Origin of the sequence: Actinoplanes sp. M2I2 (genome assembly GCF_023544445.1) — a bacterium.
Lineage (GTDB): Bacteria > Actinomycetota > Actinomycetes > Mycobacteriales > Micromonosporaceae > Actinoplanes.
The window spans coordinates 1-57,340 of the sequence record NZ_JALPVJ010000037.1 but is presented as its reverse complement, the minus strand read 5'-3'; the positions used below and the strand labels follow the sequence as shown (position 1 = coordinate 57,340).

At 71.7% G+C, this 57,340-nt stretch carries 54 protein-coding genes, 1 tRNA gene and 2 pseudogenes; 24 read left to right on the top strand and 33 right to left on the bottom strand.

Annotated elements, in window-relative coordinates; genetic code table 11:
- Positions 1-502: 502 nt before the first annotated feature.
- The 7 genes from HJC40_RS45920 to HJC40_RS42710 all read left to right on the top strand — a co-directional run bounded on the left by HJC40_RS45920 (position 503) and on the right by HJC40_RS42710 (position 6,435).
- The gene (locus HJC40_RS45920; protein ID WP_284044552.1) at positions 503-625 is read left to right on the top strand and encodes a hypothetical protein; all 123 of its coding nucleotides are present in this window, start codon (positions 503-505) and stop codon (positions 623-625) included.
- Positions 626-659: 34 nt separating this feature from the next.
- Entirely contained in the window at positions 660-1,295 is a 636-nt protein-coding gene (locus HJC40_RS42735; RefSeq protein WP_250009521.1) for a GntR family transcriptional regulator, read from the top strand.
- A 62-nt stretch (positions 1,296-1,357) separates the two neighbouring features.
- A complete protein-coding gene (gene atzF / locus HJC40_RS42730; protein WP_250009519.1) occupies positions 1,358-2,989 on the top strand; it encodes an allophanate hydrolase in 1,632 nt (543 codons plus the stop codon).
- Positions 2,986-3,687: a cysteine hydrolase family protein gene (locus HJC40_RS42725; RefSeq protein WP_250009517.1), complete on the top strand. Its 702-nt coding sequence runs from the start codon at positions 2,986-2,988 to the stop codon at positions 3,685-3,687. Before atzF ends, HJC40_RS42725 begins: the two co-directional genes overlap by 4 nt.
- A gap of 1 nt (position 3,688) precedes the next feature.
- The gene (locus tag HJC40_RS42720; RefSeq protein WP_250009516.1) at positions 3,689-4,360 is read left to right on the top strand and encodes a cysteine hydrolase family protein; all 672 of its coding nucleotides are present in this window, start codon (positions 3,689-3,691) and stop codon (positions 4,358-4,360) included.
- Positions 4,357-5,991 (top strand): regulator, encoded by a 1,635-nt coding sequence (locus tag HJC40_RS42715; RefSeq protein ID WP_250009514.1) that lies wholly within the window; start codon positions 4,357-4,359, stop codon positions 5,989-5,991. Before HJC40_RS42720 ends, HJC40_RS42715 begins: the two co-directional genes overlap by 4 nt.
- Before the next feature lie 30 nt (positions 5,992-6,021).
- Entirely contained in the window at positions 6,022-6,435 is a 414-nt protein-coding gene (locus tag HJC40_RS42710) for an AtzH-like domain-containing protein (RefSeq protein ID WP_250009511.1), read from the top strand.
- On the opposite strand, the gene HJC40_RS42705 is transcribed toward HJC40_RS42710, so the two are convergent.
- Positions 6,423-7,319, bottom strand: coding sequence for a glycosyltransferase (locus HJC40_RS42705; RefSeq protein WP_250009510.1), 897 nt, complete (start codon positions 7,317-7,319; stop codon positions 6,423-6,425). The genes HJC40_RS42710 and HJC40_RS42705 overlap by 13 nt on opposite strands.
- 77 nt (positions 7,320-7,396) lie before the next feature.
- On the opposite strand from HJC40_RS42705, the gene HJC40_RS42700 reads away from it, so the two are divergent.
- Positions 7,397-8,269 carry an SDR family oxidoreductase gene (locus HJC40_RS42700; protein ID WP_374273670.1) on the top strand — a complete coding sequence of 291 codons (873 nt, stop codon included), beginning with the start codon at positions 7,397-7,399 and terminating at the stop codon, positions 8,267-8,269.
- A gap of 4 nt (positions 8,270-8,273) precedes the next feature.
- On the opposite strand, the gene HJC40_RS42695 is transcribed toward HJC40_RS42700, so the two are convergent.
- Positions 8,274-8,897 (bottom strand): DNA-directed RNA polymerase II, encoded by a 624-nt coding sequence (locus HJC40_RS42695; RefSeq protein ID WP_250009508.1) that lies wholly within the window; start codon positions 8,895-8,897, stop codon positions 8,274-8,276.
- A gap of 102 nt (positions 8,898-8,999) precedes the next feature.
- Here HJC40_RS42695 and HJC40_RS42690 point away from each other — a divergent pair, with 102 nt between their 5' ends.
- On the top strand, positions 9,000-10,220 hold the full coding sequence (locus tag HJC40_RS42690) for a GNAT family N-acetyltransferase (protein WP_250009506.1): 1,221 nt from the start codon (positions 9,000-9,002) through the stop codon (positions 10,218-10,220).
- A gap of 25 nt (positions 10,221-10,245) precedes the next feature.
- The gene (locus HJC40_RS42685; RefSeq protein WP_250009505.1) at positions 10,246-10,674 is read left to right on the top strand and encodes a hypothetical protein; all 429 of its coding nucleotides are present in this window, start codon (positions 10,246-10,248) and stop codon (positions 10,672-10,674) included.
- Positions 10,675-10,678: 4 nt separating this feature from the next.
- Here HJC40_RS42685 and HJC40_RS42680 read toward each other — a convergent pair whose 3' ends face one another.
- The gene (locus HJC40_RS42680) at positions 10,679-11,596 is read right to left on the bottom strand and encodes an NAD-dependent epimerase/dehydratase family protein (protein WP_250009503.1); all 918 of its coding nucleotides are present in this window, start codon (positions 11,594-11,596) and stop codon (positions 10,679-10,681) included.
- Between the two features lie 178 nt (positions 11,597-11,774).
- On the opposite strand from HJC40_RS42680, the gene HJC40_RS42675 reads away from it, so the two are divergent.
- Positions 11,775-12,374, top strand: a complete 600-nt coding sequence (locus HJC40_RS42675) for a TetR/AcrR family transcriptional regulator (protein WP_250009502.1) — start codon at positions 11,775-11,777, stop codon at positions 12,372-12,374.
- 58 nt (positions 12,375-12,432) lie between these two features.
- On the opposite strand, the gene HJC40_RS42670 is transcribed toward HJC40_RS42675, so the two are convergent.
- The 5 genes from HJC40_RS42670 to HJC40_RS42650 all read right to left on the bottom strand — a co-directional run bounded on the left by HJC40_RS42670 (position 12,433) and on the right by HJC40_RS42650 (position 16,010).
- Positions 12,433-12,909 (bottom strand): ribose-5-phosphate isomerase, encoded by a 477-nt coding sequence (locus tag HJC40_RS42670; protein WP_250009501.1) that lies wholly within the window; start codon positions 12,907-12,909, stop codon positions 12,433-12,435.
- A 44-nt stretch (positions 12,910-12,953) separates the two neighbouring features.
- A complete protein-coding gene (locus HJC40_RS42665) occupies positions 12,954-13,865 on the bottom strand; it encodes an alpha/beta hydrolase (RefSeq protein WP_250009498.1) in 912 nt (303 codons plus the stop codon).
- Between the two features lie 5 nt (positions 13,866-13,870).
- Positions 13,871-15,067, bottom strand: a complete 1,197-nt coding sequence (locus HJC40_RS42660) for a DUF1015 family protein (RefSeq protein ID WP_250009497.1) — start codon at positions 15,065-15,067, stop codon at positions 13,871-13,873.
- 10 nt (positions 15,068-15,077) lie between these two features.
- Positions 15,078-15,290, bottom strand: a complete 213-nt coding sequence (locus HJC40_RS42655) for a hypothetical protein (protein WP_250009495.1) — start codon at positions 15,288-15,290, stop codon at positions 15,078-15,080.
- 90 nt (positions 15,291-15,380) lie between these two features.
- Positions 15,381-16,010, bottom strand: a complete 630-nt coding sequence (locus tag HJC40_RS42650) for a DsbA family protein (protein WP_250009493.1) — start codon at positions 16,008-16,010, stop codon at positions 15,381-15,383.
- 128 nt (positions 16,011-16,138) lie between these two features.
- On the opposite strand from HJC40_RS42650, the gene pepN reads away from it, so the two are divergent.
- Complete coding sequence (gene pepN / locus HJC40_RS42645; protein WP_250009492.1) at positions 16,139-18,697, top strand: aminopeptidase N; 2,559 nt, start codon at positions 16,139-16,141, stop codon at positions 18,695-18,697.
- Between the two features lie 13 nt (positions 18,698-18,710).
- Here the strand turns inward: pepN and HJC40_RS42640 are convergent, their stop codons facing one another.
- From HJC40_RS42640 to HJC40_RS42630, 3 genes are all read right to left on the bottom strand, one after another.
- The gene (locus HJC40_RS42640) at positions 18,711-19,277 is read right to left on the bottom strand and encodes a Uma2 family endonuclease (RefSeq protein WP_250009489.1); all 567 of its coding nucleotides are present in this window, start codon (positions 19,275-19,277) and stop codon (positions 18,711-18,713) included.
- 194 nt (positions 19,278-19,471) lie between these two features.
- Positions 19,472-19,885, bottom strand: a complete 414-nt coding sequence (locus HJC40_RS42635) for a DUF5130 family protein (protein ID WP_284044550.1) — start codon at positions 19,883-19,885, stop codon at positions 19,472-19,474.
- Between the two features lie 31 nt (positions 19,886-19,916).
- The gene (locus HJC40_RS42630; RefSeq protein ID WP_250009488.1) at positions 19,917-20,222 is read right to left on the bottom strand and encodes a hypothetical protein; all 306 of its coding nucleotides are present in this window, start codon (positions 20,220-20,222) and stop codon (positions 19,917-19,919) included.
- Between the two features lie 201 nt (positions 20,223-20,423).
- On the opposite strand from HJC40_RS42630, the gene HJC40_RS42625 reads away from it, so the two are divergent.
- Both HJC40_RS42625 and HJC40_RS42620 read left to right on the top strand, forming a co-directional pair.
- Positions 20,424-20,927, top strand: coding sequence for a hypothetical protein (locus tag HJC40_RS42625; protein WP_250009486.1), 504 nt, complete (start codon positions 20,424-20,426; stop codon positions 20,925-20,927).
- A 7-nt stretch (positions 20,928-20,934) separates the two neighbouring features.
- Positions 20,935-21,756 carry a class F sortase gene (locus HJC40_RS42620; protein WP_250009484.1) on the top strand — a complete coding sequence of 274 codons (822 nt, stop codon included), beginning with the start codon at positions 20,935-20,937 and terminating at the stop codon, positions 21,754-21,756.
- Positions 21,757-21,785: 29 nt separating this feature from the next.
- Here HJC40_RS42620 and HJC40_RS42615 read toward each other — a convergent pair whose 3' ends face one another.
- Positions 21,786-22,334, bottom strand: a complete 549-nt coding sequence (locus HJC40_RS42615) for an HNH endonuclease (RefSeq protein WP_250009483.1) — start codon at positions 22,332-22,334, stop codon at positions 21,786-21,788.
- Between the two features lie 272 nt (positions 22,335-22,606).
- Here HJC40_RS42615 and HJC40_RS42610 point away from each other — a divergent pair, with 272 nt between their 5' ends.
- From HJC40_RS42610 to HJC40_RS42595, 4 genes are all read left to right on the top strand, one after another.
- On the top strand, positions 22,607-23,662 hold the full coding sequence (locus HJC40_RS42610) for a mechanosensitive ion channel family protein (RefSeq protein ID WP_374273671.1): 1,056 nt from the start codon (positions 22,607-22,609) through the stop codon (positions 23,660-23,662).
- Between the two features lie 209 nt (positions 23,663-23,871).
- A complete protein-coding gene (locus HJC40_RS42605; protein WP_250009481.1) occupies positions 23,872-25,278 on the top strand; it encodes an MFS transporter in 1,407 nt (468 codons plus the stop codon).
- A 41-nt stretch (positions 25,279-25,319) separates the two neighbouring features.
- Entirely contained in the window at positions 25,320-25,721 is a 402-nt protein-coding gene (locus HJC40_RS42600; RefSeq protein ID WP_250009478.1) for a globin, read from the top strand.
- A gap of 89 nt (positions 25,722-25,810) precedes the next feature.
- Positions 25,811-27,067: a PKD domain containing protein gene (locus HJC40_RS42595; RefSeq protein ID WP_250009477.1), complete on the top strand. Its 1,257-nt coding sequence runs from the start codon at positions 25,811-25,813 to the stop codon at positions 27,065-27,067.
- A gap of 298 nt (positions 27,068-27,365) precedes the next feature.
- Here the strand turns inward: HJC40_RS42595 and HJC40_RS42590 are convergent, their stop codons facing one another.
- The 5 genes from HJC40_RS42590 to HJC40_RS42570 form a co-directional block, all read right to left on the bottom strand.
- Complete coding sequence (locus tag HJC40_RS42590) at positions 27,366-27,959, bottom strand: YbjN domain-containing protein (RefSeq protein WP_250009476.1); 594 nt, start codon at positions 27,957-27,959, stop codon at positions 27,366-27,368.
- 131 nt (positions 27,960-28,090) lie between these two features.
- Complete coding sequence (locus HJC40_RS42585) at positions 28,091-28,750, bottom strand: hypothetical protein (RefSeq protein WP_250009474.1); 660 nt, start codon at positions 28,748-28,750, stop codon at positions 28,091-28,093.
- A gap of 16 nt (positions 28,751-28,766) precedes the next feature.
- Positions 28,767-29,180: a thioesterase family protein gene (locus HJC40_RS42580; protein ID WP_250009472.1), complete on the bottom strand. Its 414-nt coding sequence runs from the start codon at positions 29,178-29,180 to the stop codon at positions 28,767-28,769.
- Complete coding sequence (gene ettA, locus HJC40_RS42575; RefSeq protein WP_250009470.1) at positions 29,173-30,849, bottom strand: energy-dependent translational throttle protein EttA; 1,677 nt, start codon at positions 30,847-30,849, stop codon at positions 29,173-29,175. The genes HJC40_RS42580 and ettA overlap by 8 nt, the downstream gene beginning before the upstream one ends.
- 134 nt (positions 30,850-30,983) lie before the next feature.
- Positions 30,984-31,457 (bottom strand): hypothetical protein, encoded by a 474-nt coding sequence (locus HJC40_RS42570; protein ID WP_250009463.1) that lies wholly within the window; start codon positions 31,455-31,457, stop codon positions 30,984-30,986.
- A gap of 206 nt (positions 31,458-31,663) precedes the next feature.
- On the opposite strand from HJC40_RS42570, the gene HJC40_RS42565 reads away from it, so the two are divergent.
- On the top strand, positions 31,664-33,097 hold the full coding sequence (locus HJC40_RS42565) for a trehalose-6-phosphate synthase (RefSeq protein WP_250009462.1): 1,434 nt from the start codon (positions 31,664-31,666) through the stop codon (positions 33,095-33,097).
- A gap of 38 nt (positions 33,098-33,135) precedes the next feature.
- Here HJC40_RS42565 and HJC40_RS42560 read toward each other — a convergent pair whose 3' ends face one another.
- From HJC40_RS42560 to cobC, 4 genes are read right to left on the bottom strand one after another with little or no spacing between them, the layout of a single operon-like run.
- On the bottom strand, positions 33,136-33,513 hold the full coding sequence (locus tag HJC40_RS42560) for a VOC family protein (protein ID WP_250009460.1): 378 nt from the start codon (positions 33,511-33,513) through the stop codon (positions 33,136-33,138).
- A 30-nt stretch (positions 33,514-33,543) separates the two neighbouring features.
- On the bottom strand, positions 33,544-34,731 hold the full coding sequence (gene cobA, locus HJC40_RS42555) for a uroporphyrinogen-III C-methyltransferase (protein ID WP_250009459.1): 1,188 nt from the start codon (positions 34,729-34,731) through the stop codon (positions 33,544-33,546).
- Positions 34,728-35,786, bottom strand: a complete 1,059-nt coding sequence (gene cobT, locus HJC40_RS42550) for a nicotinate-nucleotide--dimethylbenzimidazole phosphoribosyltransferase (protein ID WP_308201005.1) — start codon at positions 35,784-35,786, stop codon at positions 34,728-34,730. Before cobT ends, cobA begins: the two co-directional genes overlap by 4 nt.
- Positions 35,783-36,835, bottom strand: a complete 1,053-nt coding sequence (gene cobC / locus HJC40_RS42545) for an Rv2231c family pyridoxal phosphate-dependent protein CobC (RefSeq protein ID WP_250009458.1) — start codon at positions 36,833-36,835, stop codon at positions 35,783-35,785. Before cobC ends, cobT begins: the two co-directional genes overlap by 4 nt.
- A gap of 65 nt (positions 36,836-36,900) precedes the next feature.
- Here cobC and HJC40_RS42540 point away from each other — a divergent pair.
- A pseudogene (locus HJC40_RS42540) lies at positions 36,901-39,030 on the top strand (transglycosylase domain-containing protein); the annotation flags it as partial.
- Positions 39,031-39,287: 257 nt separating this feature from the next.
- Here HJC40_RS42540 and HJC40_RS42535 read toward each other — a convergent pair.
- Entirely contained in the window at positions 39,288-39,899 is a 612-nt protein-coding gene (locus tag HJC40_RS42535; protein WP_250009453.1) for a TIGR03086 family metal-binding protein, read from the bottom strand.
- A gap of 158 nt (positions 39,900-40,057) precedes the next feature.
- A complete protein-coding gene (locus tag HJC40_RS42530) occupies positions 40,058-41,596 on the bottom strand; it encodes a cobyrinate a,c-diamide synthase (protein WP_250009452.1) in 1,539 nt (512 codons plus the stop codon).
- 369 nt (positions 41,597-41,965) lie between these two features.
- Between HJC40_RS42530 and HJC40_RS42525 the strand changes: the two are divergent.
- Positions 41,966-42,778, top strand: a pseudogene (locus HJC40_RS42525) (SURF1 family protein); the annotation flags it as partial.
- Positions 42,779-43,096: 318 nt separating this feature from the next.
- Here HJC40_RS42525 and HJC40_RS42520 read toward each other — a convergent pair.
- The 10 genes from HJC40_RS42520 to HJC40_RS42475 form a co-directional block, all read right to left on the bottom strand.
- A complete protein-coding gene (locus HJC40_RS42520; protein WP_250009450.1) occupies positions 43,097-44,725 on the bottom strand; it encodes an ATP-dependent DNA ligase in 1,629 nt (542 codons plus the stop codon).
- A gap of 111 nt (positions 44,726-44,836) precedes the next feature.
- The gene (locus tag HJC40_RS42515; protein WP_250009544.1) at positions 44,837-45,133 is read right to left on the bottom strand and encodes a hypothetical protein; all 297 of its coding nucleotides are present in this window, start codon (positions 45,131-45,133) and stop codon (positions 44,837-44,839) included.
- 87 nt (positions 45,134-45,220) lie between these two features.
- Positions 45,221-46,699, bottom strand: a complete 1,479-nt coding sequence (locus HJC40_RS42510) for an FAD-dependent monooxygenase (RefSeq protein ID WP_250009448.1) — start codon at positions 46,697-46,699, stop codon at positions 45,221-45,223.
- Between the two features lie 10 nt (positions 46,700-46,709).
- On the bottom strand, positions 46,710-48,065 hold the full coding sequence (locus HJC40_RS42505) for a dipeptidase (RefSeq protein WP_250009446.1): 1,356 nt from the start codon (positions 48,063-48,065) through the stop codon (positions 46,710-46,712).
- Positions 48,066-48,086: 21 nt separating this feature from the next.
- The gene (locus HJC40_RS42500) at positions 48,087-49,151 is read right to left on the bottom strand and encodes a M48 family metallopeptidase (RefSeq protein ID WP_250009445.1); all 1,065 of its coding nucleotides are present in this window, start codon (positions 49,149-49,151) and stop codon (positions 48,087-48,089) included.
- Positions 49,148-49,741, bottom strand: coding sequence for a hypothetical protein (locus HJC40_RS42495; protein ID WP_250009444.1), 594 nt, complete (start codon positions 49,739-49,741; stop codon positions 49,148-49,150). Before HJC40_RS42495 ends, HJC40_RS42500 begins: the two co-directional genes overlap by 4 nt.
- Complete coding sequence (locus tag HJC40_RS42490) at positions 49,734-51,269, bottom strand: cobyric acid synthase (protein WP_250009443.1); 1,536 nt, start codon at positions 51,267-51,269, stop codon at positions 49,734-49,736. Before HJC40_RS42490 ends, HJC40_RS42495 begins: the two co-directional genes overlap by 8 nt.
- On the bottom strand, positions 51,266-52,246 hold the full coding sequence (locus tag HJC40_RS42485) for a cobalamin biosynthesis protein (protein WP_250009442.1): 981 nt from the start codon (positions 52,244-52,246) through the stop codon (positions 51,266-51,268). The genes HJC40_RS42490 and HJC40_RS42485 overlap by 4 nt, the downstream gene beginning before the upstream one ends.
- A gap of 41 nt (positions 52,247-52,287) precedes the next feature.
- Positions 52,288-52,749 carry a hypothetical protein gene (locus HJC40_RS42480; protein ID WP_250009441.1) on the bottom strand — a complete coding sequence of 154 codons (462 nt, stop codon included), beginning with the start codon at positions 52,747-52,749 and terminating at the stop codon, positions 52,288-52,290.
- A gap of 201 nt (positions 52,750-52,950) precedes the next feature.
- The gene (locus HJC40_RS42475) at positions 52,951-53,610 is read right to left on the bottom strand and encodes a single-stranded DNA-binding protein (RefSeq protein WP_250009440.1); all 660 of its coding nucleotides are present in this window, start codon (positions 53,608-53,610) and stop codon (positions 52,951-52,953) included.
- 171 nt (positions 53,611-53,781) lie between these two features.
- Here HJC40_RS42475 and HJC40_RS42470 point away from each other — a divergent pair, with 171 nt between their 5' ends.
- From HJC40_RS42470 to HJC40_RS42460, 3 genes are all read left to right on the top strand, one after another.
- Positions 53,782-54,774 carry an alpha/beta hydrolase gene (locus HJC40_RS42470; protein ID WP_250009437.1) on the top strand — a complete coding sequence of 331 codons (993 nt, stop codon included), beginning with the start codon at positions 53,782-53,784 and terminating at the stop codon, positions 54,772-54,774.
- Positions 54,775-54,810: 36 nt separating this feature from the next.
- Positions 54,811-57,066, top strand: coding sequence for a tetratricopeptide repeat protein (locus HJC40_RS42465; protein WP_250009436.1), 2,256 nt, complete (start codon positions 54,811-54,813; stop codon positions 57,064-57,066).
- Positions 57,067-57,137: 71 nt separating this feature from the next.
- Positions 57,138-57,210 (top strand) — tRNA-Arg (locus tag HJC40_RS42460).
- Positions 57,211-57,340 lie beyond the last annotated feature (130 nt).

The window sequence follows — 57,340 nt, the reverse complement described above, 5'->3', positions numbered from 1 at the left end:
ATTTAAGTCAGACCTAATAGACGGGCGTCGAAGCCGGGGACTAAATTCTGCGCGGGTATCTGGAGCGCTGAAACTCCAGAAGCTTTCGGTCGAGGCACCCAAGCCGGCCGAGACGCGCGGCGCCGGGTGGCGGCCCGGCGCCGCGCCCCGAATCGCCGGAACTCCGCCGCCCCGCCATCTCCCGCTCGACGCGGCATCGCTCGGCCGGCGCATCGCTCGACCCGGCATCGCTCGACCCGGCATCGCTCGACCCGGCATCGCTCGACCCGGCATCGCTCGACCCGGCATCGCTCGGCCGGCGCATCGCTCGACCCGGCATCGCCCGCGCGGCGCATCGCCCGAGCCGGGCGTGGTCGCATCGCATGACGAGTGCTTGGCGGCAGGGCGGCGGCAGGGCGGCGGGTTTGTTTGGCACGGGTGGGCGGGGGCGGGGGTTGTTGAATGTGTGAATGGTGCATGACTTGGTCGGTTGTGGGTGGGCGGGCGGGGCTAGCCTCGGGCGATGACTGTGGTTTGGACGGCGCTGATCGTCGTGGGGGCTGGGATGATTTTGGTGGCGGTCTGGCCCAGCGTGAATGAGGGGCGGCGGCGGCACCGGGACACCGGGGAACGGGACAGCGGCTGAGACGGGGTGCGGGGGTGGCTGGCACACTCGTCGCGTGAGCACCGGGGAGCTTCAGACGTACAGCCTCGTCGAACTCGCCGTCGAGCGCCTCCGCCGCGAGATCCTCAGCGGGCGCACCGACCCGGGCGAGCGCCTCGTCGAGGAGCAGTTGACGCGCCGGCTGGGGATCAGCCGGGCGCCGCTGCGGGAGGCCATGCGGCTGCTCGCCCAGCAGGGGCTGGTCGAGCACATCCCGCGGCGCGGCGCGCGGGTCGCGACGCTGTCCGACGAGGATGTGCGTGAGCTCTACGAGGTGCGCGACGTGCTCGAGCGGCACGCCGTGGGGGCCATGCCGGTCGCGCCCGATCTGACCGCGCTGCGCGCCGCGCTGGACGTGATGCGCAAGGCGACCGAGACGGGCGACCGGCTGGAGCTGGCCAACGCGCACCGCCGGTTCCATACCGAGGTGGTCTCGCTGGGCGGCAACCGGCAGCTGGCCGAGTTGTACGGCTCGGTGCTGGTGCGGATCCAGCTCTACATGGCGGTGAACATGCGGCGCGAGGCCGAGGTGGCCCGGGCCGAGGACGGCGTGGTGCGGCACGAGCGGCTCTTCGCCGCCGTCGAGCGGGGCGATGCCACCGCGATCCTCGAGGCGCTCGGCGCGCACGGCGCCCGGACGTACCTGAGCTAGGCGAAATCGCGGCGTTACAAAGCGCAGCCATCCATGAAACAGAATTGTCGACAATCGACGATGTGGATGCGCACGCAATCGTCGACACAGTGCAGGGCCGGCCGGACGTCTGGATCAGCTCGTTCGGCCCTGATGAGCTGCGAGCCCGCGCCGAGCAGGTCGATCCCCGGCTGCCGCTGGCCGGGCTGCCGTTCGCGGTCAAGGACAACATCGACGTGGCCGGGCTGCCGACCACCGCGGGCTGCCCCGACTTCGCGTACATCCCGGAGCGCAACGCCCCGGTGGTGCAGCGCCTGGTCGACGCGGGCGCGATCGTGGTCGGCAAGACGAACCTCGACCAGTTCGCCACCGGGCTGACCGGGGCACGGTCGCCGTACGGGGCGCCGGAGAGTGTCTTCGGCGGGGGGCTCATCTCGGGCGGGTCGAGCTCCGGGTCGGCGGTCGCGGTCGCGGACGGGACCGTCGTCTTCGCGCTCGGCACGGACACCGCGGGCTCGGGCCGGGTGCCGGCCGCGCTCAACGGCATCGTCGGGATCAAGCCGACCCGCGGACTGCTCAGCACGCTCGGCGTGGTGCCGGCCTGCCGCTCGCTCGACTGCGTCTCGATCTTCGCCCGGGACGCGGCCACGGGCGACCGGGTGATGCGGGTCGCGCGGGGCCGCGTACGGGAGGACCCGTGGTCGAGGGAGGGGCGGCGGCCGCTGATCGCCGAGCCCCGCGTCGGCGTACCGGAAGCTCTGGATTTCTTCGGTGACGCCGGGCAGGAGAAGGCGTTCGGGCGGTTCGCCGGTGATCTCGCGGTCGACGTCGGACCGCTGCTGGAGGCCGGTGACCTGCTGTATCGCGGGCCGTGGGTGGCCGAGCGGCTCGCCGATCTGGACGAGTTCCTGACCGCGCAGCCGGCGTCGGTCCTGCCGGTGACCCGGGCGGTTCTCGAGACCGGGTACGGCTTCACGGCGGCCGACGCTTTCCGGGCCCAGCACCGGCTGCGCGAGTTGCGGGCGGCCGCCGATCGCCTGTGGGAGCGGATCGACGTGCTCGCGCTCCCGACGATCGGGACGACCTTCACGCACAGCGAGATCGCCGAGGACCCGATCGGCCACAACCTCACGCTCGGTCGCTACACCCAGTTCGCGAACCTGCTCGACATGGCCGCGGTGACCGTGCCCAACGGGTTCACCGAGGACGGCCGGCCCGCTTCGATCACGTTCTTCGGCCCGGCCTTCAGCGACGACACGCTGGCCCACCTGGCCCGGACCCGGGCGAGCGACGACACGCCGGCGCCTCTGGCCCGGACCCGGCCGGTCGACGACACCGTGACCCTCGCCGTCGTCGGACTGCACCTGAGCGGTGAGGCGCGCAACGGCGAGCTGCTCGACCGCGGCGCCACTCTCGTCGGCGCCGCCCGCACCGCAGCCTGCTACCGCCTCTACCACCTGCCCTCCGGCGCTCCGGGACTGGTCCGGGACGCCACCGGCGAGTCGATCGAGCTGGAGCTCTGGCAGCTGCCGGCCGCCCGGGTCGGCGACTTCCTGGCCGGCATCGCGGCGCCGCTCTCGCTGGGCCGGGTCGCTCTGGACGACGGCACCGAGGTCACCGGGTTCCTCTGCGAGGCGTACGCGGCGACCGGCGCCAAGGACATCACCGCCAGCGGCGGCTGGCGGAATTACCGCTCGAGAGGACCGAACTCATGACAGCACGCATCGGACCGGTCAAGGCGAACCCCTATCTCTGGCCGTACGACGGCACGGTTGACGTGTCGAGGACGGCGCTCCTCTGCATCGACTGGCAGACCGACTTCTGCGGCAAGGGCGGCTACGTCGACTCGATGGGCTACGACATCGAGCTCACCCGGGCCGGGCTGCCGGCCACCGCGCGGCTGCTGGCCCACGCCCGGGAGCACGGCATGCTCGTGGTCCACACCCGCGAGGGGCACGACCCCGACCTGTCCGACCTGCCGGCCAACAAGCGCTGGCGCTCGGCCCAGATCGGGGCCGAGATCGGCGGGGCCGGCCCGTGCGGCCGCATCCTGGTCAAGGGCGAGCCGGGCTGGGAGATCGTGCCCGAGGTCGCCCCGGTCGCGGGCGAGGTGATCGTCGACAAGCCGGGCAAGGGCGCCTTCTACGCCACCAACCTCGACCTCGTGCTGCGGACGCACGGCATCACGCACCTGATCCTGACCGGGATCACGACCGACGTCTGCGTGCACACCACCATGCGCGAGGCCAACGACCGCGGCTACGAGTGCCTCATCCTCAGCGACTGCACCGGCGCCACCGACCCGTCCAACCACACCGCCGCCCTGCACATGGTCACCATGCAGGGCGGGGTCTTCGGCTGCGTCGCCACCTCGGACGACGTGATCGAGGCAACCACCGCGACGGAGCTCTGACATGCCGACCGTCGACGCCCGGCCCGCGCCCTTCACCTTCGACAACGACAGCACCGCGCTCCTCGTCATCGACATGCAGCGCGACTTCCTGCTGCCCGGCGGTTTCGGCGAGAGCCTGGGCAACGACGTGGCCCAGCTCAGCCGGACCATCCAGCCGCTGGCGGCGCTGCTGGCGGCCTGGCGGGGAGCCGGGCTGCCGATCATCCACACCCGGGAGGGGCACCGGCCGGACCTGTCCGACTGTCCCCCGGCGAAACTGCGACGCGGGGCGCCGGCGATGCGCATCGGCGACCCCGGCGCCTTCGGCCGCATCCTGATCCAGGGCGAGTACGGCCACGACATCGTCGACGAGCTGGCCCCGCTCGACGGTGAGGTCGTCCTGGACAAGCCCGGCAAAGGCGCCTTCTACGCGACCGACCTGCAGGAGATCCTCGACAAGCTCGGCACCACGCGGCTGATCGTCACCGGCGTCACGACCGAGGTGTGCGTGCACACCACGGTGCGCGAGGCCAACGACCGCGGCTACGAGTGCCTGGTCCTGGCCGACTGCGTCGGGTCGTACTTTCCCGAATTCCAGCGCGTCGGGCTGGAGATGATCGCCGCGCAGGGCGGCATCTTCGGCTGGGTCGCCGACTCCCCCACCGTGATCGCTGCCATCCAGGAGCAGAAATGACGACGACTGCTGCCCCCAAACTGCCCGTCTGGGTCCGCGGTGACACCAACGCCTTCTTCGGCTTCGGCGTCAACGTGCTGGTCAACGTACTCACCCTCACCGCGCTGTGCATCGGTGTCATCCAGATGCCGGCCTCGGACGTCTTCGGCGTCATCCTGCCCGCCCTCGGCGTCGCCCTGGTCGCCGGCAACGTCTACTACACCTGGCTGGCCCGGCGGCTGGCCGCCAAGGAGGGCCGGAGCGACGTCACCGCGCTGCCGTACGGCCCGAGCGTGCCGCACATGTTCATCGTGATCTTCGTGATCATGCTGCCGATCTATCTGACCACCGGGGACGCGGTGCGGGCGTGGACGGCCGGCATCGCCTGGGCGTTCATCATCGGCGTGATCGTGCTGATCGGCGCGTTCGTGGGCCCGTACATCCGCAAGTACACGCCGCGGGCGGCTCTGCTGGGCACCCTGGCCGGCATCTCGATCACGTTCATCTCGATGAACCCGGCCGGCAACATGTGGAACTACGCCTGGATCGCGCTGCCGGTCTTCGGCCTGTTGCTGATCGGGCTGCTCACCGACATCCGGTTGCCGTTCAACTTCCCCATCGGCCTGGCCGCGCTGCTCGTCGGCACCGCGATCGGCTGGGTCGGCGGGGCCATGTCGGTGCCGGACGTGACCGCGGCGGCCAAGGACATCGCGTTCGCCTTCCCCCATTTCAAGCTCGATCTGCTGGTCGACGGCCTGCGGGACATGGCGCCGCTGCTGGCCACCGCGATCCCGCTCGGCGTCTACAACTTCACCGAGGCGATGACCAACGTGGAGAGCGCGGCCACCGCCGGCGACCGCTACAACCTGCGCAGTGTGCTGCTGGCCGACGGGGCCGGCGCGGTGATCGGTTCCTGCCTCGGGTCGCCGTTCCCGCCGGCGGTCTATGTCGGGCACCCCGGCTGGAAGGCCGCGGGCGGCCGCACCGGCTATTCGATGGCGACCGGGGTCGTGATCGCGCTGCTCTGCTTCTTCGGGCTCTTCGGCCTGCTCGGATCGATCTTCCCGACGGCCGCGATCGTGCCCATCCTGCTCTACATCGGCCTGCTGATCGGCGCTCAGGCGTTCCAGGCGACACCCCGGGCCCACGCGGCCGCGGTCGTCGCGGCCCTCATCCCGAACATCGCCTCGTGGGCCACCGGCCAGATGGACAACACACTGGCCGCCGCCGGAACGACCGCGGCCGAGGTCGGCACGGGCGCGCTGGCCGGGGCGGGCGTGGTCTACGACGGGCTGAAGACGCTCGGCGAGGGCGCCATCCTGGCCGGTCTGGTGCTCGGGGCGATCGTCGCCTTCATCATCGACAAGCGCTTCTGGCACGCGGCGGCCTTCGCCGGGGCCGGTACGGTGCTCAGCTTCATCGGCCTGATCCACGCCGAGAAGGTGCAGTGGAACGCGGACGGCCAGGTCTCGCTGGGCTACCTGTTCCTCACGATCGTCTGCGTGATCTTCGCGTTGACCAAGCCGGCGCCGCGCGTACCGGACGAGGCCGAGCTCGCGCTGATGCGGGAGGGTGTCGAGGGCAACGCCTTCACCGAGGCGCCCGAGGGCGGGGTGCCCACCCCGCGCAAGGAAGAACCCGCGGTTTCCTGACCCATCACCGAGGAGCACGGAGGGAACGTCGTGGACGCAGACGTCATCGCCGAGGTCGGCGCGGCCTTCGAGGCGTACGAGAAGGCCCTGGTCGGCAACGATGTCGAGGCGATCATGGGGTTCTTCGCCGAGGGCGCCGTCCGCTACGGGGTCGCCGATCAGCAGGTCGGCCTGGAGGAGCAGCGGCGGTGGCGGCTCGCGCAACCGCCGCTGCCCCCGGGCCGGCGGCTCAAGGACACGATCGTCCAGGCCTTCGGCCGGGACGTGGCCGTGGTGAACACGCTGTTCGGCTATCCGGGCAGCGAGGTGCTCGGCCGCCAGTCGCAGACGTGGGTGCGGCGGCCCGAGGGCTGGCGGATCGTCGCCGCCCACGTGTCGGAGCCGAAGGAACCGGGTCAGCCGAAGGAGCCGGGTCAGCCGAAGGAGCCGGGTCAGCCGACGTAGCGGCGGGCCCGGGACCGGCGCTGCGCCTCGTCGAGGGGTGCCAGCCGCGCCTCGACGTCGGCCGGCCGGGGCTGCCGCGCGGTCACCAGCCAGGGCAGGCCGCGCACGGCGTCCCAGACGGCCAGCGCCGAGGTGCGGTCGTGCGGAACCGTGCGAGCCAGGAACACGCTGCGGCGCACGGCCGGACCGAGCGGGCGGCGCAACCAGGTGAACCAGAGCGTGTTGCGCAGGCCGACCCGGCGCCGGTGGGTGGCGTCGCGCAGCACCGACGCGCGGTGGTGCACCACGAGGTCCTCCAGGTAGCACAACTCCCAGCCCGAGCTGAGCAGGTCGGTCGCGAGCAGTTCCTCCTCGCCGCCCAGCCAGAGGCGCTCGCTGAAGCCGCCGGCCTGCTCGAAGGCCGAGCGCCGCACCACCGATGCGCCGGCCAGGAAGCTGCCCAGGGCCGGGCCGGGCAACCAGTCGGGGCCCGGCACGGGCGAATCGCGCAGCTCCTCGACGATCGGGTCGTCGACGCCGGCCGGCTCCACGACGATCCGCGCGTTCACCAGCGCCAGCCGGGGCAGCGCGTCGAGGGCGTCGGCCGCCCGGGTCAGCGAGCCGGGCTCCCACCAGGTGTCGTCGTCGCAGAAGGCCACATACGGCGTACCGAGCCGGGCCACCCCGATGTTGCGGCCGACCGCGCCGAGGTTGTCGGCCAGCGCCACCACGTCCACCTCGGGGAACTGCTCACGGACGGCGTCGGCCGTGCCGTCGGTCGAACCGTTGTCCACGAGCACGATCGGGGGCTGCTCGGGCAGCTCCCGCAGGCGGCGCACCGCCGCCACCGCCTCGTCGCGACGCTGCCACGTGATCACGACGACGCCCACCCGATGATCGAACACGGCGGCGGATTACCCGCACGGTTCGCGGGCATACCGTGCTGCGCAGCACAATCCGCACCGTAACCAGGAGGTAACCCGTGGATCCGCGCAGTAAGTTCCCCGGACCGGCGCTCGACGGTGGCGACCAGGACCCGCCCGGCTCGACCGCGGCCATGCCGGACCGCCCGGATCACGGCGAGGAAAGTTACCGCGGCTCCGGACGGCTCAGCGGCCGGAAGGCGGTCATCACCGGCGGTGACTCCGGCATCGGGCGCGCGGTGGCCATCGCGTACGCGAGGGAGGGCGCCGACGTCCTCATCTCGTACCTCCCGGAGGAAGAGGAGGACGCGCGCGACACGGCCCAGTACATCGAGAAGGCCGGCCGCAAGGCGGTGCTCGTCCCGGGCGACATCCGCGATCAGGCGCAGTGCCGCGCGATCGTCGACCGGGCGCTGTCGGAGCTGGGCGGCTTGGACATCCTGGTCAACAACGCGGCCTACCAGATGGCTCAGCCGGGTGGGATCACCGACATCACCGACGAGCAGTTCGACCGGGTCATGAAGACCAACCTGTACGCCATGTTCTGGCTCTGCCGGGCCGCCGTCCCCCACCTGGAGCCGGGCGCGACCATCATCAACACCGCGTCGGTGCAGGCGTATCAGTCCTCGGCGCACCTGCTCGACTACGCGACCACCAAGGGCGGCATCGTGGCCTTCACCAAGGCGCTGGCCGAGGACCTGGCCGAGAAGGGTGTCCGGGTCAACGCGGTGGCGCCCGGCCCGATCTGGACCCCGCTCATCCCGGCCACCATGCACGAGGAAAAGATCAAGACCTTCGGCGAGGACGTGCCCCTGGGCCGCGCCGGGCAGCCGGCCGAACTGGCCCCGGCGTACGTCTATTTCGCCAGCCAGGAGTCGAGCTACACGACCGGCGAGGTGCTCGGCATCACCGGCGGCAAGCCCGTCAGCTAGACCGTCAGTTGGAGCCGAAGAGGTCGACGACCCAGTGGAAGGCGTCCATCACCCACTGGGTCTGCTGCAGCCAGGCGAGGCCGACCCCGGCCAGGAACAGGGCCGTGACCAGGTGTGAACCGCGTGCGGTGCGCCGGACACGGCCCATCTGGCGCTCCAGCACCAGGTGGCCGACGACCCGGGCCAGGCAGAAGACGCCGACCGCGACGGCCAGCGTGACGACGAGCACGACCGTGGGGGTGCCGAAGGGACCGCCACTCGACAGGGCCCAGATGCCCCAGCAGACGAAGGCGAACAGCACCGCGGCGCTGGTCCACTCGCCGCCCCGGCGCAGCTCGCTCCACATCCAGCTCATCCGCGGGTAGCCGGCCGGGGCCGGCTCGCCGGGCCAGCCGGTGCCGGTCGGTTCGTGTTCCGCCTGCGGCGGTCGCTGGGCCTGCGCGTTGACCTGGGCCCGGCCCTGACTGAACGGGGAGGCCGGGGGCGTCGCCGCCGGGGCCGGGAAGTGGGTCGTCGGCGGCAGGCCGGGCGGCGGCGGGCCGGGCACCGGTGTGGTGGGCGCGTCGGCCCACGGATCCTGCGGCGGCATGTCGAGCGTCCGCTCCGACCACTGCGGTTGCTCAGGCATTTACTCCCCCTCCGGTCGGCGGGGCGTCGCACCCGCCCACATCGAGAGTAGCGACCCGGCAAATCGTTCGCTCCCGAGGCCGCAGTCGGCTACACAAGTCCCATGCTGGAATCCGTACGCCTACGCGCCGCCACCGACGCCGATCGGGGCGCGATCGCCGACCTGCTGCTCTACGTCTTCCACGACGACACGACCGACGAGGTTCGCAACCTCGAGAAGACGATCATCGAACCGGAGCGCTCGGTGGTGGCGGACGACGGCGGGGCGATCGTCGGCAACGCGGCTGTTCAGACGCGCGACTTGACGGTGCCTGGTGGCGTGCTGCCGGTCGCCCACGTGACGGGCGTCGGCGTCGCCCCCACCCACCGGCGCCGGGGCCTGCTCACCGCCATGATGCGCCGCCAGCTGACCGACATCGCCGAGGCCGGCCGGGAGCCGGTGGCGGCGCTCTGGGCGAGCGAGACCGCGATCTACCCCCGCTACGGCTACGGCCCCGCCGCCGACCGCCTCAGTTTCGACATCCGCAGCCGGGAGATCACCGTCACCGGGCCGGCCGCACCGGCCGGGTCGTTCCGGATGATCAAGCCGAAGGCGGCGCTGGCCGAGCTGACCGCCGTGCACGACAGCCTGCGGATCCACCGGGTGGGCTGGTCGAGCCGGCCCGCGTACTGGTGGGACTACCTGCTGGCCGACACCGAGAGCCAGCGCGACGGGGCCACCCCGATGCGCGGTGTCGTCTACGAGACTTCGGACGGGCCGATCGGGTACGCGTTGTGGCGCGTGAAGAGCGACTGGGACTCGCACGGCCCGGCTGCCGACGTGCGCGTGGTCGAACTCGTCGCGGGCGACCCCGGGGTGTACGCGGAGCTGTGGAAGTTCCTGCTCGGCACCGACCTGGCCCGCACCGCGTCGTTCAGGTTCGCCGCCCTCGACGAGCCGCTGCAGTTCATGGTCGACGAGCCCCGCAAGCTGGGCCGCCGCTACTCCGACGCGCTCTGGGTCCGCCTGGTCGACCTGCCCACGGCGCTCGAGGCCCGGCGCTACGCGGCGCCGGTCGACGTGGTCTTCGAGGTGACCGACCCGATCCTCGAGGCCAACAACGGGCGGTGGCGGCTCACCGGCGGCCCCGACAAGGCCTCGTGCGTGCGCACCACCGACGCCCCCGACTTCGCCTGTACGGTCACCGAGCTCGGCGCGGCCTACCTGGGTGGCACGACGCTGGCCGCGCTGACCACGGCCGGCCGGGTGCGCCAGTTCACCGGCAACCTGCCCTCGACCGCCTTCGGGTGGTATCGCCAGCCCGGCGCCATCGAGGTGTTCTGAGCGTGCCCGGGGTAGCGTCGGCGGCATGGGTGAGCCCGAACGCCGACGCCGCCGCCTGCGTCCCTCCGCCGGCTCGGCCACGCCGGCCCCGCCGCCGGCCGTCGACGAGACCGCCGAGCCGGCCGCGGGAGCGGCCGTGACGGACCCGATCGCCGACCCGGCGCCCGGTGACGTCGCGCCGGCGCCGGTCGAGCGGGTGGTGGTGCGACCGCCGCGCGCCACACCGGCCCGCCGTCCGCCCTCAGGCCCCGGCGGACCCGGTGACGACCGCGAGCTCGAGCGCGGGCTGCGCGGCCTCGTCGGCTCCGGGTCGTCGCAGGTCAGCGTGGGCGCCGCCCTACGTGCGCGGGACGCCGCCCGCCCCACCGAGCAGGATCTGGCCGACGCCGACCGCAATCTGACGATCGTCCGGCGCAACTGGGTCCCCCGCGAGGATCTGCCCAGAAACCGCTGAGGCTTCAGACGCGGGTGTGATCACCGACCTCGGCGCGAACGGCCGTGTCGAGATCGGTGGCGGTCAGGTCGAAGGTGCGAGCTGTCTCCGTCGCGTCCATCAGGAACGGCGCGTACCACTGATAGTCCATCTCGGCCATCTCGCGGGCGATCGGTACCACCAGCCCGGCCGTACGCATCACGAAACGCGGCATCTGCATCAACCGGACAGGCGGCCGGCCCGCGGCAACGGCGTAACGCCGGGCCAGTTCCCGAATGGTGATGGCCGGCGGTGACGGCACGTGCCACGCCCGACCCCACGCGCGCTCGTCCGAAGCGAGCGTGGTGAGGGCCCGGGCCATGTCGGTGTTGACGGTGAACGTGTGCGGCAGGTCGAGGTGGCCGGTGATCCAGGCCGTCCTGCCCTTGTCCAGCGCCGGTTCGATCAGCAGCGGGTAGATGCCGTTCGCGTCCTTGCCGATGTAGTCGGAGCCACGGACGTCGACGGTGCGGATGCCGGCGGCCAGGGCTTGCTCCCACAACCGTTTGCGCAGGCGGCCCTTGTGTCCCACGGCGGCCATGGGCGTGTGCTCGTTCATCCGGCCGCCGGGCTGCGGGCCGTACGCGTACATGCTGCCGGTCAGCGCCAGCACGGCGCCGTCGGCCTTCGCGGCGGCGATCGCCGCCGTCTGCAGCGGCGGCAGCAGGCGTTCCCACAAGGTGTACGACGGAGGGTTCGCGGCGTGATAGATGACCTGGGCGCCGCGGGCCAACTCGGTCAGGCGGGACGGGTCCGAGGCGTCCGCGGCCACCCGTTCGATCAGCGGGTGCTCCGGGCCGGACCCACCGCGCGTGATGATCCGGACGTTCTCGCCGCGCTCGACGAGCAGGCGGGCGACGTTGGCGCCGATGGAACCGGCGCCGATGATGACATGTTCGGCCATGACAGACCTCCTTCTGAAGAGCGTCCCGAAGTGATCGGGCGCTCGGGGCAGGGCGAATCTGCGCTTCACCCTGCTTCCTAACGCTGTTAGAATTCCTAACGTTGTTAAGTTAGGTCCGCAGGAAGGCCACTGTCAACAGGCGATAGTGTCCGGGGACATCAGCGAGAGCGAGTGACCGATGCCGAGCAGTCAGAGGCGGGCCCGGGAACGGGCGAGCACCCGCGACCGGATCATCGAGGCCGCGCTGCACGTTCTCGAGAACGACGGCAGCGCGGCGCTGACCATCCGGCGCATCGCGACCGACGTCGAATACTCCGCACCCGTCGTCTACCAGCACTTCGCCAACAAGGAGGCGCTCGTGCTGGAACTCGTCGCGTACGGTCACGGCCTCTTGCTGGCCGAGTTGCAGGAGGCCCTCGGCGAATCCGGCATCGACCAGCGCATGCTGCGGATCGCGGCCGGGTACGTCCGGTTCGCCGGCGCACATCCGCACCTCTACGAGGTCATGAACGGCACCGCCGTCCCGGCCGACGAACGCCGGCGCGCCGCCGAGCCGGCCGTCGACGTCTTGAAAGACCAGCTCATCACCTGGTCACAGGCGCACGACGTGATGCTGACCGACCTCGATGAGGCGTGCGAGATCATCTGGGGCACCGTGTACGGCCTGGCGTCGCTCGGCGGCCTCGGCACCATCGGCAACGAGCGCGCTCAGCGCCTCGCCGAGCAGGCCGTGCACGCCATCCTGCTCGGCTGGCGGACTGGTACGCCGCTTCGGTGATCGACGTCGGACCACCCATGGCCGTGCCGTGGCACGGCGGGACCCGCCCGATACGGGTTCAGCTGGCCGGGAGCTCGGGGAGCGCCGGGCGGGCGGCCTCGTAGTCGGTGAGCTGGCCGATGCGGCGGGCGTGGCGCGGGTTGCCCGAGAACGAGGTGGCCAGGAACGTCTCGACGAACGCGGTCGCCTCGTCCAGGGTGTGCTCGCGGGCGCCGATGCTGATGACGTTGGCGTCGTTGTGCTGCCGGGCGAGCTGGGCGATCTCGGTGCGCCAGACCAGCGCGGCCCGCACTCCGTCGATCTTGTTGGCGGCGATCTGCTCGCCGTTGCCCGAACCACCGATCACGATGCCCAGGGAGCCCTCGTCGGCGACGACCCTGGCCCCCGTGTGCAGGCAGAAGGCCGGGTAGTCGTCCTCCGGGTCGTAGACGTGCGGACCCACGTCGACGACGTCGTGCCCCTGCTTGATCAGGTGGTTGACGAGGTGCATCTTCAGCTCGTAACCGGCGTGGTCGGAACCCAGGTAGACGCGCATGGTCTCACTCTCTCAGAAATGCCGACGGTCGGACGGGGGCCGGATCAAAAGCGCAGGGCGGCACGCAGGTAGGAGGCGACCTGGTCGGTGGCCACCCGCGCGTCGTCGATCACCGCGAGCTTGCGGGCGAAACCATGATTCACGCCCAGGTACCGGGTGTGCACCACGGGGACGCCGGCGCTCAGCAGCGCGTCGGCGTAGTCGGCGCCCTCGTCCCGCAGGGCGTCGTACTCCGCCGTGATGATCAGGGTGGGTGGCAGGCCGGCCAGGTCGGCCGCGGCCAGCGGGGCCACGTCGGGGGTGAAACGGGTCATCGGGTCGGGGGCGTACGTCTCCCACGCGACCTTCATCGAGGCCCGGTCGAGCCCGTACGAGCCGACCTCGTCGTACGACTCGGAGGCGGTCATCGGGTCGATCGCGGGGTAGATGAGCACCTGCAGATCGAGCGGGGTTCCCGCGTCGCGCTGCCGCCGGGCCGCGACCGTGGCGAGCTGGCCGCCCGCGCTGTCGCCGCCGATCGCCAGCCGGGACGGGTCGACCCCGAGCTCGGCGCCCGATTTCCGCACGTACGCCAGAACCGTCTCGACGTCGTCCAGCGCGGCCGGGAAGACGTGCTCGGGCGCGAGCCGGTAGCCGACGGAGAGCACCGCGCAGCCGGAGCGGTCGGCGATGCGCCGGCACGCCCGGTCGACCGTTTCGATGCTCCCGTAGCACCAGCCCCCGCCGTGCACATAGACGAAGACCGGGGCATCGACCTGGGTGGCGTAGAGCCGCGCCGGCACTCCCCCGGCGTCGACGTCGACCACGACCGGCAGCGGCAGCGCCGGGCCGCACTCGGCGTCGTTCGCGTCCTCCATCGCCTGCCGCACGAACGCCAGCAACGCGGACGGCTCGGTGAGCCCGGCCGGGGGCCGGGCCCGCAGTCCGGCCGCCGCGGTGACCTGAGGATTGAGCATGGGACCTAGTCCAGCTGGGCGAGGACGAGACCGCCACGCGCCTTGGGGGTGAACCACGTGCTCTTGCGCGGCAGCTTCTGGCGTTCGAGATTCACCCGGACGAAGTCGTCCACGGTGACCGGGGCGATCAGCACGGCCAGCTCGGACCGGCCGGCGTCGACCTCGCCCCGCAGCCACTCCGCCGGGTAGTCGCCACCGACGTAATTGATCCGCTTGTCGCCCGGGTCGAGCCCGAGAGCGTCACCCAGCAGCACCCGCTCGACCAGGGCGTGGTCGAGGTTGTCGACGTCGGCCAGGGTGGTGTCGACCGGCAGCCCCACCGCGAACGTCCGGCCCGCCGCGTAGAGCTCGACGGTCCCCTTGCCGGGAACTCGCGCCGGGCGCGGCACCTCGGTGACCGTCGCCCCGCCGGCCCGCAGCCGGGCCAGAAGCTCGTCCAGAGCCAGCGGCAGCTCGCTGACCAGCCGGTTGTAGGGCTGGATGGCCACCGAGGCGGGCGTCGTGACGACGGCCAGGAAACGTGGGAGCCCGGCGGTCTGTGCGGCCAGGCTGCGGTGGTTGCCGTCGGCGACGACCAGCTCGCCGCCCCCGGCCAGCGCGGTCAGCTCGTCCTGCTGCGGACCCGGCCCGAGCACCCAGATGGCATGGGTGCGGCCGGTCTGGTCGACGTCGGTCGCGGCCGGCGCGCCCGCCGCGTCGGTGGCCGCGGCCAGGGCGGCGTGCAACTGGTCGCCCCGGGCGGTCTGCAGCAGCAGGACCGGGGACAGCAGGGTGCCCACCGCCTCGGCGAGAGCCACGCGCTCGCGGACCTTCTCCAGGAACACGTCCTCGTTCCGGATGACCAGGCCCGGCTCGTCGGCGCGGGTGGAGATCTGGTCGGTGTCGACCAGGCTCCAGAGCCCGTACGCCGGCGGCTCGCCCGCCGCGGTGATCCGGTAGAGCACGACGACGCCGTCGGCCGGCGTGTAGAGGCCCTCGGCCCGCTCGAGCGCCAGCCGCGCCACCGCGTCCGGCAAGGACTCGGCGAAGGTCCGGCCCAGCGACTCGGGCGCGAGGTGGGGCATCTCGACAGCAAGAGAACTATGCGGGTTCTCGGCGATGATCGACGTGATCTCGGCGTCGTCGGCGAACTCGTCGTAGTTCTGGGCGCCGGTGCCACCCGTGGTGACCCAGGCCCGGCTGATCGGGTGCACGACCGTCATGCCCAAGAAGCTACCGGGCCGCCTTGAGGTGCTTGCCGACGGGCATGTTGCCGCGCGACCTGGCCAACTGGCCCCGCCGCCAGGTGCCCACCGGGCGTTCGAAGGGCACCGCCGAGACCGTGACCGACGGGGCCACCAGGGCGGCCAGGTCGGGCGCAAGGTTCGTCCAGTCGTCGCGGTGCACCGCGAAGGCCGACTGGGCGACAGCGTCGGAGTCCGTCATTTCCGCCTCCGCGTCGAGTGAGGTATGCATCACCCCATCCAACGACTTGCGGAACGACCAGGTAGCGCTTTTCCCGCTTTCGCCGAGTTGTCAGTCGAATACCGGACCGAGGTCCCGGGTGCGCTTGATCTCGAAGAAGCCGGGGGTGCCGGCCACCAGCATCACGCCGTCCCACAGGCGACCGGCCGCCTCACCCTTGGGCGCCGGCGTGACCACCGGGCCGAAGAACGCGATCTTGTCGTCCGAGCCGTCGGGGCCGGGCGCGTGGATCACCGGGGTGCCGACGTCCAGGCCGACCGGTTTCATGCCGGTGTCGTGGCTGCCGCGCAGGGCGTCGTCCCAGGCGGTGCTGCCGGCCGCGTCGGCCAGCGCCGGATCGAGATCGACCTCGGTCAGCGCCTCGGTGTAGAGCTTCTCGCCGAAATCGTATTTCCGCAGGTGGATGCGGGTGCCGAGGGCCGTGTAGAGGTCACGGAGCACCTGCGGGCCGGCGGCCTCCTCGGCCGCCATGCAGACGCGTACGGGGCCCCAGGCCGCCTCCAGGAAGCGCTGGTAGTCGGCCGACAGGTCGCGCCCCTGATTGAGCACGGCCAGGCTCATGACATTGAAGCGGATATCGAGCGGGCGGACCTTCTCCACCTCGAGCAGCCAGCGCGAGGTGATCCAGGCCCAGGGGCAGGCGGGGTCGAACCACATGTCGACCGTGGCGCGTTCAGTCATGGATCAGATCCTCCTCCGGGCGTCCGAGTCATGTCTCCCTCCTCACCGAGTGCACTCCGGGTGAGGTGCGACACCCGGGCGCCGCCTAGGCTGGCTAGGAAAGCTTGTGCGCTCAGAGGAGAGTGACTGTGGCCGGAGTTCGTAATTTGACCCAGGTCGAGGCGGCCGAGCGGGCGCGCCTGCTGGAGGTCACCGGATACGACATCACCTTGGATCTGACCGACGGCCACGGCAATCCCGGCGACGGCACCTTCCGCTCCACCACGGTCGTGACGTTCACCTGCCGCGAGCCCGGTGCGGAGACCTTCATCGAGACCGCGGCCTCGTCGGTGCGGTCCGCGACCTTGAACGGGGAGCCCGTCGACCTGAGCGGTTTCTCGCCCGAGAAGGGCCTGACCCTGACCGGGCTGGCCGGCACGAACGAGTTGATCGTCGACGCCGACTTCTCCTACTCGGCCAGCGGCCAGGGTCTGCAGCGCAGCCTCGACCCGGTCGACAAGGAGGTCTACCTCTACAGCCAGTTCGAGACGGCCGACGCCCAGCGGGTGTTCGCCTGCTTCGACCAGCCCGACCTCAAGAGTGTCTACACCTGGCACGCCACCGTGCCGGGGCACTGGAAGGTCATCTCGAACATGCCGGTCGAGCGCGACGAGCCGGCCGGGCCGGGCGCCAAGACCGTGCACTTCCAGCAGTCGGCCCGGATGAGCACCTACATCACGGCGCTCTGCGCGGGGCCGTACCACGAGGTGCGCGACGAGCACGACGGCATCGAGCTGGGCGTCTTCTGCCGCGCGTCGATGGCGCAGTACCTCGACCCGGACGACCTGTTCACGATCACCAAGCAGGGCTTCGACTTCTTCCACGAGCAGTTCGGCGTGCGCTACCCGCTGCCGAAATACGACCAGCTGTGGGTGCCCGACTTCAACGCCGGCGCGATGGAGAACTTCGGCTGCGTGACGCACGCGGAGTCGCACTACATCTACCGCTCGCAGGTCACCGACTTCGAGTACGAGCAGCGCGCCAACACGATCCTGCACGAGATGGCCCACATGTGGTTCGGCGACCTCGTGACCATGCGCTGGTGGAACGACCTGTGGCTGAACGAGTCGTTCGCCGAGTGGGCCAGCCACTGGTGCAGCTCGCACGCCACCCGGTTCGCCGACGCGTGGACGACGTTCCTGTCGGTCCGCAAGAGCTGGGGCTACCGCCAGGACCAGCTCTCGTCGACCCACCCGGTCTACACCGAGATGCCCGACCTCGAGGCCGTGGAGGTCAACTTCGACGGCATCACGTACGCCAAGGGCGCGAGCGTCATCAAGCAGCTGGTCGCCTACGTCGGTGAGGAGTCGTTCGTCACCGGTCTGCGCGCGTACTTCGGCAAGCACGCGTGGGGCAACGCCACCTTCGACGACCTGCTCACCGAGCTCGAGACGGCGTCCGGCCGCGAGCTGCGCAAGTTCGCCGCCCAGTGGCTGGAAACGGCTCAGGTCAACACCCTGCGCCCGGTCGTCGAGGTGGGCGCGGACGGCACGTACAGCCGCGTGGTCGTGCGGCAGGAGGCCCCGGCCGACTACCCGACCCTGCGCACCCACCGCATCGGGGTCGGCCTCTACGACCTCGAGGGCGAGCGGCTGGTCCGGCGCGACCTGCTCGAGATCGACGTGACCGGCGAGAGCACCGAGATCACGGCGCTCGCCGGGGTCAAGGCGGCCGACGTGCTGCTGCTCAACGACGACGACCTCTCGTACACCAAGCTGCGGCTCGACGAGGGCTCACTGGCCGTCGTCGTCCGGCACCTCGCCGGGCTCGACTCCTCGCTGGCCCGGGCCCTGGTCTGGAACGCGGCGTGGGACATGCTGCGGGACGGCGAGATGGCCACCCGCGACTACGTGACGCTGGTGTGCTCGGGCCTGCCCGCCGAGATCGACATCAACCTCACCACCTGGACGGCCCGGCAGGCGGCGACCGCGGTCGCGCAGTACGCCGACCCGGCCTGGGCGCCGACCGGCTGGGCGCAGCTGGCCGAGCTGGCCCGCACGTCGCTGGCCGCGGCCGAGCCGGGCAGCGGGTGGCAGCTCAGCTGGGCCCGCTCGCTGATCACCGCGTCGCGCACTCCCGAGGAGCAGGCCGTGCTGCGCGGCTGGCTCGACGGCTCGGGCGTGCCCGAGGGCCTGGTGGTCGACACCGAGCTGCGCTGGTCGCTGTTGCAGTCGCTGGCGTCGCTGGGCGCGACCACCGACGAGGAGATCGAGAACGAGCTGAACTCCGACCGCACCGCCAGCGGCGAGCGCGAGGCGGCCATCGCCCGCGCCCTCATCCCCACGGCTGAGAACAAGGCCCGGGTGTGGGCCGAGCTGACCGGCGAGGCCGACCTGCCCAACTGGCTCAACCGGTCGCTGCTCAGCGGCTTCCAGAGCGCCAAGCAGGTCGGGCTGACCGCGCCGTACGCCGAGAAGTACTTCGAGGTGGTCGGCGACGTGTGGGCCCGCTCGGACAGCGAGCCGGCGCAGGAGTTCGTGCAGATGGGCTACCCGACCTACCAGGTCAGCGAGCGGACCGTGGAGCTCACCGACGCCTGGCTGGCCCGCGACGGGCAGCCGGCCTCGCTGCGGCGGCTGGTCGCCGAGGGTCGCGACGGCGTCGTGCGCGCGCTCAAGGCCCGGGCCCGCGACCGGGCCGCCGGATAGCCCGAAAGGATCGTCAGATCCACGCGGCCGGGGCCACCCGGATCGGATAGGGGGCGTCGAGCTTGACCGGCTCGGCGCCCTCGACGCTGTGCACGGCCCGGTAGCGGGCGGCGCCCAGCTCGTAGGTGTGCAGCAGAGGGCTCAGCCGCCCGGGCTCCACCCGCCAGTACGACGGGATGCCGCCCTCCGCGTACAGGGAGGGCTTGAGCAGGCGGTCGAAGCGCCGGGTGGCGGTCGTCTCGACCTCGACCACCAGAGCCACGTCGGCCGGGTCGCACCAGACGGCGCCGGACGAGCGCGGGCGCAGCACGGTGACGTCGGGCACCAGGTTGCTCGAGCCGATCTCGATGCCCAGCCGGTCGCACACCCACCAGCCCGGCGGCGCGGCCGACCGCAGCGTGGTCACCACCGCGCGGACCACGGCCTCGTGCGACTCGGGCTCGGGCGGGGCCACGTGCAGGCTGCCGTCGACGATCTCGTAGCGGTGGCCGTCCTGCGGGAAGAGGTGGAGATCGGGCTCGGTCCAGTGGTGCTCCGGAGCCGTCCACCGCGGCAGACTGCTCGACACGGGACTCGTCATCACCAACGGGACCACCTCCGCCGCGCGCCGGCACCACCGGAGACCACCGGACACCACCGGGTACCACCGCGCTTCGTCGCGCGGAGTGACCAGATTACCCACTCGGCGTTGTTACCGCGCGGTTTCCGGCGGAGCACAACGACACCAGCCCCCGCTCCACCAGCAGGGGAACGAGGGCTCTGTCGGAGATCTGACTATGCGCGTCCGGCGTGGGTGGCCAGTTGGTCGAGACCGGCGACCACGCCACCGGCCAGGTCGCCGCCCGCGAACGCGGCCGCCATGGAGAGACCGGCCAGCTTGGCGTCCCGGTCGGAGATGCGCTTGCGCGCCTCACTGCCCGTGACGATCTCGAGCTTGCGCTGGTTGGGCGAGACCGCGACCAGCACCGCACGGTTGGAACCCTGCACCTGCTTGTGCAGACGCTCGACGAACTCCCGCGCCGGCGTCTCGAACTCGCCGAGGTAGACGCTGAACGTGAGCCCGGTCTCGTCGTTGGCCACCCGCAGCGCGTGGTCGAGACGCAGCAGCTGCCGGGTGGTGAACGGCCCGTCGGCGGCGTGGTCGTGGGCCACGATCGTGTCGCCGCCCGGGTGCTCGAGCTCGGTCAGCGGCTGATCGTGCCCGCCCTGAGCGGCCAGGTCACCAGCTGTCACTTGCGCCTCCTGTCGGACCAGCCTTGACCCGGACGCCGGCGCTGTCCTCGAGCACGGGACCGGGCAGGGCCAGATGGCCTTCCCCCTGACCGGCCAGCGCGGGCCGGTCGGGCCCGGTGACCTGCTCCGGCGAGGCCAGGAACCAGATCGGCTGGAAGGTGTACGGACGGCCGGGACGATAGCGACGGTCCGGCTTCTCGCTGCGGCTGCCGGCCAGCACGAGCGAGGCCACCAGCGCGATCACGGCCGCCGGAATGATCAGATAGATCAGAACGGTACTTGAAATCGACAACCTCAACGCCCCCAGGCGCCTGTATTCCCTGATGAACCGAACACCAGTCACGGTAGCGGAGCGCGGGTCATCCCGAGTCGCCGGGTCTGGAACCCGAGTCTCACGCCGTCGGGATCTACGCGGAATCGGCCCCGGGGTGCGAAAATCACCCACACGCGCCGTTCGTGCCCACGCGCCCTCGAACGGCAGGAGGGGGAATCGATGCGCTTGTCCGTCCCCGCCGCCCTGGCGGCGCTCGTTCTGGGCCTACCTGTCCTGTTCGTCCCGTACCTGGTGGCCGAACCGGCAGCGGCCGCCCGTGCGGCCGTCTTCCTCGAGCTGAGTCCGAGCACCGTGCCCGCGGGCGACGAGGTCGGGCTCCGCGCCTCCTGTGACGACAATCTCAAGGCGGCGACCGTCACCTCGGGGCTGTTCGGCACGGTCACGGTGGCTCCCCGCTTCGGATTTCTGACCGCGACCGCCCGGGTGCCCTCCAGCACCCGCCCGGGCGACTACCGGATCGACCTGCGCTGCCCGGACGGCGCCACCGCGCCGGCCACCCTGCATGTGGTGGCCAAGGTGCAGCCGGCCCGCGGCCCGGCGACCGGTGCGGGTGGCACGGCGGCCGGGCGCACCGCCCCGGTGCTGATAGGCAGCGGCCTGGCGGTGATCGCGGCGGCCATCGGGCTCGGCGTGGTCTCGCTGCGCCGCCGGCGGTTCGGCTGAGGCGCGCGTGGCCAGCCGACAGCCCCCGGTGCCCGGGCCCCGCATGCCCGAGTCGGTGCTGCGCAAGCGACCGGCCCAGATCGTCGCGCCCCCGCCCGGCACCATCACGGGCCCGCTGCCACCCCCACCGCAGACCCGCGGCCGCCCTCCCTTCCGGGCCCCGAGCCCCCGGCCGATGCCCGCGTCGCCACCCCGGCCGATGCGCGGCCGGAAACCGTGGCCGATCGGGATGATCGCCCTGGCCCTGCTGTTCCTGGGCCTGTTCATCGTCGCGATGGGGCTCGGCGCGGCGACCAACCTCGACCTGACCGGCCTGTTCGGCGGTTCGGCGGACAAGCCGCCGCCGCGCGCGTTCCCGGTGCTCGACCCGAGCCGCCCCGAGCGGCTGAGCATTCCGGCCATCGACGTGCGGGCGCCGATCCTCGAGGTCGGGCTGGCGACCGACGGGTCGGTGGGCGTGCCGCCGCTCAAACGGCACAACGAGGCCGGCTGGTTCGACGGCGGGCCCACCCCGGGTCAGTTCGGGCCCGCCCTGATCGTCGGGCACGCGGACACCCGTACGGGACCGTCGGTCTTCCACGCCCTGCCCAAGCTCAAGCCGGGGCAGCGCATCGAGGTCACCCGGGCCGACGGGTCGGTGGCGGTCTTCGAGGTGAACTCCGTCGAGCACTTCGACAAGGGCAAACTGCCGCTGCAGCGGGTCTACGGCGACTTCAGCCGCCCGTCGCTGCGCCTGGTGACCTGCGGCGGCCGCTGGGTCGGCGGCAGCACCGGTTACTCCGACAACATCGTCGTCTTCGCGTCCCTGGTGGCCGGGAAGAAGGCCTGAGCCGGCCCGGAGACCGAGCCCGGAAAAAGTTAAGCCGCCTCGGCCGTTACGGCCGGGGCGGCGGGCAGGTCGAGCCAGTCGGCCCAACGAGGGTCGGGAGTGCGGTGACCGAGCACGCGCCACGCCACTCCCCGGGGCGCCGCCGGTATGGCGTGCAACCGCCAGCCCAGCTCGGCCGGTGTCTTGTCACCCTTGCTGTGATTGCACTTGGCACAGGCCGCCACGACGTTCTCCCAGGCGTGCAAGCCGCCGCGGCTGCGCGGGAACACGTGGTCGATGGTCTCGGCCGAACCGCGGCAGTAGGCGCACCGGCCCCCGTCACGCGCGAAGATCGCCCGGCGGGAGAGGCCGACATGCGTCCGGTACGGAACCTTCACGTACCGGGTCAGGCGAACCACGGACGGGACGGGCAGGTTGGTGCGGGCACTGTGCAGGATGCCGTCGCCGTCGGAGACGCACTCTGCCTTGGCGGTCAGGACGAGGATGGTCGCTCGACGCACCGATACGACGCACAGCGGCTCGTAGGTAGCGTTCAGAACCAACGCGGATGAGCCCACTACGGGTCGTATGTCAGGCATCGCGATCACCCTCCGGTGTCAGGTGCTTGTCACCACTCCTGGTTACTGTGCCGAGGTGCTGTGCCGTTCGAGAAACTGCCGTGGCCGGGTAGCGAGGCGTCAGCGACGAGGCCTCGTGCGCCAATAGTCCCTGATGAATAACCAAATTGCGAGCACAATCCGTGGCTGGACGGTAAACGTCTGAGGTCCCTGCGCTGTGCGGTGCCTGAGAGGTGGCCCGGAGCGGACCGGTACGGTGGCTACCCGTGTTGTTCCTCGCCCCGAACCCCACCATCCCCAGTCCGTCGACGTCGCCGTCGCCCATCTACACGACGCCCGACGTGTCCGCGATCTGCAACACCGATGTGGTCTGCAGCCGGGTCTACGAGTGGACGGACAACCAGTGGCTGGCCAACAGCAGCTACGTGATCATCGTGAAGCCGCTGCGCATCATCGGCATCATCCTGATCGCCTTGCTCATCCGCTGGCTGCTGCACCGCGCCATCGACCGGCTGACCCACAGCACCAGCCGGGCCTCCATGCCGGCCCTGCTCCGGCCGCTCAAGGAGCGGGTCGCCGCCGGCGCCGAGGAGGGCCAGTTCATCCCCGAGCGGCGGCGTCAGCGGGCCGAGGCGATCGGCTCGGTGCTGCGCAGCTTCGTCAGCGCGGTGGTGTTCACCATGGCCGCCCTGCTGGTCTTCGGTGAGCTCGGCTTCAACCTGGGGCCGCTGCTGGCCAGCGCCGGCATCGTCGGCGTGGCGCTCGGCTTCGGCGCCCAGAGCCTGGTCAAGGATCTGATCGCCGGTCTCTTCATGCTGCTCGAGGACCAGTACGGCGTCGGCGACACGGTCGACGTGGGCGAGGCGACCGGCGTGGTCGAGACCGTGGGCCTGCGGATCACGACGATCCGCGACGCGCGTGGCGTGCTCTGGTACATCCGCAACGGCGAGATCGTCCGGGTCGGCAACAAGAGCCAGGGCTGGGCCATGGTCGTGATCGACATCCCGATCGGCTTCGTCAACTCGGAGCAGGCGATCGCGGTGCTGCGCGAGGCGTCCGCGGCCGTGGCCGAGGAGCCCGAGCACCAGACCGAGTTCCTGGAGCCGCCGGACGTGGTCGGCGTCGAGCAGCTGACCGTCGACGGCGCCGTGATCCGGACGATCGCGAAGACCACGGCCGACGGCCAGGTGACCGTTCAGCGCGAGCTCCGGCGGGCCCTCACCGAGGCGCTGGAGTCGTCCGGGCTCTCCGAGCGCATCGCCGCGTCTCGATTGCTGCCGCGCGGCGCCGTCCCGCCGGCGTACCTCGGTGGCACCGGATCCGATCAGCAACCGGGTGGGGCGACCTGAGCTGGGATTAGGTCGTCCGGGGGAGGGTCGGACTAACCGAATGGCCGACAAAACGCCCGTACGCCCTAGCATCGTCTCGGACGATCGGGCAGAATCCGCTTGAGCATCTGCACATGCGGCATCACGTTCCAGTCGGGCGCCGGCCCCGCGCGGACGTGCCCGGTGACCGCCGTGACCTGGCGGAATGCCGAACCCCGATGGAGGACCTGGTGTCCGAGGACCCGGATACGCGTGAGGCGAACCGTGCCAACGCGAACACGGAGGGCGAACGCCTGGTCACGTTCCGCGATCTCTTCGCCATCCGCGAATATCGGGCGCTCTACTTCTCCCTGGTCACCAACTGGATCGGCGACTACCTGGCCCGGGCCGCGATCACCGTCCTCGTCTACGAGCAGAGCAAGTCGGTTCTGCTCTCCGCGGCGGCCTTCGCGGTCACGTTCCTTCCCTGGGTCATCGGCGGCACCCTGCTCTCGGCCCTGGCCGAGCGCTACCCGTACCGGCGGGTGCTGATCACCGCCGACGTCTACCGCATGGTGCTCATCTCGCTGCTGCTCGTCCCGCATGTGCCGATCCCGGTCATGCTCCTGATCGTCTTCCTGGCCAGCCTCGGCACCCCGCCCACCCAGGCGGCCCGCTCGGCGCTCCAGCCGCTGGTGGTCGGCCGCGACAAGCTGCCCATCGCGGTCGCCACCAACGCCACGAGCGTGCAGGCCGCCCAGGTCTTCGGCTATCTGGCCGGAGCAGCCCTGGCCACCGGCATCAGCCCGCAGGTCGCCCTGATCATCGACGTGATCACCTTCGCCGTCTCGGCCCTGCTGATCGCCGCCTACGTGCGGCACCGGCCGCCCGCGCACAAGCCCGGGCAGGGCAGCCATCTGCTGCGCGAGTCGGCCGAGGGCTTCCACCTGGTGTTCGGCGTGGCCGCGCTGCGGTCCATCGCGATCATGGTGTTCGTCCTGACCATGTTCGCGATCGTGCCCGAGGGTCTGGCCGCCGCCTGGGCCGCCGAGGGCAGCTCCGACCCGTCCACCCGCGGCCTCAACCAAGGCCTGATCATGGCGGCCGGTCCGATCGGCTTCGTGGTCGGCGGCCTGCTGATCAGCCGGCTCGCCGGGCCCGCCCTGCGCGACCGGCTGGTGCGCCCGCTCGCCGTGCTGTCGGCGCTCGTGCTGGTGCCGGCGCTGGCCGCGCCCCCGCCACCGATCGTCGCCATCATGGTCGCCCTGTCCGGCATCGCCCAGGGCGGGGTTATGCCCACGCTGAACGGCAAGTTCGTGCTGATCCTGCCGCACGGCTACCGCGCGCGGGCGTACGGCGTGATGCAGACCGGTCTCCAGTTCAGCCAGTTCGGCGCCGTGATGGTCACCGGGCTGCTCGCCGACCACTTTTGGCTGCCGATGGTGGTCGGACTGTGGAGTGTGGGCGGCACGGTCGCGCTGGCGTTGCTGGCGTACCGGTGGCCCAGCCCGGCCACCTTCGCCGCCGCGACCGAGGCGGCCGCCGCGCAGTCGGTGGAGAGCGCGCCGGCGTCCCCACCTCCCCCGGTCCCCGCACCGCCGCCGGTCGCGCCGCTGCCCACCGTGGCCACGACCAGCGTCACACCCGAGCGGCCCTGACCGCGGCGGTCGTCACCCGTACCGGCTGGCAGGATGGATGGGTGACCGCATCCGCTCCCCAAGAGGCCAGCTTCTTCGACGCCGTCGGCGGCGAGCCCACGTTCCGGCGCCTCGTCGCCCGCTTCTACGCGGGCGTCGCCGACGATCCGCTGCTCCGGCCGATGTATCCCGAGGAGGACCTCGGACCGGCGTCCGACCGGCTGGCGCTCTTCCTGATGCAGTACTGGGGCGGCCCGAACACGTACTCGTCGACCCGGGGCCACCCCCGGCTGCGCATGCGGCACGCGCCGTTCGTGGTGGACGTGGCCGCGCGGGACGCCTGGCTCAAGCACATGCGGGACGCCGTCGACTCCCTGGAGCTCCCCCAGCCGCTCAACGACCAGTTGTGGGACTACCTGGAGCGCGCCGCGTACTTCATGGTCAACAAGATGGAAAATCCCTGATCGTTTCCGGCCGAGCGGCTGGGTCGTTGAGCGGGTGACGAACCCGCCGATCACCTGTTAATTCGGGTATAACGACCAGGAGCTCCGCCATGCGCCGCCGCCTGCTCGCCGCCGCCGCCACTGCCGCCGCCGTCGTGGCGTGCGCGCATCCCGCCGCGGCTGACATGGCCCACTCCACCGTGGTGTCCCCCAACCCCGTCGACTTCACGCCGCACGTGCTGGACGGCACCGTCTGGTCGATGGCCGTGATCGGCGACACCGTCGTCGTCGGCGGCGCCTTCACCAAGGTCGCCGACTCCTCCCGCCGCAACACCTTCGCCCGCAAGAACATCTTCGCCTTCGACCTGCACGACGGGGCCATCCGCGCCTTCGCCCCCCAGGTCGACGGAGCGGTATACACCCTCACCGGTGGAGCCGACGGCACGGTGTACGCCGGAGGCGCCTTCAAGACCGTCAACGGCACCACCCAGCGGGGCGTCACCAAACTCACGCTCGGCGGTCAGCGGGTCAGCTCCTTCGCCGCCAAGATCGCCTGGGGTGACGTACGGGCCCTGCAGGCGCGCGGTTCCCGGCTGTACGCGGCCGGCACGTTCCAGGCCATCAACGGGGTCAACCGGGCCGGGCTCGCCCGGCTCAGCGCGGCCACCGGCGCGGTCGACACCGGCTTCGACGCCAAACTGACCGCGCCCGGCCTGAGCCGCACCCGGGTCGAACACTTCGACATCTCCCCCGACGGGCGCAAGCTGGTCGCGGTCGGCGCGCTGCTGCGGGCGAGCGGATACGACCGCACCCAGATCGCGATGTTCGACGTGGCCGGCCCGTCGGCCCAGCTGACCAGCTGGTACACCGACGCCTACAAGCCGCAGTGCATGAAAGGCTTCGACACCTACCTGCGCCAGGTGAAGTTCTCGCCCGACGGCTCGTACTTCGTCGTCGCCGCGACCGGACGCGCGTCCTCACCCGACCGGCTGTGCGACTCGGCCGCGCGGTTCGAGGCGGGCGGCTCCGGCCGGCACAACCCGACCTGGGTGCAGCGGACCGGCGGGGACTCGCTGTACGCGGTGGCCGTGACCGGGTCGGCGGTCTACCTCGGCGGGCACCAGCGGTACTTCGACAACCCGTACGGCACGGACGCCAAGGGTCCGGGGCCGGGCGCGGTGTCACGGGTGGGCATCGGCGCGGTCAACCCGAGCACGGGGCGGGCGCTGTCGTGGAACCCGACCCGCAAGCGGGGGGTGGGCATCCGGGTCTTCGTGGCCACGCCGGGCGGGCTGCTCGTCGGCTCCGACACCGACCAGCTCGGCAAGGAGTACCACGGCCGGATCGGCATGTTCCCGCTGCGCTAGCAGGGGGGTGTTTGCGGGCGTGAGCCTGGGGTTGTTTGCAGGCGTGAGCCTGGAGGGTCGCTCACAGGCGCAAGCCCGGGAGTAGCTCACAAGCGCAACTGTCTCTCTTGGCTCCGCTTCGCTTCGCCGGCAATTGCCTTGTAACCGGTGAGTTGGCACGCGGTTTCCCGCCACCCGCAAAACCGGCGGGCGTCGGGAAACCGAGTGCCAACTCACCGGCGGCAATTGCGGGGTACCCGACGCGATCCCGCCGTCCGGGCGCACGGAATACCGGCGGAGCAGGCGACCGCCGTGTGGGTTAGAGCAGGGCGCCCTCGTCGTGTAGCCAATCCACGAAGGAGGTGGCTACTGCGGCGCCGCAGTCTAGGAGTTCTACTAGTAGGGCGTCGTGGGTGCCTGCTGCTAGGGGGACCTGCAGTTCGGCGTAGATGGGGAGTTGGCCTCGTTCGGTGGGGTCGCCCACGTAGGCCTTGCAGAAGCGGCGGGTGTGGTTCCACTCGTTGACCACGCGGTAGGCGCGGTCGGCCCAGTCGGGTGGGACGGTGGCATGCGGGCGGGCGCGCATCACGAGGATCTCGTCGTCGGGGCCCTCGAGGGTGAACAGCACCGCGTGCCGCTCCCACATCGCCAGCAGGCTGCCGCCGCCGTCGGCCAGGAACCGGATGTCGAGCAGATCGAGCGCCTTGCCGATGCGCGTGAGCGTCACCGGGGCGACGACCTCGGGCTCCTCGCTCGCACCGGACTCGGTCGGAGCCGCAGCGGGCACCGGGACCCGGCTCGGCTCACGCTGAGCGGGAACGCCGACACGTACCGTGCCGCGCACCGCCGCATCATCGTCGGCCTCCGGCGCGTTACTTGCAGCCGAGCCCGGACGCCATGACCACCACGGCATCGTTGTGCACCTCACTCCCCAGCGAACCCACCGCCGGACGTAGCGAGTGGATCCGAGGGCCGACGGTACCCGTACCGATGGCGGAGGTCATCCCCCCAACGGGAGGGCGGGACCGCTCGTACGACCATGCATCACCCTTTCGGGTGACTACCTATAGGCATAACGGTCAATTTCCTGACCGCCTGTAGCCAGGCGACTCCATATGGTGCCGAAAGGCCCACCCAGGTCCCGGCCACGCGAATGCGGGTATCGGGGGCACCGGCCCCGCCGGGACCGAGGAAACCCATCCGCGAGATGGCCTGGACGAGTCGCTGGGACACCTCGACGGGGCGTCCGCCGGGAGCCGTGGCGACGAGGGCCACGTGATCGAGGAGCGCGTCCCGGACGGCCCGCTGACCCACGGACCGGCCGGCCAGTCCGCCCGACGAGACCTCGCGCAAGGTGCCGGCCGCGGCCTCGGCCAGACGGCTCAGCTCGGCGCCGGAGATCACTTCGACCGTCTCGCCGCCCGGCGGGGGCAGCGGCCACCGCCAGTCCGCGTCCCGCCGCGTGGGCAGTTCGCCGCCGCCGCCGGCCAGCACGGTGAGAAGCTCGCCGGCCGCCACCGTGGCGTCGTCGGGCCCGTGCCCGGCCACCTCACGGGTGACCAGGACGTCCCACGGCAGCTTGCCCCACAGGGCCACCCGGCCGCCGGTGTTGCGCAGGCGTACCGGGGCGGCCGGGTCCAGCCGGGTGAGCCGGGCCAGGAAGGCGCCGGCGTCGGGGACGCCGAGCAGCCCGTGTGCTGTCATGACCGACCGCGCGACGTCATGGGGCGACCTCGAGGTAGGGCTTCAGGAACTCGCGCTCGGCCTCGCTGAGCCGTCGTGGGTGGCCGTTGGCCAGGTTGTACGGGACGCACACCGACCTGGCCCGGCTGGCCAGCACGCCGTCGTCGAACAACTCGTAGGCGACGGTGAACGCGGCCGCGCGCTGCTCGGAGATCCACATCTCGATGCGCACCGGATCTCCATAGTCGACCGGGCGCAGGTAGTCGACCTCGTGGCGGGCGATCACGATGCCCTCCTCGAACGAGCCGAGCCCGTGCTCCCGCGCTCCGACGAAGAACATGGCAACGCGCGCCTCCTCGTACAGGGTGAGGAAGCGCGCGTTGTTCACGTGCCCGTACGCGTCCATGTCGGACCAGCGGACGGGCACGTGGTGGATGAAACGGTCAGTCACGGGTGAGCTTGCGGTAGGTCACCCGGTGGGGACGAGCCGCGTCGGCGCCGAGACGGTCGATCTTGTTCTTCTCGTACGCGTCGAAGTTGCCCTCGAACCAGAACCACTTGTCGGGGTCCTCGTCGGTGCCCTCCCACGCGAGCATGTGGGTGGCCACCCGGTCGAGGAACATCCGGTCGTGGGAGATGACCACGGCGCAGCCCGGGAACTCGAGCAGCGCGTTCTCCAGGCTGCCCAGGGTCTCGACGTCCAGGTCGTTGGTCGGCTCGTCGAGCAGGATCACGTTGCCGCCGATCTTCAGCGTCAGCGCGAGGTTGAGCCGGTTGCGCTCGCCACCGGAGAGCACCTTGACCGGCTTCTGCTGGTCGGGACCCTTGAAGCCGAAGGCCGCGACGTAGGCCCGGGACGGCATCTCGACCTTGCCGACCATGAGGTGGTCGAGACCGTCGGAGACGACCTCCCACACCGTCTGGGGGCCCTGCAGACCCTCGCGGCTCTGGTCCACGTACGACAGCTTGACGGTCTCACCGACCCGGACCGTGCCCGCATCGGGCTGCTCGAGCCCGACGATGGTCTTGAACAGGGTGGTCTTGCCGACCCCGTTCGGGCCGATGATGCCGACGATGCCGTTGCGCGGCAGCGAGAACGACAGGTGATCGATCAGCGTGCGGCCGTCGAAGCCCTTGGTCAGATCCTTGGTCTCGATCACCGTGCTGCCCAGGCGCGGGCCCGGCGGGATCTGGATCTCCTCGAAGTCGAGCTTGCGGGTCTGCTCGGCCTCGGTGGCCATCTCGTCGTACCGGTCGAGACGGGCCTTGCTCTTGGTCTGGCGGGCCTTGGCGTTGGACCGCACCCACTCGAGTTCCTCGGTGAGGCGCCGCTTGAGCTTGGCGTCCTTACGACCCTCGACCGCCAGACGCTGCGCCTTCTTGTCCAGATAGGTCGAGTAGTTGCCCTCGTACGGGTACGTCCGGCCGCGGTCCAGCTCGAGGATCCAGTTGGCCACGTTGTCCAGGAAGTACCGGTCGTGGGTGATGGCGATGACGGTGCCGGCGTACTTGGCCAGGTGCTGCTCCAGCCAGCTCACGCTCTCGGCGTCGAGGTGGTTGGTGGGCTCGTCGAGCAGCAGCAGGTCGGGCGCCTCGAGAAGCAGCTTGCACAGCGCCACGCGGCGGCGCTCACCACCGGAGAGCTGGGTGACGTCGGCGTCCGGCGGCGGGCAGCGCAGCGCGTCCATCGCCAGCTCGAGCTGGGAGTCGAGGTCCCAGGCATTGACGTTGTCGAGCTGCTCCTGGAGTGCGCCCATCTCCTCCATCAGCTCGTCGGTGTAGTCGGTCGCCATCTCTTCGGCGATCTTGTTGAACCGGTCGAGCTTCGCCTTGGTCTCGGCGACGGCCTCCTCGATGTTGCCGAGGACGGTCTTGGTCTCGTTGAGCGGCGGCTCCTGCGCGAGCATGCCGACGGTGTAGCCGGGCATCAGCCGGGCCTCGCCGTTGCTGAGCGTCTCGACGCCGGCCATGACCTTGAGCAGCGTCGACTTACCGGCGCCGTTGGGTCCGACGACGCCGATCTTGGCGCCCGGCAGGAAGTTCAGCGTCACGTTGTCGAGCACGACCTTGTCGCCGTGCGCCTTGCGCGCCTTTTCCAGGACGTAAATGAACTGGGCCACGGTGCGCCCTACCTCCGTGATCGTGATTTCAAGCCGGATGAAGACCGGATGCGTTGCAGAATGCAGAGGCAATCTTTCCAGGTCGCCCATCTGCCGCTGTTAACAACCCCGGCACCGCCGGGCGGATTCCCCGGTCAGTCGATGGGACGCACGTCGTCGCGCTGCGGTTCGACGCCCTTTCGGGCGTAGGTCAGCGAGAACTGGGTCGAGGAGATCGCGAAGACGTTCCCGTCCGGAGCCTCGACCCGGTAACTGTCCTTCTTCCCGGTCCGCTCGACGTTGGGGAGGAACAGACCGTTCTTCCCCTGTACGAGCGGCTTACCGACGTTCGTCCAGCTCTGATAGAAGAGGTTGCCCTGCGCGTCGGTGCAGATCCACCACGTGCTGTTGGTCCGGTCGGCGTAGACCTTGAGCACCTGCCACAGCTCCGAGGTGTGCCCCGAGTCCTCCGATTGCCGGCGCGCGGCCTCGGGGCAGAACGGGCCGGGTGGCGTGAAACCCGGCGTGGCCGCCTCGGCGGGCTGGTCGACCGGCTCCGTTCCCCCGCGGCTCGCGCGGTCCTGTTCGCGTTGACGCTCGCCGAGCAGGAAGCCGCCCACCATGGCCATGATCGTCAGAAAAACCGTGGCAATGACCACAGGGAAGAAGATCGGCCGCCGGGGCGGGGAAAGATCAGCGGACGGTGTCACGGGCCCAGAATGGCACCTGGCCGCCAGCGCAGTCCACGACGGCGACCGAGACTGGGCACTCCTCGTGCTGCTACGCACAGTAGGCTCACAAGTGGGAACAGAAACGACCCGGAGGTGCACTCAGCGTGGCCGAACGAAGTTCCTTCGTCGTTGTCGCCAATCGTCTGCCCGTCGACGAAGTCACAACCCCGGACGGGGAGCGCCAGTGGCGCACGAGCCCGGGTGGGCTGGTCACTGCCCTGCACCCGGTGCTGACCGAGCACGGCGGCACCTGGATCGGGTGGGCCGGGGGCAACGGCGAGGCGCCCGAGCCGTTCGAGCTGGAGGGCATCAACATCCACCCGGTGCCGCTGAGCGCCGAGGAGCTGGAGCGTTACTACGAGGGCCAGTCGAACGCGACGATCTGGCCGCTCTACCACGACGCCGTCGAGACGCCGGTCTACAAGCGCCGCTGGCGCGAGGCGTACCGCACGGTCAACCAGCGCTTCGCCCAGGCCGCGGCCGAGGTCGCCGAGGACGGCGCGACCGTCTGGGTGCAGGACTACCAGCTCCAACTCGTACCCGCGATGCTGCGCGAGCTGCGCCCCGACCTCAAGATCGGGTTCTTCCTGCACATCCCGTTCCCGCCGATCGAGCTGTTCATGCAGATGCCGTTCCGCGCCGAGGTGCTGCGCGGCCTGCTCGGCGCCGATCTGGTGGGCTTCCAGCAGCGGCTGGCCGCGCAGAACTTCGTACGCCTGGCCCGGCACCTGCTCGGGCTGCGCTACGAGGGCCAGTCGATCCAGGTGGACGGGCGCAAGGTGAAGGCGGGCGCCTTCCCGATCAGCATCGACACCAAGGAGATGGAGCGCCTCGCGGCCGATCCCAAGGTGCAGGCCCGCGCCAAGGAGATCCGGGCCGAGCTGGGCGACCCCAAGACGATCATCCTGGGCGTCGACCGCCTCGACTACACCAAGGGCATCGAGCTGCGGCTCAAGGCGTTCCGCGAGCTGCTGGCCGACGGCAAGCTCAAGGTCGGTGACGCGGTGATGGTGCAGGTGGCCACGCCGAGCCGGGAGCGCGTCGAGCACTACCAGTCGCTGCGGGTCAAGGTCGAGCGCGAGGTCGGGCGGATCAACGGCGAGTTCGGCCGGGTCGGCGTGCCCGCCGTGCACTACCTGCACCAGTCGTACAGCAAGCAGGAACTGGCCGCGATGTACGTGGCGGCCGACGTCATGATGGTGACCCCGCTGCGCGACGGCATGAACCTGGTGGCCAAGGAGTACGTGGCCTGCCGGGCCGACACCGGCGGCGCGCTGGTGCTCAGCGAGTTCGCGGGCGCGGCGACCGAGATGCGGCAGTCGTTCCTGTGCAACCCGCACGACCCCGACGGCGTCAAGGACGCGCTGCTGCGGGCGGTGGCGGCCGAGCCGGCCGAGCTGAAGAGGCGGATGCGCGTCATGCAGCGGCACCTGCGCACCCACGACGTGGCGCAGTGGGCCCGGACGTTCCTGGACGCGCTCGAGGTGGCGGCCGAGGGCCGCGACCCCGACCCGGAGACCGACCCTCAAACGACGTAGCAACTCAGTCGATGTAGGAACTCAGTCGATGTAGGAACTCAGTCGACGTAGAGGCAGAACGGGTGACCGGCCGGGTCGAGGAAGACCCGGACGTTCTCCTGCGGTTGGAAGTCGGCGAGCGTGGCACCCGCCTTGGTGGCGTGCTCGCACGCCGCTTCCAGCTCCTCGACCCGGATGTCGAGATGCATGCTCATCTGGGGCTGTCCCGCGCGGGCCGGCCACACCGGCCGCGCGTAGAGCTTCTCGGTCTGGAACGACAGGCCGGCCCCGCCGCCGGGAGCGCCGAGCACCACCCAGTCGTCCTCCTCCTGGGTCGCGCTCCAGCCGAGAAGCCGCTGATAGAAGCCGGCCAGCTCGCGCGCGTCGGGCGCGTCCAACACCGTTGCGGTAAGCGTGATCTGCGGCCGTCCGTCCATGCCGAACGACCTACCCATACAGTGACGCTTCTATACCGCAGCGTGCACCACGTCTCCGATGACCACCACCGCCGGCGGGCGGATGCCGGCCTCGGCCACCGCGGCGGTCACCTCGCCCAGCGTGCTGCGCAGGGACCGCTGGTGACTGGTCGAGCCCTCCTGGACGACGGCGGCGGGCGTCTCGGCGGGCCGGCCCTCGGCGATCAGCCGGGCGGTGATCTTGCCCAGGTTCTTGAGGCCCATGAGGACGACCAGGGTGCCGCGCAGCCCGGCCAGCGCCGGCCAGTCGACCAGGGAGTCCGGGTGATCCGGCGGGATGTGCCCGCTGACCACGGTGAACTCGTGGGCGACACCGCGGTGGGTGACCGGGATGCCGGCCAGCGCGGGAGCGGCAATCGAGCTGGTCACGCCGGGGACGACCAGCACCGGGACGCCGGCCTGGGCACAGGCGATCGCCTCCTCGCCACCGCGGCCGAAGACGAACGGGTCGCCGCCCTTGAGCCGCACCACGAACTTCCCCTCGAGCGCGCGCTCGACCAGGATCCGGTTGATCTCCTCCTGGGCCGCCGCCGGCCCGTACGGGATCTTGGCCGCGTCGACGAACTCGACCTCGGGCCGCAGCTCGCCCAGCAGCATGCCCGGCACCAGCCGGTCGGCCACCACCACGTCGGCCGCGGCGAGCAGGCGACGGCCCTTGACCGTGATGAGCTCGGGGTCGCCCGGTCCGGCGCCGACCAGGGCCACGCCCTTGTGCTCGGGCGCGACGGGCGGGCTGCTCTCGAGCGCGTGCGCGACCAGATCGCGGACGGCCATGGCCCGCCGCCGGTCGCCGCCGTCGGTGACCGCGACGGTGACCTGGCCGTGCCGGGTGACGGCCGGGGTCCACGCGGTGGCCGCCTCGCGGTCGTCGGCCCGTACGCAGAAGACGCGACGCTCCTCCGCGGCCGCGCTGACCTGTTCGGCCGCGGCCGGGTCGTCGACCGCGACGTGCACCAGCCAGGCGCCGTCGACGTCGGACGGCGTGAACCGGCGGGCACTCCAGGTGGCCCGGCCGGCGTCGACCTGGCCGCGCAGGGCGGGGGTCAGTTCGGGCGACACGATGTCGACCACGGCGCCGGCGGCGAGCAGCGCGGGCACCCGGCGGGTCGCGACCGCGCCGCCACCGACCACCAGCACCCGCCGGCCGGTCAGCTTGAGCCCGAGGGGATAGACGCTCACTTCTCCGACACTCCCGCGGAATCGAACGTGGCGACCTCGTGCAGCACGCGTACGGCGGCCGTCACCACCGGCAGCGCGAGCGCGGCGCCGCTGCCCTCGCCGAGGCGCATACCCAGGTCGAGCAGGGGTTCGAGGCCGAGGTGGGCGAGCGCGACGGTGGCTCCCGGCTCGGCCGAGCGGTGCCCGGCGACCATCGCGGCGACCGCGTCGGGGGCGAACGCGGCGGCGGCCAGCGCGGCCGACGCGGCGATCACGCCGTCGATGATCACGGGCACGCGCTGAGCTGCCGCGCCGAGGACGAAACCGGCCAGGGCCGCGTGCTCGAGACCGCCGACGGCGGCCAGCACGCCGAGCGGGTCGGCCGGGTCGGGCCGGTGCAGCGCGAGCGCGCGGCGGACGACCTCGACCTTGTGCTCGAGCGTCGCGTCGTCGATGCCGGTGCCGCGCCCGGTGGCCAGCACCGGGTCGCTGCCGGTGAAGACGGCGGTCAGCGCGGCCGCCGGCGTCGTGTTGGCGATGCCCATGTCCCCGGTGAGCAGGCACCGGGCGCCGGAGGCGACCAGCGCCTCGGCCACCCCGATGCCGACCTCGACGGCGGCCCTCGCCTCGTCGCGGGTGAGCGCCGGGCCGACGGAGAGGTCGCGGGTGCCGCGGCGCACGTTCGCGTCGAGCAGGGTGGCCTCGCCGTGCAGCGGGATCGCCACGCCGACGTCGATCACCATCACGTCGGCCCCGGCCTGCCGCGCGAAGGTGTTGACGACCGCGCCGCCGGCCACGAAGTTGGCCACCATCTGCGCGGTGACCTCCTGCGGCCAGGGGCTGACCCCTTGGGCGTGGACGCCGTGGTCACCGGCGAAGACGGCCACGGTCGCCGGGGCGGGCAACGGTGGTGGGCAGACCCCGGCCAGGCCGGCCAGGCGTACCGAGAGCTCCTCGAGCGTGCCCAGCGAACCGGCCGGCTTGGTCAGCCGGGCCTGCAGGTCGCGGGCGGCGGCCATCGCGGCCTCGTCGGCGGGCCGGACGGCGGCGATCGTCGCGTCCAGGTCGGCGGTCACGGGCGCTCCTTGAGTACGGCGGTCAGGACGTCGACGAATGCGTCGGTAGTGGCAGTGTCGCGCACCGCGAGGCGCAGCCAATCGGGGCCCAGCCCGGGAAAGGTGTCGCCCCGGCGCACGGCATAGCCACGTTCGCGCAGCTCAAGGCGGATTTTGTCGGCCCCGGGCAGCCGTACGGCCACAAAAGCGCTCGCCGGATCGCCCGCGACCGTGAGTTTCGGCACGTGCCGGAGCCGGTCCACCAGGTGGACCCGGTCGGCGGCGAGGCGGGCGGCGATCTCACGCTCGGCCGCGACGGCGACGGGCGAGGCGCAGGCGGTGGCCGCGGCCAGCGCGGGCGTCGAGACCGCCCACAGCGGCTGCGCGGCGGCGAGCCGGGGCAGCAACTGAGCCGGACCGAGCAGGTAGCCGATGCGCAATCCGGCCAGGCCCCAGGTCTTGGTCAGGCTGCGCAGCACGACCAGGCCGGGCAGGTCCCGGCGACCGGCGAGCGACTCGGGCTCCCCCGGCACGCCCTCGCGATGCGTCGTGTCCGAGAACGCCTCGTCGACCACCAGGACCCGCCCCGGCCGGGCCAGCGCGGCGATCCCGGCTGCCGGGTGCAGCACGGACGTGGGGTTGGTGGGGTTGCCGACGAAGACCAGGTCGGCGTCGGCCGGCACGAGCGCGGCGTCGAGCCGGAAGCCGTCCTCCTCGCGGAGCAGCACCCGCTCGACGTGGTGGCCGGCGTTGCGCAGGGCGGCCTCGGGCTCGGTGAACTGCGGGTGCACCACGACCGGGCGGCGGGCTCCGCGCAGCGCCTGGGCGAGCAGGACGAAGGCCTGGGCCGCGCCGGCCGTCAGCAGCACCTCGGCCGGGTCACGGCCGTGCCGTCCGGCCACGGCGGCGGTGGCCGCGGTGGCGTCCGGGTACGCCGCCAGATCGTTCAGAGAGGCCAGCAGGGGCTCGGCGAGCCAGGCCGGCCGGGGTGCGTGACGGACGTTGACCGCCAGATCGATCAGGCCGGCGGCCACCTCCGTGTCGCCGTGGTGGCCCAGGTCGATGGTCATGCAGCCAGCATGCCGGACTCCGTTCGACGTCATACTTCGGCCGATCCGTGCTGACATGAACGTTTTTGTCATACCTTCATATGGTGGCAGCCGGAAAAGTCGCACCCCTCGTCCGCGCCGGTCTGATCGCGGGTCTCGTGATCGCTGGTCTCGCCTACCCCCTAGCCGCCGTCGCCGGTCTCGGCGTCAAAGCCGGCACCGAAGCTCTCCAGGCCATGCCTGAGGAGCTCATCGAGGTGCCGAGCGCCCAGACCACCTACGTCTACGCCAACGACGGCAAGACCCTGCTGACGATGTTCTACGAGGAGCATCGCCGGCCCATCCGCATCGACGACATGTCGCCGTTCGTCACCCAGGCGATCGTGGCGTCCGAGGACACCCGCTTCTACGAGCACAACGGCGTGGACGCCAAGGGCGTGGCCCGCGCGTTCGTGGCCAACCAGCAGGCCGGTGGCGTGTCTCAGGGCGCGTCGACGCTGACCATGCAGTACGTCCGGATGGCGCTGCGGGACAGCGCGAAGACGCCGAAGGAGGCGCTCGAGGCGACCGAGCAGACCACCCAGCGCAAGCTGCGGGAGATGCGGCTCGCCATCGAGCTCGAGAAGCGCCTGACCAAGCAGGAGATCCTCGAGCGCTATCTGAACGCGGCGTACTACGGCCACCGGGCGTACGGGATCTTCGCCGCCTCTCAGGTCTTCTTCTCCAAGACGCCCAAGAATCTGAACCTGACCGAGGCCGCCCTGCTCGCCGGGCTGGTCAAGGCTCCTTCGGCCTACGACCCCGCGAGCAACGACCGCAAGGCAGCGACCGACCGGCGCAACTACGTGATCGACCAGATGCTCAAGATGAAGTCGATCACCCCGCTGCAGGCGACCGAGGCCAAGCGGCAGGCGATCAAGCTGAAGCTCAGCTCGCCGGCGAACGACTGCATCGGCGTCACCTCCAAGCACAACGACTGGGGCTTCTTCTGCGACTACCTGCGGTCGTGGTGGAAGGAGCAGCCGGCCTTCGGCCCGACCCCGCAGGAGCGCGAGGCCAACCTGCGGCGCGGCGGCTACCGGGTGGTCACCTCGCTCGACCCGAAGATCCAGGCGTCGGCGATGAAGCACATCCTGGACAAGGAGAAGCGGCGCAGCCGGATCGCGCACGGTCAGGTGATCATCGAGCCCGGCACCGGGCGGGTGCTGAGCCTGGCGGTGAACCGGCGTTACTCCCTCGACCAGAAGGGCAACGCGAAACACAGCCGCTTCAAGGGCGTCAAGGGCAACTATCCGAACACGGTGAACCCGCTGCTGGGCGGGGGCACGATGGCCGGCTACCAGGCCGGGTCGACCTTCAAGATCTTCACGATGCTGGCCGCGCTGGACGAGGGCATGCCCCTGAGCACCTCGTATTACAGCCCGCCGCGGTTCTACTCGAAATACATCACCGCGCCCGGGCCGGCGACCTGCGGCGTGCACTGGTGCCCGAAGAACTCGACGCCGTCGATGACCGGCCGGCAGACCATGTGGAGCGGCTTCGGCAAGTCGGTGAACACCTACTTCGTGCAGCTGGAGCAGAAGGTGGGCGCGGACAAGGTGGTACGGATGGCCGAGCGGCTCGGACTGCGGTGGCGCACCGAGGTCGACCGCCGGTTGGCCTCCCCGGAGCACGCGAGCGGCTGGGGCGCCTTCACGCTCGGCGTCAGCGACGCGACCCCGGTCGAGATGGCCAACGTCTTCGCCACGCTGGCCGCCGAGGGCACCTACTGCCAGCCGTTGCCGGTCGAGACGATCACCCGCGACGGTACGGAGGTCACGTACAAGGGCAAGCCGGTGGCGACGCCGCGGTGCCACCGGGCGGTCAGCGCGGAGGTGGCCCGGGCGGCGACCGACGCGGCCCGGTGCGTCACCGGGTACGGCGCCGCGCGCGGCGGGTGCGGCGGCTGGGGCACCTCCGAGATGGTCTACGCGACGCTGCGGCGGCCGATCGCCGGCAAGAGCGGCACGACCGACAGCAACAAGACGGCGTGGTTCTGCGGCTTCACTCCGCAGCTGGCCGCGGCGGCCTTCGTGGCCGACCCGGACAACCCGGAGATGAACGTCGGCTCGAACCGGGCGACGACCTCGAAGTTCACCGTCGCCGAGACGCTCAAGGACGCGCTGAAGGGACAGCCCAAGGCGAAGTTCACCCCGCCGTCGGACGACGTGGTCTCACGCTGGAACGACCGCGACCGCGACCGCGACCGCGGCGGGGACCGCGACCGCGACCGCGACCGCGGCGAGGACCGGGACCGCGACCGCGACCGCAGCGAGGACCGGGACCGCGACCGCGACCGTAGCGAGGACCGGGACCGCGACCGCGGCGAGGACCGGGACCGCGGCGAGGACCGGGACCGCGGCGAGGACCGGGACCGCGACGGCGATGAGAGCCAGGACCGGGACCGGGACCGGGACCGGACCGACGAGGGCGACTAAGCCGCGGCCGGCCTGCGGCGCGGAGGACGCCACTTCGCGTCGCGGCCGGTCAGGGCGAGCGCCTGATCGAGCGGCGTGGCCTCGTCGTCGATCGGCAGGACCGGGCCGAACAGGCCCGGGGTGCCCTCGGCCGGGCCCTGGGCCAGGAACTCGATGAGCGGCTCGAGCATGCGGGGATCGACGAAGTATTCCTGACCGGTGCCCCGGGCCAGATCCCAGCTGTGCATGATCAGCTCGTTCATCGCGACGTGACCCAGCGCGGCGGCCGGCATCGTCACCCCGCCGGCCTGTGACGTGCCCGTCCAGGCGGCCGGGTCTTTCCACGAGTTGGCGAGATCTTCGAGCAGGACGGGCAGGCGGCTGCGCCAGTGGCGGGTCAGATGCAGGGCGGAGGGCTCGGGGGCGGAGGCGGTGACCGGGTCGTCGGCCCGCTTGTGAGCAGCCTGGGTGAAGGCCACGGACAGACCCATCAGATGATCGAGAATGGTGGCGACGCTCCACCCGGGACAGGGCGTGGGGTTGGCCAGCTCGCCGTCGTCGACGCCGAGCAACAAAGCCCGCAGCACCCGCACCGGTGGGTCGAAATCCAGAGGAACACGATCGGCCACGGCCATCCTCCTTTGCGCAGTGCCTGTTAACACCACGTTACGGGTGGGGTGCGACAGTTTCCCGCTCGCCGAAGGGCGTTTTCACGGATGCTTCCCGGAGGCAGGAATTCCGACATTTTGATCTTGCTTGGCAGCGCTTTCCGGATTGACGATCCGCGTCAGGACGTGGTGATGTCCACGGTGTCGCTCAGGTTGAGCACCGGCTGAGCCGGGTTGTGCGGCCGCGGTTGCGACGGCGCTTGCGACTTCTGCGGGGCCATCGATGCCGACATCGGTGGGGCCATCGGGGGCGGCGACATCGGCGGCATCGGCCGCAACGGGATCGGCGGCAGCAACGGCGCCGGCCCGGCGATCGCGGCCGAGACGACCCGCTTGGCGATCTCCGGCGCGGCGGCCCAGTGCAGACCCAGCTGCGAGGCGTGCACCTGCCGCCAGACGAAGCCCTCCGGGTTGCCTCCGGACCAGGTCCAGGCCGGTACGGCGCCGGCGCGTGGCGTGACGATCGCCCGGTGCTGCTTGTAGCCGGTGATCCGGGCGCCGGCCGGGGCCAGCGGCGAGGTGGCCGGGGCGGTGGCCTCGCGGTAGCCGGCCACGGTCTGCTCGCCGGTCACCGCGGTGGCGTCGAGCACCCCGCACATCGGCCGGCCGTCGAGGTCGTGCCCCAGCCACGGCAGCGCCACCCCCTCGGCGATCACCGGCCAGCCGTCGGCGGCGAACTGGGCGACCTGCGTGCACAGCCGGCGGTTGGCCGACAGCTCCTCGGCGTACCCCTCGGGCAGCCCGGCCCCGACGATCAGCGCCCGGGTGCCGGCCGGCAGGCTCTCGTCGCGCAGGGGATCGACCACGGCCACGTCGGCGCCGGCCGCGGTCAGCAGTTCGGCCGTCTCGACGTACGTGTAAGGGGCGCCCGGCCCACCGGCCAGCGCGACCACCGGGCGCTGCTCGAACACCTCGCCGCCGGACGCCTCGGCCGGGGTCCAGACCGGGCCGGGCAGCGAGGGCGCGGAAGCGGCCAGCGCCATGATCCGGTCGAGGTCGAGACACCCGGCGACCGCCTCGCCGAGCCGGCGCACCGCGCGGCTGGCCTCCACCGTCCGGTGGGCGACCGGCACCGGTCCGTTGGCCCGCGCCGGCAGCACATTGGGCAGGTCACCGCGGCGCAACGCGCCCAGCACCGGCATGCCGATGTCGTCGAGGGCGGTGCGCAGCATCTGCTCGTGACGCGGCGAAGCGATCCGGTTGAGGACGACCCCGCCGAGATGCACCATCTCGTCGAACACCCGGAAGCCGTGCACCAGGGCGGCCAGCGAGTGCCCCATCGACGCGACGTCGACCACGAGAACGACCGGAGCGCGCAGCACGGCGGCGACAGCGGCCGTCCCGTCGATCTCGGGCTGACCGGTGAGCGAGTCGAACAAGCCCATCGCGCCCTCGATGACCGACAGCTGGGTGCCGGCGGCGCCGTGCTGAAAGAGCGGGGCGATCCGCTGAGCGCCGACCAGCCGGGGGTCGAGATTGCGGCCCGGGCGGCCGGCGGCGAGACCGAGGTAGGCGGCATCGGTGTGATCCGGGCCGACCTTGAACCCGGCCACCGGAAGCCCTCGAGCCGCGCACGCCGCCAGCAGGCCGACCGCGATCGCGGTTTTGCCGTGCCCCGAGGCGGGGGCGCTGACGACCAGGCGGGGCTGGGCGCTCATCGTGTTTCTCCCGGGCCTTTCCTCTGCCGGCTCGGGTGTCTCCCCCGCGCCGGCCTCGCGTTCGGCGCCGCCCGGTGTGGCCCCGGCCGGCTGGTGGTGTGTCACGGCGTGGTGTTCCCGCCAGGTAAAGCTGACGCGGCGTGGTGTCCCCCGCCAGGTGGAGCTGACGCGGCGTGGTGTCCCCCGCCAGGTGGAGCTGACGCGGCGTGATGTTCCCCGCCAGGTGGAGCTGACGCCGGCCCGGGCTTGCTTTCCGGCGGTGTCGTGACATCAGGCCGTCTTTCATCGCCGGCCTGGTGTTTCTCGTGCCGGACAGGGACAGTACCCGGCTCCGGCAGCAGCCGGCCGGGCGACGGGTAGCCTCGTTGCGTGTACCGCTTCCTGCTGAGCCCGCGCTGGCTGGCCGCGGCCGCGCTGGCGGTGGCCGCCGCGGTGGTCATGGTGATGCTCGGCAACTGGCAGTTGAGGCGCTACGAGGAACGCAGCGCCATCAACGATCGGATCGACGCGGCTGATTCGGTGGCGGCCGTCCCGCTGACCTCGGTGCTGACCAGGCCGGTCACGGCGAGCACGGCCGGGACAGCTCCCGGCAAGGACCTGGCATGGACAAAAGTGACGGTTTCCGGTCGATACGACCCGTCGCACGAGATTCAGGCCCGGGGCCGCACGGTCGACGGCGAGGTCGGCTTCGAGATCGTCACCCCGCTCGTCCTCACCGACGGCACCGCGGTGCTGGTCGACCGCGGCTGGGTGCCCGCGCCCGGCGGGGCCCTCACGGCGCCCGTGGTGCCGCCCGCCCCCACCGGCGAGGTGACGGTGGTCGGCCAGGTGCACCTGTCGGAAAGCCGACCGGTCGCCGTCGAGCGCCGGGACGGCCGGCTGGACACCCGCCGGATCTCCCTGTCCCGCCTCGCGCCCGAGATGCCCTATCCCATGTACGGGGCCTACGTGCTGCTGACCGAGCAGACCCCGGCCAACGACGCGGCCTTCACGCGCATCCCGATCGACCACGAGGACGCCTGGCAGAACGGCGGGTACGCCGTGCAGTGGTGGCTGTTCGCCGGCATGGCGCTGGCCGCCTACGTGTACTACGCCCGCAAGGAGGCCCGCGGCCCCGAGCCGGCCGGCGAGCGCGCCCCCACTACCGACCGCCCCCGCGGCGGCGACCGCGTCGAGGAAGCCGACCGCCGCCGAGCCTCCACCGGCGACCGCGTCGACGAGGCCGACCGCCGGACCGCCGCGGGTCCGCGAAAGGCCGCGGGCGATCGGGTCGAGGAAGCCGACCGCCGCCGAGCCTCCACCGGCGACCGCGTCGACGAGGCCGACCGCCGGGCGGCCGCAGGTCCGCGGAAAGCCGCGGGCGATCGGGTCGAGGAAGCCGACCGCAAGCGGGCGGCCGCAGCTGCCACGCAGGGTGACCGCGTCTCGGATGCCGACCGTGCCCGCGAGGCCGCCGCCCAGGGCGGCGCGACCCAGGACTGACCGCTCGATCCGCCCTCGCTATTCCGAGGTGGGGTGGCCTCCGATCATCCGGACCATGTCGATGGTGTCGGCCTCGGCGGCGGGCTTGTCGTCGCGGTAGCGGAGCACCCGGGCGAAGCGCAGCGCGACCCCGCCCGGATAGCGCGGCGACGTCTGCACCCCGTCGAAAGCGATCTCGACGACCTGCTCGGGCCGCACCCGCACCACCCAACCGTCGTCGCCGGTCGCCAGCTGCTGGAAGCGCTCGGTCTGCCAGCGCAGGAGCTCGTCGGTCAGGCCCTTGAACGTCTTGCCGAGCATCACGAACCCGCCCGTGGCCGGATCGCGGGCGCCCAGGTGCAGGTTGGACAGCCAGCCCTTGCGGCGGCCGTGCCCCCACTCGACGGCCAGGACCACGAGGTCGAGCGTGTGCCTCGGTTTGACCTTGACCCAGGCCGACCCGCGCCGGCCCACGTCGTACGGGGCCTCGGCCGCCTTGACGACCACCCCCTCCTGCCCGGCGGCGAGCGCGGCGGCGAAAGCGGCAGCAGCTTCCTCCTCGCTGCTCACCGACGTGCGGCCGACCAGCAGCTCGGCGGGCAGCGCGTCGGCCAGTGCGGCCCACCGCACCCGGCCCGGCTCGTCGAGCAGGTCGACCCCGTCGAGGTGGAGGATGTCGAAGAAGAACGGCACGAGAGCGAGCGGTCCGGCCCCGCGTGTGGCCGCGCCCGGGGACCCGGCCGCACCCGGCGACCCGGCCGCATCCCCGGAAGCGGCGGCGCTCCGTGTGGCGGCTGCCCCGCGGGAGGCGGCTGCCCCGCGGGTGGCGGCCCGGCTCGAGGTCTCCTGAAATGGGCGGGGGCGGCCCGAGGCGTCGAGCGTCATGGCCTCGCCGTCGAGCACGACCTCGCGCAGCGGAAGCTTGCGCACCGCCTCGACCACCTCGGGCATGCGGGCGGTGATGTCGTCGAGGCTGCGGGTGAAGACGGCCACGTCGTCACCGGAGCGGTGCACCTGGATGCGGATGCCGTCGAGTTTCACGTCGACGGTCGCGGGGGCGCCGGTCGCCAGCAGCGCGGCCGCCACGTCGGGGGCGCTCTGGGCCAGCATCGGCGTGAGCGGCGTGCCGACCCGCAGACGCATCTCGGCGAGGGCGGCCGCCCCACCGGTGAGCGCCGCGACTGCCACCTGCTTGAGGTCGCCCGAGAGCAGCAGCGCCCGGCGGACGGCGGTCAGCGGCACCTCGGCCGCCTTGGCGATCGCGTCGGCGAGCAACCCGGCCTGGGCGCCCTGGCGCAGCTCGCCACCGAACAGCCCGATGAGCAGTCGTTGCTCCTCGGCCGTGGCCGCGCCGAACAGGGCCGCCAGCAGATCGCGCCGCCGGGCCTGGGAGCCCGCCCCGGCGACCACGGAGATCTCCGCGATCAGCGCGTCGACCGCGGCGACGGTGAGGGTGGGCTGCTCGGCGGGCGGCGGCCGGTCGCGCAGGCTCGCATAGCCGACCCCGGTCTGCCGTTGCCGCAGCTCACCGGCCAGATAGGCCGAGCCGGCCGCGATCTCATCGACGTCGAGCCTGCGCAGGGCGCCGGCCAGCAGCTCCACCTTCGCCTTACGCCCCGAGGTAGCGGCGACGGCCGTGGAGGTCGCGGCCAGATCCAGGAATAGCACACCCTCATCCTGGCAGGACCCTCCGACAATTTCGGGGCCGACGGACCAACGCCTCCCGCCGGCGGCGCCATATCTCGGCTGGGCTTTCGCGTCGATAAGGCGCTGGGGCGGTCAGGCGGCCCGGGGCTCGGCTATGCGGAAGCCCCGGGCGCGGACGGCCTCGGCCATCCGGGTCACCTGGGCGTCGATGGCGCAGAGGGTGGCGGAGAGCTCGTCCAGATGATCGGTCAGGGCGCCGTCGTCCCAATGGGAGACGTCGACCTGATCCATCGCCAGGACCGCGGAACGCAGGCGGGCGATGGACTCGAGACGCTCGCGGGAGCGAAGACGGTCGATCGCGTCGCGCGGCCCGACGGGCATCGGCCGCACCACCAGGGACACCGAGGCAGGCACTTCGTTCGAACGCATGTTCGATATCCTAACAGGACGAGATCGCCGCCCGCACCGGTTTGCTCTCTGTGACGGGTGCGAGCAAACGGCCGGTGAGACGGCTCGTCAGCCGCGTAGGAGGGCCGGAAAGACGCTCGGCGCCTCGGCCACCGTCGCCTGGGCGGCGACGAAGCCGTCGGGGCGCACCAGATAGAGCTGCCCGGGCCGCAGGCCGGTGCCGGGCGCGGGCGGGAAGACGTGCACCGCCAGGCCGAGGTCCGGCACGTCGGTCTCGGCCACCCCGCCGTACGCATGGATCTGCCATTGCAACTCACGCAGCACCTCGAAATTGCCGCCCGCCCAGGGCAGGCGCCGGCCGACCACCGGATCACGCCGCCCGCCGGCTACGTCCTTGGCGTTGGGCGTCATCCAGTAGTGGACACGGATCTGCGACACATACTGGAACGCCCGCGAGCCGACGGACACGCGCGGCGCGAAACGCACGCCCAGCGGAGCCACCACCGGCACGACGAAACGCCGCAGCAGGCGCGCGACCGGCCGCTGCGAGGTGATCGCGCCGAAGATCCGGTCGGTCGTGGCCACCAGGGTGCGGGCCACCGGCCGGCGTTCGGCCTCGTAGCGGTCGAGCCACGCGTCCTTGCGGCGGCCCCGCAGCACGTCGGCCAGCTTGAAGGCCAGGTTGTGAGCGTCCTGCATGCCGGTGTTCATGCCTTGGCCGCCGACCGGCGAGTGCACGTGGGCGGCGTCCCCGGCCAGGAAGAACGGCCCGTCGCGGAACGTCGCGGCGACCCGGTGATGCACCTTGTAGGTCGCGAACCAGCGGGACTCGCTGTAGGTGACCGCGAACTCCTTGAGCCGCGGGCGCACGTCCTCCTCGGTCAGGCGGCCGTCGCCGTCGTCGTCGCGCACCAGGCCGAGCAGGCGCCACGCGTGCCGGCCGCGCATCGGGAAGGCGAGCAGGAAGTCCGATCCGCCGGGGCGCACGTTGATGGCGTTCTCGAGCAGGCCGGCCACGCCAACGGCGTCGATCACGTAGAACCGGTGCGGGTTGGTGACCCCCTCGTACGCGATGCGCCGCGCCTTGCGGACGGCCGAGCCCGACCCGTCGCAGCCGACGCAGAACCGGGCCCGCACGGTGTCGTTGCCGACCTTGGCCTCGACGCCGTCCTCGACCTGCTTGACCGCCGTCACCGGCGTCTCCCAGCGGACGTCGGCACCCAGCTTGCGCAGGTTCTCGTAAAGGATCTCCTCGTTGCGGCTCTGCTCCAAAACCTCGATGTGCGGGTACGGGGTGAGGTCGCCGCCGAGCGGGCCGAGCCGGATGCGGCCGAACGCCCGGCCAAGGTAGCCGGGAGCGAGCGCATCGGCCCGCCCGGCCGCCTCGAGCACCTGGTCGGCCAGGCCCAGCTGGTCGTAGATCTCGAGGCTGCGGGCCTGGACGACCAGCGCCCGCGACTCGCGGGTCGGCCCCTCCTTGCCGTCGGTGACGATCACGTCGACCCCGAGCCGGACCAGCCAGTTGGCCAGCATCAACCCGGTCGGACCGGCTCCCACCACCAGCACGTCACACGACAGCTCGGCCATCGACCGCCCCCTACTTCGTCGACAAGTTCTCCGCCACGTTCTTGAGGAGCAGGGCCTCGGCGACGCAGACGCGCTCGAACTCGCCGAGGTGCAGGCTCTCGTCGGGGCCGTGAGCGGCTGAGTGCGGGTCTTCGACGCCGGTGACCAGGATCGCGGCCTGCGGGAACAGCTTCTGGAAGGTCGCGATGAACGGGATCGAGCCGCCCACGCCCATGTCGACCGGGGCGGTGCCGTCCCACGCCGACTGGAAGGCGGCCCGAGCGGCGTCGTACGCCGGACCGGTCGCGTCGATCACGCAGGGCTCGCCGTCGGCCTCCAGGGTCACCTCGACCTGCGCACCCCACGGCACGTGCTTCTCGAGGTGGGCGCGGATCGCCGCGTACGCCGACTTGGGGTCGTCGCCGGGCGCCAGGCGTACCGAGATCTTGGCCTTGGCCGCGGGCTGCAGAGCGTTGGCCGCCTCGAAGGTGCGGGGCGCGTCGATGCCGAGGACCGAGATCGAGGGCTTGGTCCAGATGCGGTCGGTGATCGAGCCCTTGCCGATCAGTTCGACGCCGTCGAGCATGCCCGCCTCGTGCCGGAAACGGTCGGCCGGGTAGTCGACGCTGGCGCCCTCGCGACCGACCAGCCCGTCGACCGCGACCTCGCCCCTCTCGTCGTGCAGGGACGCCAGCAGGTGGGCCAGGGTGGTCAGCGCGTCGGGCACCGGACCGCCGAACATGCCGCTGTGCACCGCGCTCTTGAGCACCCTGACCTCGGCGAACAGGTTGACCAGGCCGCGCAGCGAGGTGGTCAGGGCCGGCTGGCCGATGTCCCAGTTGCCCGAGTCGGCGATCACGATGACGTCGGACCGCAGATCCTCGAGGAACTCCTCGATGATCGCGTCGAGCGAGTCGGAGCCGAACTCCTCCTCGCCCTCGACGAAGACGACCACGCCGACGGGCAGCTGGTCGCCGAACGCGCGGAGCGCGGCGACATGGGCCATCACGCCGGCCTTGTCGTCGGCGGCGCCCCGGCCGTAGAGGCGGCCGTCCCGCTCGACCGGCTCGAACGGGTCGCTGGTCCAGAGCGACGGGTCCCCGGCGGGCTGGACGTCGTGGTGGGCGTAGAGCAGCACGGTCGGCGCCCCCGCGGGAGCCGCCCGGCGACCGATCACCGCGGGCTGGCCGCCGCGCCGCACGACCTGCGTGTCGAGGCCGCAGCCGCGCAGCAGCTCGGCCACGGCCTCGGCCGACCGCTCGACGTGCGAGTGGTCGAAGCCCTCGAAGGCGATGCCCGGAATGCGGACGAGCCGTTCCAGGTCGGCGCGGACTCCGGGCATCTCCCGCGCGACGGCCGCGCGCAGATCGGTCTCACTCAAGCTCATGGGTGTGATCCTAAGGCTCGTTCAGCCTTCCCCGCCGTCTTGCCGGCCGCGGCGGGACGCGTCACCCATCCATCCCCGGGCGCCCCGCACAGCCGATCCGGCCAGGTCACCGGCCCCGTCGCCGAGCTTGCGGAGCAGACCCACGAGCGGATCCTGCGAGTTGCTGAACGTCTCCCGGTACGACTGCGCGGCCGCCTTCACGTCGTCGGCGACCGAGGCGTCGCCGTCCGAGTCACGGCGCGGGTAGTCGCCGCCGAGGATCTCGGCGTACGCCCCCGAGTCGACCCACTTGCGCAGCTCGGACGCCCGGGCCACCGGGACCGGGTGGGTGCTGCCCAGCGTCATGCCGATCTTGTGGATGCTGTCGCGCAGGTCGCCGCCGCTCTCGTACTCGGCGGCCTGCTCGAGGAAGGCGGCCGTGTCGATCTGCGACAGGTCGCCGCCGCCGGCCAGCTTCATCAGCAGCCGCAGCGACGCGGCCGGGTCCTGCCCGGCGAGCAGCCCGGCCCGGTCGGCCGACAGCTCGGCCTTGCGCCACCACTCGAGCATCGCCGTGATGATCGCCCGCAGCGCGATCGCGCCGACCGGCAACCAGCTCAGGCTGGCCGCCCAGCGGGTGAGGATCATCAGGATGGTCTTGTAGACGGCGTGCCCGCTGCGGACGTGGCCGATCTCGTGGCCGAGCATCGCGCGCAGCTCGTCGTCGTCCAGCCGTTCCACGGCGCCGGTCGTGATCACGATGAACGGCTTGTCGAGGCCGATCGCCGAGCCGTTGATGATCGGGTCCTGCGACACGTACAGCTCGGGCAGCTCGACCACGTCGAGGGTGGCGGCGGCCTCGGTGAAGCGCTGATAGACGCGCGGGTACTGCCGGTGGTCGACCCGGATGGCGCCGGCCAGGAACTGCAGGCGGAAACCGCGCTCGTTCCACATGCCGAAGAACGCCTTCACCACGTCGTCGAAGCCGCGCAGCTCGCGCAGGGCGGTCAGCGCGCCGCGGTCGGCCGGATGCTCCCAGGCCCGGGAGCTGATGCCGGTGAGGGTGATCCGCCGGCGTACCGGGCGGTTCTCGTCGTCGGTCGTCATGAACGCCACCCTTTTACAGATAGGGCGGACGGTGCTGCGCCGTCGACGATCAGGTCCGCGTGCGCGGCCGTCTCATCCACGGCGAAGTGCCGGTCCTCGGCGGCCCGCCAGCGCTCAAGGTACTTCCGATACGCAAGGCTGTCGTCCCCGTCCCGGCTGACGGCACGGTCCCATCGGAGGTCGGCCGGCGCGTCGACGAAGACAGCGAGGGTCAACTCGGGACGAATCTCACGCCGGGCGGCACTCATCCCTTCCAGGAGTACGACATCCCGCGCGGCCACCGTGAGCGGTGGGCCGGAGAACCCGCCCCGCTCCCAGTCGTAGCGCTGGTAGGTGGCCGGCCGGCCCTCGCGCAGCGGGGCGAGCACGTGCTCCTCCAGGCGCGACCAGAAGGTGAACTGGTCGTCCCAGCCGTCGAGCAGATCGTCGGTGTGCACGACGCTCGCGCCGAGGACGCCGGCCAGACGATCGGCGAAGCGGGTCTTGCCGGCTCCGCTGGGACCGTCGACGGCGACCAGGCGTACGTCCCCCAGCCGCGCCGGCCGGCTCCGGACATACGCGGCCAGGTCGTCGAAACTCGGCTCAGGCACGCGGCGGCGCCCCGGGCGGGATGAACGGCGCCGCGGCCGGTGGCCCGTTCTCGATCAGCCGCCACAGCGCGTCGGTGTCGAGATGCTCCTCGACCAGGTCGCCGAGCACATCGAGCGCACGATCGCGCACCCCGGCGAAGTGCGTGCCGGGCGCCACGGTGAAGCCCGGGCGACCGGCCTGGCGGGCGACCTCGGTGAGGAACCGGCGGCGGAACTCGTCGGACTCGAACGCGCCGTGCCAGTGCGTCCCGTAGACGTTGCCGCCGACCGCGCCCTCGGGCCGGCCGTCGGCGTACCGGAGGAAGGGGTTCTCCGATCCGGTGGTGACGACGCCGTGGTGGATTTCGTAGCCGGCCACCGGCGCGCCCAGCCCCTCGCCGGTCGGCTGGGCCAGCGTCTTGCGGGGCTGGAAGGTGATCTCGACGGGCAGCAGACCCAGGCCCGGTACGGTGCCCCGGCGGCTCTCCACCTCGTCGTCAATCGACCGGGCGAGCATCTGGAAGCCGCCGCAGATGCCCAGCACCGGCCGGCCGGCCGCGGCGTGCGCGAGGACCGCGTCGGCCAGCCCGGTCTCGCGCAGCCAGGCGAGGTCGCTGACGGTGGCCTTCGAGCCGGGCAGGACGACCAGGTCGGCGTCCGCGATCTCGGCCGGCTCGACCGTGAGACGCACCTGGACCCCCGGCTCGGCCGCGAGCGCCTCGGCGTCGGTGGCGTTGGACAGGCGCGGCAGGCGGACGACGGCCACGCGCAGCCACTGGGTGCCGTGCGGCCCCCGCGGCCGCCCCAGGACGCTGCCGTACGCCAGGGAGTCCTCGCCGTCGAGCCAGACCTCACGGTGGAACGGCAGGACGCCGTACACCGGCCGGTGCGACACCGACGTGATCATGTCGAGGCCGGGTCGCAGGAGCCCGAGGTCGCCCCGGAACTTGTTGATCACAAAGCCGGCGATCAGCGCCTGGTCCTCGGGGTCGAGCAGCGCGACGGTGCCGAAGAGGGCCGCGAACACGCCACCGCGGTCGATGTCGCCGACCACGATCGCCGGGAGGCCGGCCTGCCGGGCGAGGCCCATGTTGACGAAGTCGCCGTCCCGCAGGTTGATCTCGGCCGGGCTGCCGGCGCCCTCACAGATGACGGCGTCGTACTCCGCGCGCAGCTCGGCCAGGGCGGCGTGCGCGGTTTCGGCCAGCCGGGGCCGCAACGACCGGTAGTTGCCGGCCGTGACCGTGTCGACGGCCTCACCGAGCAGGACCACCTGGCTGGAGAAGTCGCTGCCCGGCTTGAGCAGCACCGGGTTGAAGCGCAGGTCGGGGGCGACGCCGCAGGCGGCCGCCTGCATCGCCTGGGCCCGGCCGATCTCCCCGCCGCGACCGTCCGCCCCGACGACGACCACGGAGTTGTTGGACATGTTCTGCGCCTTGAACGGGGCGACCTTGACGCCGCGACGGTGCAGCCAGCGGCAGATTCCGGCCGTGAGGATGCTCTTGCCGGCGTCCGAGGTGGTGCCGGCGACGAGAAGCCCGCCGCTCACGGCTCGACCATCCTGACAGCGGCACTGTTCTTCCTGGCCAGAGCGCCGCGCAGCAGGGCTGTTCCGACGGCCAGGCCGGCGGCGGTCAGGCCGACGGCGCCCGACACCCGCGCCGCCCGGCGCAGGTGCACGGCCGACGGACGCGGGCCGTCCCCGAGGAACGGCCTGGTCTCGGTGCGTCCGAAATAGACGTTGCGACCCCCGAGGCGGACGCCCAGAGCCCCGGCCATGGCCGACTCGCACTGACCGGCGTTGGGCGACGGGTGATCGTTGCGGTCCCGGCGCCAGACCCGCAGCGTCTCCCGCGGGCTGCCACCGGCGATGGGGGCGACCGCGATCGTGAGCAGCCCGGTCAGCCGGGCCGGCACCAGGTTGAGTCCGTCGTCGAGCCGGGCCGACGCCGTCCCGAACCGCGCGTACCGCGACGACCGGTGCCCCACCATCGCGTCGAGGGTGTTGGCCGCCCGATAGGCCAGCAGCCCCGGCAATCCCAGCAGCCCGCCCCACACGAGCGGCGCGACGACCGCGTCCGACGTGTTCTCGGCCACCGACTCGACCGTGGCCCGGGCCAGCTCGGTCTCGTCCAACCCGGACGGATCGCGTCCGCAGAGGTGGTTGAGCCGCTCCCGCGCCGCTTCCAGATCACCGCCGTCCAGGTGCCTGGCCATGATCCGCGACTCCCGCCGCAGGGTGCGCCCGCCGAGCACCGTCCAGGTGGCCCCGGCCACCAGGACCGCCCGGGCCACCGGCAGTCTTCGCGTGGCCGCCGCGGCCGCGGCCCCGGCCAGCGCGGGCACTCCCACGGCGACGGCCGTGAAAGCCACCCCGGACCGTCGATCGGGTGCGTAGACCCGCCGCTCGAGCGCCGCCGCCGCTGTCCCGAAGCCCGCCACCGGATGCCACCGCCGCGGGTCTCCGAGAATCACGTCGAGCAGGTAGCCCGCGGCCAGCCCGACCGCGTCAGCCGTTCCCGCCACGCTGGGTCCTTCCGATCAGTGATGCAGAGTCAACCTGATGATCATGGGCGCAGATCGCACACCCAGACCGAGATTTCCGGTACCTCGGGCTCCGGCCCGTCGGGGATCGGCACCGGGTCGAACTCGCCCCAGACGATCGCGCCCGGGGCGCGGTCCTCCAGGAACTCGACGACGATCTCCCGCAGGTCGTCGGTCGTCCGGTACTTCTCCGTGAACGGCAACTCGTCGCGCCCGCAGGACCGGGCCGAACAGCGCAGCTGCCCCGCCTGCAGGTCGTGCCACACATAGAACGTCGCCGGCCCCGCGTGGGACAGCACCGCGACCTGCCCCCGCAGCAGGTCGATCGTCTCCTCGAAGGCGGTGACCACCTCGTCGGCCGTCAGGCCCATGCGCTCGTGCGGCGGAGCGCCGAACCAGTTGGTGTTGGCGGTCTCGGTGTCCTGGTCGTGCGGGGCGAGCACAAGGGTCTCGCCCGCGATCGCGCGGATCTCCTTCAACAGCACGGGCCCCAGTCTGCCGGTCCGGCCCCACCCGGGACCAACCGGGCAGGTCGGCCGGGCGGCCCGATCGCCCGGCCCGATCGGACCACCCCGTTCGGGGGTCAGGTCAGCCGTCCGGTGTCCCGGGCCAGCGCCGGCACCGCGGATCAAGGACGGCTTGATCCGCGGGCCGACAGCGGCTGACCTGCGGCTCGTACCGGTGGATCAGGCGGCGACGGGCTCCTTCCGGGTGGCCCGGCGGGACCGCCGGGCCGGGGTGGGCTCGGCGGCGATCTTCTCGACCTCGCGGGCGATCTCGTCGTCGGACGGCGACTCGTCCGAGGGCGTGTCACCGGCCGGGTCAGTGGCGCCCGCCACATCGAGGAAGGTCGGAACGTCCGGGACGCCGTCGCCCCGCGTGACCGGGGCCTCCTCGACGGAGACGGGCTCCGACTGCTCGCCGCCGACGAAGAGCTGGTCGTCGGTGTCCTCGATCGTGCTCACGCCCAGGGCCGACCCGCGCGGGTTGCGCACGAACCGGGACCGCCCGCGGGCCAGGTCATGGCCGATCGAGTAGGCCTCCATCTCGTACGAGATGCGGTCGTTGCCCTCGCTGTCCTTCCAGTCGCGGGTGAACAGCCGCCCGTAGACGATGACGGGGTCGCCGACGGCGATGGACGCGGTCACGCCCTCGGCGAGCCGGCGCCACGCGGTCACCCGCACCCGCAGGCTCTTGCCGTCGACCCAGGTGTTGCTCTCGCGGTCGAAGCGGCGCGCGTTCGAGGCGACCCGGAAGTTGGCGACCATCGAGCCGGACTCCTCGAGGCGGCGCCATTCCGGGGCGACGAGCACGTTGCCCACGACGACGAGGTTGGTGTCGAACACTTGTGACCTCCTGTTGTGTTGCGGTGAGGTGGGCAGCTTCACGGTCCGGGCGTACCGCGGGGGGATCTTGGACCGAGGGCTGTGGACAAGTCGGCCGCCTGTGGAAATCGACCGCCGGGCCGGGCCGTCTGATATCGCGCGTCAGCCGGTACGCCTGGGTAGCCTGGGCGCGTGGAGATCGACGTTCTCGGACCGCCCTACGAGCGGCACACGATCGACCTGGGCAGCGACGACGAGGGGGCGGTGGTGGCCACGCTGGTGCGGCGGCGCGCCGACCGGCCCAGTCGCCGCGCCGTGCTCTACGTGCACGGTTTCGTGGACTATTTCTTCCAGACCCATATGGCCGATTTCTTCGTCGAGCGCGGCTGGGATTTCTACGCGCTCGATCTGCGGAAGTACGGCCGCAGCCTGCTCCCGCACCAGACGCCGAACTTCGCGCGCAGCCTCACCGACTATTTCCCCGAGCTCGACGAGTCGGCCCGCATCATCCGCGAGCAGGACGGCCACGATCAGATGCTGGTGGCCGGCCATTCGACGGGCGGCCTGATCACGTCGCTGTGGGCGCACACCCGGCAGAAGAGGGGCGTCGTCGACGGACTTTTCCTGAACAGCCCGTTCTTCGATTTCAACGTGCCCTGGCTGGTGAAGAAGCCGCTCATGGCGGCGACGATCGCGGCCACCCGGCGTACGCCGTACCGAAGGATCCCGACGGCGTCGCTGGGCCTTTACGGGCAGAGCCTGCACAGTGACCACAATGGCGAATGGAACTACGACCTCACGTGGAAACCGGTGCTGGGTTTCCCGGTGACGTCCGGCTGGCTGGAGGCCATCCGCCGAGGTCAGCGGCGGTTGCGGGCCGGGCTCGGCATCGACGCTCCCGTCCTGGTCGCCTGTTCCACCCGCACGTTCCGGGGCCGGGCCTGGTCCGAGGATCTGCGCGTCTCCGATTCCGTGCTGGACGTCGAGCACATCGTCCGCTGGGCGCCGCGTCTCGGGCCACGGGTCACCATCGCCCGGTTCGACGGCGGCATGCACGATCTCACGCTTTCCGGCAAGGAGGTCCGCATCGAGGTCTTCCGCGAGCTGGCCCGCTGGAGCGACGCTTTCCTGCCGCCCGTGGGAACTCCCGAGGTCTCGGTGCCGCCGGCCCCCGAGGACGACTGAGGCGCTTCCGATACCTATTGCTAGGGTTCGATATCAATGGCTGAGGAACCCGCGTCACCGCCCCCCGCCCCCGACGACTGCCGTTCCCTGGACGCTCTGGCCGCGACACTTCGCGCCCTGAAAGTCTGGGCCGGCGACCCGTCCTTCGACACGATCACGACCCGCGTCAATGCGCGATTGCCGTCGACCGGCCGGGGCACGATCGCCGACTGTTTCCGCGACGGCCGCCGCCGGGTCAACGCCGATCTCCTGCTCACGGTGGTCGCCGCGCTGCACGACGACGCCGACTATCTGACGCGCTGGCGGCGGGCGATCCGGGTCACCCTGGCCGAGAGGCAGGCCGCGGCCCACGTACGGGTGCTCGCCCGCCTGCCCGAGGACGCCGACGCCTTCGTCGGCCGGGAGCCGCACCTGGCCGCGCTCGACCGGGCCACCGGCGTCTGCGTGATCACCGGTATGGCCGGCGTCGGCAAGACCCGGCTCGCGGTGCACGCGGGCCACCGCCGTACGTCGGAGACCACGCTCTTCGTCGACCTGCGCGGCTTCCACCCCGACGAGGCCCAGCCGCCGGCCGACCCCGCCGCCGTCCTCGACGGATTCCTGCGCGCGCTCGGCGTCCCGGCCCGGCAGATCCCGCACGACCCGGCCGCCCGTTCCGCGCTGTTCCGCGAGCAACTGGCCGGCCGGCAGGCCCTGGTGATCCTCGACAACGCGGTCGACGAGGACCAGGTACGCCCCCTGCTGACCCCGGACGCGCTGACCCTGGTGACCTCCCGCCGCGACCTGGCCGAGCTGGCCCCGGCCACCCGCATCACCCTGGACGTCTTCACCTCGGACGAGGCCGCCCGGCTGCTCGGCGACGACCCCTCCGACGCGCTCGAACGGGTCGCCCACCGCTGCGGATACCTGCCGCTCGCGCTGACCATCGTGGCCGGTCAGATGGCCGCGACACCGGACTGGACGGCGGCCGACCACGCCGACCGGCTCGACGAACGCCACCGCAACTACCACCTCGACGACGGCGTGCAACTGGCGCTGCACCTCTCCGACCAGCGTCTACCACCCGCTCGACGCACCCTGCTGCGCCGTCTGGCCGGCCATCCCGGCCAGGATTTCGACACCTACGCGGCCGCCGCGCTGCTGGACGCCGACCTGGGCGCGACCGAGGACCATCTGCGCCGCCTGACGGCGGAGCACCTGGTGCAGGAACCGGTTCCCGGACGCTTCGTGCTGCACGATCTGGTCCGGGCGTACGCCGCCGAGCGCGCCGCCGACGAGGAGCGCCCCACCGACCGACGGGCCGCGCAGACCCGCCTCTACGACCTTTACCTGTACGCCGCGGCGGCCGCGATGCACGCCCTGCACCCGGCCGAGCGGCACCGCCGGCCGACGCTGCCCGCTCACGACGTACGGCTGCCGGATCTGGACGACCCGAAGGCCGCGCTGCATTGGCTCGACACGGAACGATCCACGCTGGTCGCCATCTGCCTGGCATCGCCCGCACACGCCGTGCCGCTGGCCGCGACGCTCTACACCTATCTGGACAACGGCGGCTACCCCGCCGAGGCGATCACCGTGCACAGCGCCGCCCGGCAAGCCGCGATGGCCGCGGGCGACGCCGCCGGCGAGGCCGGCGCGCTGGGCAACCTCGGCGTCGTCAACTGGCAGCTGGGCCGCTACCCCGAAGCGATCGACCAGCTCACCGAGGCGCTGAAGCTGTTCCGCGGAGTCGGCGACGTCCGCGGCGAGGCGCGCTCCCTGGGCAACCTCGGCGTGGTCCACACGGCTCTGGGCGACTATGTGTCCTCCGCGGCCCACCACACGCAGGCCCTGGCGAAGTTCATTGAGATCGGCGACCAGGTCGGCGAGGCCAACACCCTGACCAACCTGGGCGACGGGTACGCGCTGATGGGCCGCCCGTCCGAGTCGGCCGCCCACCAGCGCCGCGCCCTGGCCCTGTTCCGCGCCCTGAACCACCGCGGCGGCGAGGCGACGGCCCTGACCAACCTGGGCGACGCCGCCACCCAACTGGGCGAACTCGCCGAGGCCCTGGACTCCCACGACAAGGCGATAGCCATCTTCGGCGAACTGGGCGAACGCTACGGCCAGACGTGCGCCATGAACGGCCGCGGCGAGGCCCTGGCGGCCATGGGCCGCGCCGAGGAGGCCATCACCACCCATCGCCTGGCCCTGGGAATGGCCCGCCTGATCGACGACCCGGCCGAGCAGGCGCGGGCTCGGAGCGGCCTGGCCGCCCTGGGCGCCGACCCTGTTGACGAACCGCCAACATAGCCGTTCGGTCCCCCGGCGACCGACGGCTGGTTACCCCCGCGTTGCCGTCGGCAAGATAAGCTGTGGCCCTCGCGCTCGTAGCTCAGCGGATAGAGCAACGGACTTCTAATCCGTCGGTCGCAGGTTCGAATCCTGCCGGGCGCGCAGTGTGATGTCTCAAGACATCGGAAACCCCTGAACCCGCGGTTGTGGGTTCAGGGGTTTTTCTTTTTCGGTGTGGGTCCGGGTGGCCGGCCGGTGGGTTGGTAGCGCTTGGTGGGGTCGAGGACGAGTT

Coding starts and splice junctions, on each gene's coding strand:
- HJC40_RS45920 (WP_284044552.1), top strand. CDS start 503: ATGACTGTGGTTTGGACGGCGCTGATCGTCGTGGGGGCTGGGATGATT.
- HJC40_RS42725 (WP_250009517.1), top strand. CDS start 2,986: ATGACAGCACGCATCGGACCGGTCAAGGCGAACCCCTATCTCTGGCCG.
- HJC40_RS42720 (WP_250009516.1), top strand. CDS start 3,689: ATGCCGACCGTCGACGCCCGGCCCGCGCCCTTCACCTTCGACAACGAC.
- HJC40_RS42715 (WP_250009514.1), top strand. CDS start 4,357: ATGACGACGACTGCTGCCCCCAAACTGCCCGTCTGGGTCCGCGGTGAC.
- HJC40_RS42695 (WP_250009508.1), bottom strand. CDS start 8,897: ATGCCTGAGCAACCGCAGTGGTCGGAGCGGACGCTCGACATGCCGCCG.
- HJC40_RS42690 (WP_250009506.1), top strand. CDS start 9,000: ATGCTGGAATCCGTACGCCTACGCGCCGCCACCGACGCCGATCGGGGC.
- HJC40_RS42685 (WP_250009505.1), top strand. CDS start 10,246: ATGGGTGAGCCCGAACGCCGACGCCGCCGCCTGCGTCCCTCCGCCGGC.
- HJC40_RS42680 (WP_250009503.1), bottom strand. CDS start 11,596: ATGGCCGAACATGTCATCATCGGCGCCGGTTCCATCGGCGCCAACGTC.
- HJC40_RS42675 (WP_250009502.1), top strand. CDS start 11,775: ATGCCGAGCAGTCAGAGGCGGGCCCGGGAACGGGCGAGCACCCGCGAC.
- HJC40_RS42670 (WP_250009501.1), bottom strand. CDS start 12,909: ATGCGCGTCTACCTGGGTTCCGACCACGCCGGTTACGAGCTGAAGATG.
- HJC40_RS42665 (WP_250009498.1), bottom strand. CDS start 13,865: ATGCTCAATCCTCAGGTCACCGCGGCGGCCGGACTGCGGGCCCGGCCC.
- HJC40_RS42660 (WP_250009497.1), bottom strand. CDS start 15,067: ATGACGGTCGTGCACCCGATCAGCCGGGCCTGGGTCACCACGGGTGGC.
- HJC40_RS42655 (WP_250009495.1), bottom strand. CDS start 15,290: ATGACGGACTCCGACGCTGTCGCCCAGTCGGCCTTCGCGGTGCACCGC.
- HJC40_RS42650 (WP_250009493.1), bottom strand. CDS start 16,010: ATGACTGAACGCGCCACGGTCGACATGTGGTTCGACCCCGCCTGCCCC.
- HJC40_RS42640 (WP_250009489.1), bottom strand. CDS start 19,277: ATGACGAGTCCCGTGTCGAGCAGTCTGCCGCGGTGGACGGCTCCGGAG.
- HJC40_RS42625 (WP_250009486.1), top strand. CDS start 20,424: ATGCGCTTGTCCGTCCCCGCCGCCCTGGCGGCGCTCGTTCTGGGCCTA.
- HJC40_RS42615 (WP_250009483.1), bottom strand. CDS start 22,334: ATGCCTGACATACGACCCGTAGTGGGCTCATCCGCGTTGGTTCTGAAC.
- HJC40_RS42595 (WP_250009477.1), top strand. CDS start 25,811: ATGCGCCGCCGCCTGCTCGCCGCCGCCGCCACTGCCGCCGCCGTCGTG.
- HJC40_RS42590 (WP_250009476.1), bottom strand. CDS start 27,959: ATGCCGTGGTGGTCATGGCGTCCGGGCTCGGCTGCAAGTAACGCGCCG.
- HJC40_RS42585 (WP_250009474.1), bottom strand. CDS start 28,750: ATGACAGCACACGGGCTGCTCGGCGTCCCCGACGCCGGCGCCTTCCTG.
- HJC40_RS42570 (WP_250009463.1), bottom strand. CDS start 31,457: ATGGCCATGGTGGGCGGCTTCCTGCTCGGCGAGCGTCAACGCGAACAG.
- HJC40_RS42560 (WP_250009460.1), bottom strand. CDS start 33,513: ATGGACGGACGGCCGCAGATCACGCTTACCGCAACGGTGTTGGACGCG.
- cobC (WP_250009458.1), bottom strand. CDS start 36,835: ATGACCATCGACCTGGGCCACCACGGCGACACGGAGGTGGCCGCCGGC.
- HJC40_RS42530 (WP_250009452.1), bottom strand. CDS start 41,596: ATGAGCGCCCAGCCCCGCCTGGTCGTCAGCGCCCCCGCCTCGGGGCAC.
- HJC40_RS42515 (WP_250009544.1), bottom strand. CDS start 45,133: ATGCGTTCGAACGAAGTGCCTGCCTCGGTGTCCCTGGTGGTGCGGCCG.
- HJC40_RS42510 (WP_250009448.1), bottom strand. CDS start 46,699: ATGGCCGAGCTGTCGTGTGACGTGCTGGTGGTGGGAGCCGGTCCGACC.
- HJC40_RS42505 (WP_250009446.1), bottom strand. CDS start 48,065: ATGAGCTTGAGTGAGACCGATCTGCGCGCGGCCGTCGCGCGGGAGATG.
- HJC40_RS42500 (WP_250009445.1), bottom strand. CDS start 49,151: ATGACGACCGACGACGAGAACCGCCCGGTACGCCGGCGGATCACCCTC.
- HJC40_RS42465 (WP_250009436.1), top strand. CDS start 54,811: ATGGCTGAGGAACCCGCGTCACCGCCCCCCGCCCCCGACGACTGCCGT.